The sequence below is a fragment of the Micromonospora sp. NPDC050276 genome (genome assembly GCF_044459545.1).
In the GTDB taxonomy this organism is placed as follows: domain Bacteria; phylum Actinomycetota; class Actinomycetes; order Mycobacteriales; family Micromonosporaceae; genus Micromonospora.
In genome coordinates this window covers 1-56,962 of the sequence record NZ_JBITJA010000018.1, presented here as the reverse complement: position 1 = coordinate 56,962, position 56,962 = coordinate 1, and the positions used below count along the sequence as shown (strand labels likewise).

Below are 56,962 nucleotides of genomic sequence, written 5' to 3'. Positions count from 1 at the left end.
CATCGCCGCCGACGCCCGCACCCTCGCGCTGAGGTAGCGGTTCTGGTCGGCGCTGGCCCCCGGGCCAGCGCCGCCCAGGTTCGTCAGTGGATGGCGACGGGCGATCCGGCTGGCTCGTCCTGCTGCCGCAGGAGCGGCAGCGCCGGCGCCATGCACAGGCCGCCGATGGGGAGCAGGTCGAGGGTGACCGCCGGCAGGACGACGCCGACAAGGAGCAGCGGCGCACTCCACCAGGGCAACCGCCTGCCCGCCATCATCTGGGCGCCAGCGTCCGGCCAGCCTCCGGGAGCTTCCCCCGCATAGCCCTGGGTTCCGGCTCAGGCCTTCCACCGAGCGACCCTGAGCCGCCGCGCACCGGTCAGGGGCGAAACGGCCTGCCCGCCAGAGCGGAGTCTTCCGGGAAGGCCAACGAGCTGAAGAACTTCTCCGTCTCGGCACCGCGGATGGCTTCGATCTTCGACAGCAGCGCCTCGGTCGCCTCGTAGGCTCGCTGCTCCCGCTGCGCCGGATCGGTGGTCGCCTCGGCGCGGCCGAACGCGAGCCTCCACTGGTTGCTCGCCTCGATGAGCCCAAAATGGGTACGCCGCAGCAGCGCCCACATCTGATCCCACTGATAAAACGTCCGTAGTGCGGTGGCCGTTGCGATGACCACGCCCGAGACCGCGATTACGAGGTTCTTACCCGGATAGCTGAAGCCGGCGAGCAACGGCAGTGACGCACTGACGACGATGACCAGGATGCCGGTGAAACGAAACAGTCGACGGTGCCATTTCGCCCGCCAGTCGTAATGGTCCCTGAGTTTGTTGACGCTGTCGTGCGCCAGCGCGCGATAGACCTGTAGCGGATCGCTGGGAGCCCCGTTCTGCGACTCGGCGAGCAACCCGCTCTGTGCTCGGTCAACAGACACGTCACGATGTTAGAGGCTGCCCATGCGACGGTCTATAGCCCGAGAATACGATGTTGTCGGAGTATTGACGGGCGAACATCTCCTGCTCCGGCGAAGCGACTGGCCAGGCAATCACCGGAACACCGCGTCGACGCCACCACGCCGTCAGGCCGGACGGAAAAGCGTCCACCTCGTAGGCCAGAAAGTCCGGTCGGGTGACCAGGTTGCTGACCATACTGCGGCCCACCAGCCGGGTCAGCGGCCCGGCGGTGCGCAGCAGCCCGCAGATGCGTCCCACCGGCACGCGGCGGTGCGGCGGCATCCGTCGTACCGCGATCCGCAGCGCCGCCACGAGCAACGGGTCGAAGGATTCGACCGCGTACCGCCCGTGGTAGTCGGCGGTTTGCCGCAGCACCTGGTCGACGAGACCGAAGTTGAGGTCGGGCGTCGGCCGTTTCAACTCGATCAGCAGCGGCACCCGCCCGGCGACCCGATCCAGCACCTGCGACAGCGTGGGCACAACCTGTTCGGTGCCGAGTAACCTGAGCCGCTGCCGATCGGCCGGGGTCAGCTCCGCGGTGGTGATCGCCGCACCGGTGAGCGCCGTCAATTCGTAGTCGTGCGTGACCACGAGCTCACCGGACCGGGTGAGCTGCACGTCCAACTCGCAGGCGTAGCCCGCGTCGGCAGCCGCCTCGAACGCCGCGAGCGAGTTGGCGGGTCGATTGTCGCCGGTCAGACCGCGGTGCGCGATCGGGGTGTCGAGCAGCCAGCGGTCATCGGATAGCACGCGTTCCTCCTGAGCCGCCGCGAGCGGGCTGCCGCACGTCGAAACGGGGCCGTGAAACGGCTTTCGCGTACCTTACAGCGGTCCGGTGGCGAGCATGTCTCATGCTGGAGTGGTGATTCGTTTCGTACTGAACGTGCTGTGGCTCGTCTTCGGCGGTGGCCTTGTGCTGGCGGTCGGCTACGGCATCGCCGCGCTGATCTGCTTCGTCCTGGTCATCACCATCCCGTTCGGTGTCGCGTCGTTGCGCCTCGCCGTCTACTCGCTGTGGCCGTTCGGCCGCACCCTGGTGCCCAAGCCGGGCGCGGGTGTCGGCTCCGGGGTGGCGAACATTCTCTGGGTGGTGCTGGCCGGATGGTGGCTCGCGCTCTCCCACATCCTCGCCGGCATCGCCCTCTGCGTGACGATCATCGGGATCCCGTTCGGCGTCGCCAACTTCAAGCTGGTTCCGGCCGCGTTCTGGCCCCTCGGCCGCGAGGTCGTCGACACGCCGTGACCCGCTCCGGGTCGGTCCATAATGGGCGCCGCGCGGGCAGCCGCCCCCCGATCAGGTGATGAAAAGTAGGGTCGAAAACGTTCCTGGCGACTATTTTCCATCACCTGATCATGTCGTGGAAGCGCGTCGACTGAGGGCTGGGTCATGGACAACTGGTGGAACGGATCCCCTGATCGGTTCGCGGTCTGCTCGCGTACCGACCGGCTTCGGGTGGAACTGGGCCGTTGTCCGACTGCCTCCGAGATCTGCACTGGTTGCCCGCAAACGGGTATCTGGTGGTGGTCGAGAACGTTCGGCACCTGCTGTCGAGCAGCGCCGAGGATCGACAGATCCTGTTCCAGATCCTGTGGCAGGCCGTCGAGCGCTGGGCGAGCCCGCTGGGCGGCGGGGTCGCCCCCTTCACGGTGCTGCTGCTCTGCGACAACGCTGAGGAGGCGGCTGCGGTGCGGCAGGAGGTCGCGAATGCGTCAGGACGATCACGGGAAGGGGCAACAACGCACCCCTTCCACTCCTAACGTATAGCGCACTGGGGGGCTTGCGGCAAGACCCGGGTTGTGCCGCAAAATCGTCGGCCGATGCCTGAATCTGCCGAATTGGAAGTCATGAAATGAATTCCTTGCCTACCTCCGTGTTCGAACTTCCCGATCATCTCTCCGCCAAGGCAGACCCGGCGCTGATCGCCCGCGACGAGCGCCACTTCGCGGCCATGGCGCAGAGCCTCGCGCAGCTGACCGCCGAACTGTCCGACCGTCTCGACACCGCGCGGCGGGCGCCCGGCGGCAAGGGCCGGCAGGCCGTGGACCGGGACGAGGAGGTCCGGCGGCTGACCGCCCGCCTGCGCACGCTGAGCCGCTACGGCCTGGACCTGTGCCTCGGCCACGTGGTGGAGGCGGGCAACCCCGAGCCCGTGTACGTCGGGCGGCGCGGGCTCACCGACAGCGCGGGTCGGCGGCTGCTGCTCGACTGGCGCTCACCCGCCGCCGAGCCGTTCTTCGGCGCGACCCACGCCAACCCCATGGGTCTGGCGAGCCGCCGCCGGTACCGCTGGACCCGCGGCCGGATCAGCGACTACTGGGACGAGGTGTTCACCCCGGACGGGTTCGTGGGGCACGCCGTCGCGCTCGACGATCAGTCCGCGTTCATCGCCAGCCTGGGCAGCGCCCGGTCGACGCGGATGCGCGACGTGCTCAGCACGATCCAGGCCGACCAGGACGCCATCATCCGGGCTGGGTCGGCCGGCGCCCTCGTGGTCGACGGCGGTCCGGGCACCGGGAAGACGGTCGTCGCCCTGCACCGCACCGCGTACCTGCTCTACTCGGACCCGCGCCTCGGTCAGCGCCGGGGCGGGGTGCTCTTCGTGGGGCCGCACCAGCCCTACCTGGCCTACGTTGCCGACGTCCTGCCCAGCCTCGGAGAGGAGGACGTGCAGACCTGCACCCTGCGCGATCTCGTCCCCGAAGGGGCCACGGCGAGAGCCGACACCGACCCGGAGGTCGCCCGGCTGAAGTCCTCGGCCGCTCTGGTCGGGGCGATCGACGCGGCCGTCCGGTTCTACCAGGACCCGCCGGTCACGCCGATGACGATCACGGTCGGCGACTCCGACATCCGACTGGGCGCCGACGACTGGGCCGACGCGTTCCAGGCGCCGGGTCCGGGCACGCCGCACAACGAGGCGCGGGAGGAGATCTGGGAGGAGTTGCTCACGATCCTCATCGACCGGTACGACGGCGACGAGCCGGACGACGTGCTCCGCGCGTCGCTGCTGCAAAACCGGGAGCTACGAGCTGCGGTCAACCGCGCCTGGCCGTTGCTCGACGCGGCCGATCTCGTGGGTGACCTGTGGTCGGTGCCCGCGTACCTGCGCAGATGCGCGCCGTGGCTCAGCCCGGCGGAGGTCCGCACGCTGCAACGCGACGAGCCCCGGGCCTGGACCGTCTCCGACCTGCCGCTGCTCGACGCGGCCCGGCAGCGGCTCGGCGACCCGGAAGGGGCAGGCCGCAAGCGTCGGTCCGATCCCGCCGCTGCCGTCGAGCGCGACCAGATGGCCCGGGTCGTCGACGAACTGCTCGCGGCCGACACCTACGACGACGGCGAGGGCCTGCTGACCATGCTGCGCCAACCGGACCTGCGGGAGGTCCTGGCCGACGACTCCGCACTGTCGGACGCCGATCCGGACCTGCTGGCCGGCCCGTTCGCGCACATCGTCGTGGACGAGGCGCAGGAGCTGACCGACGCCGAGTGGCAGATGTTGTTGGCCCGCTGCCCGTCGCGCAGTTTCACCATCGTGGGCGACCGTGCCCAGGCCCGGCACGGGTTCACCGAGTCGTGGCCGGAGCGCCTCAAGCGGGTCGGGCTCGACCGGGTCGCGCTGGCCTCGTTGAACATCAACTACCGGACGCCCGCGGAGGTCATGGCGGAGGCCGAGCCGGTCATCCGGGCCGTGCTCCCGGACGCCAACGTGCCAACCTCGATCCGTGGCAACGGGCTCCCCGTCGTCCACGGGTCGGTCGCCGACCTGGACTCGATCCTCGACACCTGGCTCACCGCGCACGCCGACGGGATCGCCTGCGTGATCGGCGACCCGACGTTCCCGCCGACGTCCCGCGTCCGGTCGGCGAGCCCGGAGCAGGCCAAGGGGCTGGAGTTCGACCTGGTCGTCCTCGTCGACCCGGAAGCGTTCGGCACCGGCATCGAAGGGGCGGTCGACCGTTACGTCGCGATGACCCGGGCCACCCAGCAACTCGTGCTCCTGACCAGCGGCTGAGGGCACGGATCGCGGCAGGCGGCTGGCTCAACCGGTAGTGCCGGTCGAGAGAGCCGGAGTCCAGGCGTCGTCCGGCAACGCCGCCGGGCGGCGGCTGGGCCCGGGCGCAGCCCGGCCAGCACTGCCGAAAGCCGCCCTAGTTGCCGAGCGTGACGTGGAGGATCCTCTCGTTGCTGTTGTTCGGGGTGCTGTCCTTGTCACCGACGTTGGTGGTGGTCAGCCACAGCCCTCCGTCGGGAGCCGGCTCCACCGTCCGCAACCGACCGTAGGTGCCGCTGAAGTACGTCTGCACGTTCGTCAGGCTGCTGCCGCTGATCACCGCGCGGTACATCCGCGCGCCCCGGGCACAGGCCACGTAAAGGGCATCGCGCACGATCGTGATGCCGGAGCAGGACCCTTCGGCGGTCGGATAGGTACGCGCCGGGGCGATGAAACCGGCCGTGCCGCAGTTGCCACTGGTGCCCTCGCACGCCGGCCAGCCGTAGTTGCCACCCTTGGTGATGAGGTTGGTCTCGTCCATGATCGAGTTGCCGAACTCCTGCTCCCAGAGGCGGCCCTGCGAGTCGAACGCCAATCCCTGCGGGTTGCGGTGGCCGTAGCTCCACACGTAGTTGCCGAACGGGTTGTCCGACGGGACGGTGCCATCCGGGTTGAGCCGCAGGATCTTGCCCTCCAGGCTCGACCGGTCCTGGGCGTAGTTGCCGTTCTGGGCGTCACCCGTGCTGGCGTACAGCTTGCCGTCCGGGCCGAATCGCAGTCGACCGCCGTCGTGGTACTTGTTCCGCCGGATGCCGGTGAGGAGCACCTGCTCGCTGCCGGTGTTGAGGCGCCCGTTCTCCAGCTTGATCCGGACGACGCGGTTGTCGCTGGGTGACGTGTGCATGATGTACAGCCAGCGGTCGCTGGTGAAGGTGGTCGAGATGGCGAGCCCCAGGAGGCCGCCCTCACCGTCGGTGCTCTGCACGTTCGGCACCGTGCCCAGGGTGGTCTTGGCCCCGGTGGCCGGGTTGAGCTGGATGATGTCGTGCGCGTCGCGGCGGTTGTAGAGGACGCTGCCGTCGGGCAACGTCACCAGACCCCACGGGATGTCGGTGTCGGTGGTGACCTGCCGCACCCCGCACACCGGGTTGGCACACGCCGCGCCGGTGGTCACCGTGGTGGTGCCGCTGCGCGCCGAGGCGTTGTCCTGCGCGTCCCGGGCCACCAGGTAGTACTGGTACGCGGTGTTCGCCGCCAGACCGCTGTCGGTGAACGTGGTCGCCGGCGGCGCGCCGGTGACCGTGCCCACCTTCACGCCAGCCCGGTAGATGTCGTACGCCCGGACCCCGATGTTGTCGGTCGACGCCGTCCAGCGCAGGGTCACCGTGGTGCCCGACGCGCTGCCGGTGAGCTGTTGCGGCGCGGTCGGTGGCTGACTGTCGGCCTGGCAGGGCGGCGGTGTGATCGAGACGGTGGTGCTCGCCTGCGACACGTTGCCGGCGGCGTCCCGGGCATTGACGTACAGACCCCAGGTCGCCCCGGCGACCACCGTGAGGTTGGTGGAGAGCGTCGTGCCGCTCACCGAGGTCATCAGTTGGCCGTCGTGGTAGATGTCGTAGAAGGCCACCGCGACGTTGTCCGTCGAGGCGTTCCACGCGAACGTCACCGAGTTGCAGGTCAGGCCGCTCACCCGAGGGCTGCCCGGCGTCGTCGGCGGCTGGGTGTCAGCGCTACCGAGGGACGTCGTCCACCGCTGGTTGGACTGCCCGTTGCAGGTCCACAGACCGACGGTGGTGCTGTTGGCGGTGCCCGCGCCGGTCACGTCCAGGCACAGACCGGACTGGACGCCGACGATGGTCCCGGAGGTGGTGATCCGCCAGCGTTGGTTGGCGCCGCCGGTGCAGCCGTTGATCTGCAGCGCGGCCGGCGCGGTGGTGTCCTGGCCGACCACGTCCAGGCACATGGTGTCCTCGTAGACCCGCAACTCACCAGTGGAGGTGAAGGTCCACGCCTGGTTGGCCTGCCCGTTGCAGTCGTAGATGTTGATGCCGGCACCGGCGGTCCTGACGTTGCCGACCACGTCCAGGCAGCGGCCGCTGGCGACGCCGACCACCGTCGACGGCGCCGCGGCGGCCGCCGGCACCCCGACGGCCACCGTCAGCAGCGTCACCGCCACCATGGCCACCGGCAACAGCCGGCGTCGTGGGCGACGTGCGTTGGTCCGCGCGGTGACTCGCATCCGTCCTCCAAGGTCAGGGGTGCCGGCCGGCCCACCCCGGGCAACCATGCGCCCGGACAGGCCGAACAAACACATCGACCATCAAAGATGCATTCGCCGCCCAATTCAATCGATGTCCCTCGATCGAGGGCAAACCCACAGATCGGCGTACGCTTCGCTCAGCCGCCCTGCAACGTCTCCCAGACAACCGGCAGCACTGCTCACGGTGAGCGCCACCCTCGGTGCACACGTTCCTCCTCCTCAGGTCGTAAGCGCATTGCCGTCCTGCGCCAGATGGTTGACCGTGATCGCTCGAACAGGCTTGTGCCAGGCATCGGGTGACGCCGTACGGACCTGCTCCGGACACCCGTCCGCCTGGAAAGGCACTGGCCGACGATGCGTTCTCTTTCTCATCCTCAGTTGCGCTCGCCCCGATCCACCCGGCCCCTCGTCCGAGTCGGCGCGGTGATGGCGACCGCGGTCGCCATCGCCGTGAGCACCGCGGGCTGCGGCGCGGCACAACGCACGCCCGCACCATCCATCGACACCCCGGCGGCCCCCGCCACGGCGCGCGGGGCCGGGTCCGCCCTGACCGACACCGACGTCAACGCCTGGCTCGACGGCCTGCTACCGGCCGCGCTCGACCGCACCGGCATCGCGGGGGCCACGGTCGCCGTCGTGGACGACGGCAAGATCATCACAACCCGGGGGTACGGGTACGCGGACACCGGCGCCAACGGCAACGGGGGCGTACCGGTCGACCCGGACCGGCATCTGTTCCGGGCAGGGTCGGTGTCGAAGCTCGTCACCGCCACCGCGGTGCTGCAACTCGTGCAGAGCGGGAAACTCGACCTCGACGCCGACGTCGAGACGTACCTCGATTTCGAGCTGCCGCGCCGCTGGGAGCGAGCCGTGACCCTGCGGCACCTGCTCACGCACACCGCCGGCTTCGAGGAGCGCATCGCCGGCCTCATCGGCACCGACGGCGGCGACGTCGACCTACGCAAGGCCCTGGTGACCGACCCACCGGAACAGATCTACGCGCCGGGCACCGTTCCCGCCTACTCCAACTACAGCAACGCGCTCGCCGGTTACCTCGTCGAGCGCGTCAGCGGGACGCGCTTCGAGGACTACGTCCAGCGCAACATCCTGGACCGCGCGGGCATGCCGTCGTCGACCTTCGAGCAGCCTCTCCCGGCACCGCTGCGCGACCGGATGTCCAAGGGGTACGACACGTCCGCCGGACCCGCCGCGCCATTCGAGATCGTCGGCACTCCCCCGGCCGGCGCGTTGAGCGCCCCGGCGACGGACATGGCGCGATTCATGCTGGCCCAGCTCGGCGAGCAGGTGGGCTTCACGCCCCTGCTGGATCAGCCGACCCGCGAGCTGATGCAGCGTCCGGCGCTCGACTCGACGTCGCTGGGGACGCTGGCCGACGGACCCCGGATGACCCTCGGGTTCTTCCAGGAGGACCGCAACGGCCACCGGATCCTCGGCCACGGTGGCGACACCATGTACTTCCACTCCCACCTGCAGATCTACCCCGACGATCGGGCCGGCATCTTCCTCTCCCTCAACAGCAACGGCTCCGGCGCCCTGGACAGCCACGAGCTTCGCGAGTCGGTCGTGAACGGCTTCGCCGACCGCTACTTCCCGGCCCGCGACGACCAGCCGAAGGCGGGCGTGGACCCGGCGATTACCGCCGAGCACGCCGCGCTGGCGGCCGGCACGTATGAGTCCTCGCGGGCGGTGCGCAGCAACTTCCTGACGGCGATCGGCCTGGTCGGGCGCACGACGGTCAGCGTTGCCGACGGCGACCGGTTGTTGTTCGAGCCGGGCCCGCTGTCCGACTCCCCGGCCCGGTACGAGGAGGTGGCGCCCTGGGTCTGGCGTGAGGTCGGCGGGCAGCGCACGATCGCCATGCGGGTGACCGACGACCGGGTCGAGGCGATCGGTTTCGACTCCGCGTTCGCGTTGCTGCCCGTCGAGCCCGCCCGCGCGTCGACGGTGGCCGTCCCGGTGCTCGCCCTGTCGACCGTCGTGCTGCTCCTCGCCGCCCTCTCCTGGCCGGTTGGCGCGATCGTCCGCCGCCGGCTCGGCCGCGCTCCCCGTGAGCGGGCGGGGCGGACCGCGCGGGTCCTGAGCCGCCTCGCCGTCGCCGGTACGCTGCTCGCGTTCGCCGGTTGGGTGCTGAGCATCAGCAGCATCATGACCCTGCACGACGTTCCCCGCGCGGTCCTGCGCGCCATTCAGGTGCTGCAACTGGTCGGTCTGCTCGGCGTGCTGCCCGCCGCGGTCCGACTGGTCGACGACGTCCGACGCCACGTCGGCTGGCGACGGATCGTCGGCAGCGGTCTGCTCCTGCTCGCCCTCGCCGGCGCGGGCTGGTTCGCCGTGGAGTTCCGCCTGCTCGCGCCTAGCATCTCCTACTGACCCGCCCGACCCGGGACGATCCGGAGCAAGGATGCGCACGGCATGAGGGACCACGCCGGCACCGAACCCGGCTCACCACGACTGACGAAGTGGCTCGACGGACGGCTCACCCGACTCGGGGTGAACGGCGTGTTCGCCCGGGACTGCCTGCTGGCGGCGGCGCTGACCGTCCTGACGTTCATCCTGCTGACGGTGCTGCTCTTCTTCGTGGCGCCGGAGGACGGGGTGTCCTTCGACCCGACGCGGGCCTGGGTGCTCGTCGCCATCTGCTGCCTCCAGGCGACACTGCTGTGCCTGCGTCGGGTCCGGCCACTGCTCTGCCTCGCGCTGGTCGTCGGCCTCCAACTGCCCGTCATCGGCGTCGCCCTGCCCGAAGCGACCATCCGCGGCATCGCGCCGTTCGTGGTGGCGTACACCGTCGGGTCGTTGCTGCCGGTTCGACGCGCGTTGCTGGCTGTCGGCGCGGTCGTGGTGGTGGAGTCGCTCGGGGCTGCCGTCCTGGTGACGCCCGATCTGCTGACCGCCGTCGCGTACGTCTCGGCGAGTGCTCTGACCTACGCCAGCGCGACGTTCGTCGGCGGTTACGTGGCCACCTACCGGCGCTACGTCGAATTGGTCCGGGTGCGGGCGGACGAGGCGATCCGGGAGCAGCGGACGAAGGTTCAGGCGGCGATCGGCGCGGAGCGCTCCCGGATGGCCCGGGAGTTGCACGATGTGGCGGCGCACCACCTCTCCGGCATGGTGGTGCAGGCGGCGGCGGTCGAGCGACTGATCGACCGTGACCCGGCGGCCGCGAAGGCCGGCGTGGCCTGGATCCGGAGCCAGGGCAAGGAAACTCTGGACAACCTGCGGCTGGTCGTCGGCGTGCTGCGTGGCCGGCCGGGGCACGAGGGCGGCGACGGTGGCGCCCCGGTGCCGGGGCTGGGCATGCTCGACGACCTGGTCCGCACCGCGGGTAACCTCGCCGGCCCGGTGGAGCTCGTCCGTGAGGGTGCGCAGCGTGAGGTGTCGCCGATCGCCGATGTCGCGCTCTACCGGATCGCGCAGGAGTCGCTCAGCAACGCCCGTCAGCACGCACCGGGCGCCCCGGCACGGGTGGTCCTCCGCTTCGCGCCCCGCTCGGTGTCGCTGGAGGTGGTGAACGAACCGCCCCGCTCGCGAGGCGTACCGGCGGCGCGGACCGGCGGCGTCGGCCTGGTGGGCATGCGCGAGCGCGCGGAGCTGATCGGGGCGACGTTCACGGCCGGCCCGACGGCGGCCGGTGGCTGGTCGGTCACCGCGACGCTACCGACCAATGGTCCCGCCACGTCGCGGCCGAAGGAAGAGGCCCCCGCATGATCAGAGTGATGCTCGTCGACGACCAGGCGGTCGTCCGCGCCGGCTTCCGCGTCATCCTCGAGCAGGCCGGCGACATCGAGGTGGTGGCGGAGGCGTCGAGCGGGTCGGCCGCGGTCGAGCTGGCCCGCCGGCTACAACCGGACGTCATCTGCATGGACGTCCGGATGCCGCACGGCGACGGGCTCACCGCGACCCGGCAGATCGTCGCCGAGGCATCCGGAACGCCGCCGGCGGTGCTGGTGGTGACGACCTTCGATCTCGACGAGTACGTCTTCGGCGCGTTGGAATCCGGCGCCAGCGGGTTCATCCTCAAGGACTGTGAGCCGGAGGACCTGATCGAGGCGATCCGTCGCCTGGCGAGCGGGTACGGGCTGGTCGACCAGGCCGTCACCCGACGGGTGATCTCGGAGTTCGCCAGGCGCACGCCCGCTCCCCGCTCCGACGCGGCGGCGGCACATCAGCTGACCGCGCGGGAGACCGAGATCGTGGAGTTGCTCGCCCAGGGCCTGTCGAACGTGGAGATCGCCCATCGGCTCTTCATCGAGACCAGCACGGTCAAGTCACACCTCGGGCGCGCCATGGCCAAGATCGGCGCTCGGGACCGACTGCAGACCGTCGTGTGGGCGTACCAGAACGGGGTGGCCCAGCGGTGACAGCGACTCCGAGTGCACCTCACGACTCCCTGGTCGACAGTGGACAGCGTCGGAGTACGATCCCGGTCGTACCGCTGTGGTGACCTCCAGCTGACGACCCCCCTCGATAGGAGCCTGGCATGGCCGGCCCGGATGCCGAACTCACCGCGAAGCTTCAGCCCGACGTGCCGCACGCGGCCCGGATCTGGAACTACTGGATGGGTGGCAAGGACAACTTCCAGTCCGACCGGGCGGCCGGCGACGCCGTCGCGGAGGTCTACCCGGAGATCGTGCTGATGGCACAGCAGTCCCGCGTCTTCCTGGTGCGGGCCGTGCGGTACCTCGCGGCTGTGGCGGGCATCCGGCAGTTCCTGGACATCGGCACCGGCCTGCCCACCATGCAGAACACGCACGCGGTCGCGCAGAGCGTCGCACCCGAATCACGGATCGTCTACGTGGACAACGACCCGATGGTGCTGGTGCACGCGCGGGCACTGCTGGCCAGCACGACGTCGGAGGGCGTCACCACCTACGTCCCCGCCGACTACCACGACCCGGAGAAGATCCTCGCCGAGGCGGCGCAGACGCTCGACTTCACCCAGCCCGTTGCTGTGATGTACATGGGCGTGATGGGCTACGAGCCCGATCTGGCCGTCGTGCGCTCGATCGTGGGGCGCACGATGGACGCGATGCCGTCCGGCTCCCACCTGGTGCTCTGGGACGGCACCAACACCAGCCCGGCTGTGGTTTCCGGTGCCGACCGGCTGGCGCAGAGCGGCGGAGTCCCATACATCCTGCGCAGCCCGGAGGAGCTGGAGAGTTGCTTCGACGGGCTGACGATGGTCGAGCCGGGCCTGGTGCCGATCCCGCTGTGGCGGCCGGAGGAGCCCGACGCCGTCGGCATCGACGCCTACGGTGCCGTCGCCCGCAAGCCCTGACCGAAACAGCGTCCGCCCCGCTCCCCGCCATCGCGCCGGCAGCGGGGCGGACGTCGTCTCACCGCTCGCACGTCAGGGTCAGGCCATCGGGCACCGCGCTGGTCGCCACGAGTAGACCGAACGTCGTCACCGCGTCCAGGGCCAGCGTGCCGTTGTAGGAGGCGTTGCGGACGGTGACGTCGGTGCCGGCCGCCTCGACCACCCCGCCCCAGGACGTCTGGACCCGCTCGTCACCCGACCACTGCCAGGAGACACGCCACCGGTCCAGCGGCAACGTCCCGGTGTTACGGACCGTGACCGTCGCGACGAAGCCACTGCCCCACTGGGCGTCGATCGTGGCCGTCGCACGGCACGAGGTCAGCGAGGTGGTCCGGGCCGATGAGAACGCGTACGGATCCCGCCGACCGTCGGCGTCGGTGAACCGGTACCAGTACTCCGTGCCGGGCGTGAGCCGGTCGATGGTCACCGAGCCGTTGAGCTCCGGCCCGGAGACACCCTCGGCGACCGCAGCCCGCCACTGTTGGGCGTCCTCGCGGCTGCTGAAGAGGCTGACGGTCATCGGCGGGTTGTACCCGCAGGGCGGCCGGAAGAACACGAAGTACGAGATGGTCAGGCTCGTGCTGGTGGCACCGCTGACGTTCGCGGTGAGCGGCAGTGCCGGTGGGCAGGCGATCGTCGGCGTCGGCGACGGTGTTGGCGTGGCCGACGGCGGGGCGGGCGTCGCCTCAGCGGCGCTGGTGGTCCCGGTCCAGGCCGCCAGCGCCATGGTCGTGACAGCGAGGAACATGCGAAGCATCGGTGCCTCCGTGGTTGCCGGGCACCGATGACCGAGGTGGTAGCCGGTGCCGCACTCGGGTTTCCGGTCGCCGACGTGGGCTGCCCGGCACAGGCGGCATGGCCACCTCGTGCGCCCCGTGGACCGGAGGAGATGTGGTGCGCGCTGGCTCCCCGAGCACGACCGAACCACAGCATGGCAGCCGACAAGCATCGATACAAGGCAGTTCCGATCCCGTCGGGCATCGTCCTTTTCCTCTTCAACGGAGGGACACCCGCCGGGCGTCCGCGCCAAGAATGATCCATTGCGGTCTATCCTTTCGGACACGGGAGCACACCATGCTCGACGTAAGAACCACGACCCGGCGACCCCGGGTGGCGCGGGCACTGATCACGGCAGCCACCGCGGCGGTGCTGACGGCTGGCGCACTGGCCGCCCCGGCCCCCGCCAGCGCCGCCGTCAGCCGGGCCGAACTGGCGTTGCGCTGGGCGCCCATCCACTACCAGGATGTCGATGCCACCGGCAGCCATGCCCTGAGCGGTCAGTCGGACTACCTCACCCGGGTCGACTTCGACGGTGACCTGGACGGACGCAACAACTGGGAGCGGACCGGCCAGGCTGGCGCCTCGCTCGGCGCGCACGTGTACTACTCGGTGCTGGAGACGAGCACCCACTGGTACATCACGTACTTCTTCTTCCACCCTCGGGACTGGACGGACCACCCGTTCTTCGAGACTGAGCACGAGAACGACGGTGAGGGCGCGCTGTTCGCGATCGAGCGCGACGGCTCGACGTACGGCGTCCTGCGCTCGGCCGTCACGGTCGCGCACAGCGACTTCTACTCGTACACGCCGACCGGCAGCACCTGGACCAGCGGCGGGGAGAGCATCGACGGCACCCTGCGGTTCGCGGCGTCACCGCACGACACGTTCCAGCACCCGGTGACCGCGCAGGAGGCGCAGGGCCACGGCCTCAAGGCCCACCCGCAGTACGACATCAACGGTGACGGCCTCGTCTACTACCCGTCGACCGTGGCCGAGACGCCGAGCAGCGGCAACGACCGCGACGTGCGGTACCAGCTGATCGACATCTTCGCCGCCGGCGGCCTGTGGGCGCAGCGGGCCAACGCGAGCCTGTTCGCCAGCCTGGGCACCTTCGCCGGCGACACGTCCGGCGACTGCGGCGTCGGCACCTGGAGCTGTTCGACCAACTCGGCCAACGCGCCCTGGGGCTGGGACGACGGCAACGACGCACCCGCGCGTGGGGAGATCGCCAGCGACCCGGCGAAACTGTCGGCCGCGTACTTCACCGTGCCGGCCGGCCTGGCCCGCACCTACAGCTACAACCCGTACGCCGGTGCGGCGGCGGCACTCGCCGAGGCGGCGAGGACGGCACCACCCACCGTCGACTGATGTCCCTCCGTCTCCCCGGGGGCCGGGCCTGTCGGGCTGGTCACCGGGGAGACGGATCGACCCGCACCCGGTCGCTCTCGTGGTCGGAGAGGAAGGACGCGAGTGCCTGCCCCTGCTCCCCCACGGCCTCCCGCTCTGCCGGGGAGAGCCCCCGCAGTGGGCTGACGGTCACCGTGCCCGACTCGACAGTCCAGGTCGCCGCGACCCGGCCGTCGACGAGCACCACGCGCGCGCCGGCCACCGAGAGGCGACGGTGGGCGTCGTCGATGATCCGGCTACGGTCGTCGTAGCCGAGGATCGCGTTGTCGAACGCCGGCAGGAACCGCACCGGGGCGGGCGTCTCCGGGTCGGGGCGCGGCGCGTCAGGGAGGTCGATCAGCTTCCGGCCGCGCTCGTCGCGAAAGGTGACCAGCTCATCACGCATCGCGGTCAGCGCCGCCGGCAGCCCGGCGAGGCCGCACCAGGCCCGCAGGTCGGCCGAGGCCGCCGGGCCGAACGCGGCCAGATAGCGGCGTACGAGCAGTTGGCCGACCGGATCGACGCCCTCCTCGGTCAACGGTTCGAGCTCCCGGCCCAACCACGCCGAGAGCGGCCGGTAGTGCGCGCCTCCCTTCGCACGCCACAACCCGCGCGGCGGCAGTTGCGTCATCGGGAGCAGCGCGACCGCCATCTCGCCCAACGCCCGCGGCTCTGCCGTCGGCCACCGGTCGCCGAGTGCCCGCCCGATCTCGGACATCGCGCGGGGCGCACCGTCGGCCAGCAGGGCGAGGGCGGCAGCGGCGAGGTCGTCGAGATCCACCCCGTCGAGCTCACCGCGATAGACCCCGAGCACCCGCTGTCGCAGCATGGCGTCGTGACGGGGGCGCCAGGCCACGGCGTCGTCGGCGGTGAGCAGGTGGACGGTGCGGCGCATGAGGTGCATCCGCACCACGTGTCGCTCGGTCAGCAGCGTCGACAGCACCGCCGGATCGAACGCGCGCAGCCGCGACCAGAGCCCGATGAACGGCTCCTGCGGCTCCTGGGCCTGAAGACCACCGAGGTGGGCGACGGCGTCGAGGGCCGGCAGGTCGGCGCGGTCGAGCAGCAACTGCCGGGCCAACGTCGCGCGGTTGAGCGCCCGGGTGTCGAGAACTGTCATCGGATCCCTTCGGTCGTTCGCATTGTCCGATCCGGGGCTGACAATCTCGACCGAGCCGGCCAGACGCGGATTCGCCCCGCCCGGCGGCACCGGGCGAGGCGAATCCGAACGGGATCGACCGATCAGTGCCGGCCCACGAAGATCCCGATGCCGTTGGCGACCATCCGCTCCGTACCGTCGGACGGGCTGTTGCGGGCGGTGGCCGCGGCCTGGCCCGGCTCGCGGACGGCGACCGTGCTCGAACCGCCGCCGTCCAGGTTCACGGCGTCCTGCGCACCGAGCGACCGCATCAGGTCGGCCAGCTCGGCGATCGTGAACCCGGCGCTGGCCGGGGCGCGGCCGGCGAGGGCGACCAGGTACACGGTCCGGCCGTCCGGGCTGACCCCGGCCGAGCTGCGCACCGCGGCGGTCTTGGTGTCCAGGCCGGCCAGCGGCGCACCGTCGCGCAGGATCGGAGCGCCGCCGACGGCGAAGGTCAGCTTCGGCTTGTCGGCGGAGACGAGCCTCTCGCGCACCTGCACCCGGTCGCCGACGGCGAGGTCGTCGAGCGCGTCCGCGCCGGCCTCCCGGCCGACCAGCACCTGGGTGTCGGCCGGGATCGCGCCCGCGCCGGGCGCCTGACCCACTGCGGTCACCACCCCGTCGCGAACGGTCACCTCGTAGGTGTGGGTGCTGCACGGGTCGCTCCGGCTCGTGTCGGTGCCGCAGGTGGCCCGGACCCGGGAGGCGGTTCCCCAGTCGGCGGTGAACAGGCCGACGCCGTCGACCGGGAGCGCGTACTGGTTGAGGCCGCCCAGGGCGATCGTCCCCTTCTGGCTGCGCACCTCGCCGTCCAGGCTCAGGGTGTCGACCCGCGCCTTGCCGTTCACGCCGACGCCGAACACATCCCGGGTCGAGGTGCCGGGGGCGAGGCTGGGGCCGAACCGCTGCGCGGTCGGCACCGCGTACTTCAACTCCTCGCCGTCGGCGATCTCCGGGCCCGACGAGGAGTAGGTGGGGGTGACCCCGACGTGGGTCTCACTGTTGTTGAAGAAGTCGCCGTTCACGCCGGCGACGGCACCCTGCTCGTTGGTCATCGCCGAGACGACCTTGCGCTGCGCGACCGCGTCGGGGTGCAGCAGGTCCAGGGAGACGTTGTTCTTCTTCAGGTCGGCGGTGAGCAGGTAACCGACGGTGACGCCCCGGGGCGTGGTCACCTGGAACGAGCCGTAGGTGACGCCCGGGGCGAGCTGCTCGGTCGAGGTGAAGGTGATCGGGGTGTCCGTCGCGGGTACCGTGGCGGCCGCGGCGTGGGCGACGCCGGCGGGCGCCCCGAGCGTGGTCAGCCCCGCCGCGAGCAGCAGCGCCAGACGTGGGCGTACGAGGTTCCGTAACCTCATTGCCGCTCCTTTCGTGGTGCGTTTCCTGGCCTGGGCCGGGATGGTCGAGCCGGCGGGCGGTTGACCGAACCGGCGATGATCTTCCTGGCCAGCCGATCACCCGGGGGTGAACGCGGGAGGCTGCGAACGTGAACCGTCCGCACCGTCTTGATCAACTGCTAGAGCGCTCCGCGCAGGTCGGCACGGTCGCCCCGGCTCGGCGGTGGCTGACGCGAGCCCGGGGTGCCAAAAACTTTTGTGCACTTCCTACAACTGAGCGACGGTTGGTTCGGTGGTTGCGCCATAGCGCTGGCAGCCGCCACCCGGAAAGGTGATCACTGCTGGGAGCCGTCGTCTCACGGCATGCAGGTCGAGGTCTAGCTAAGGGGTCTTTCGGGTGTTCAACCGTGTCGCCATCGTCAACCGTGGTGAAGCCGCCATGCGGCTCATCCACGCGGTCCGCGAGCTGGCCGCGGAGACCGGCATCCAGCTCGAAACCGTGGCTCTCTACACCGATGTCGACCGCAACGCCACCTTTGTCCGCGAAGCGGACATTGCCTACGATCTCGGTCCGGCGTCCGCCCGCCCGTACCTCAATCTGGCGGTGCTGGAGCGCGCCCTGACCGAGACCGGGGCCGATGCCGCGTGGGTCGGCTGGGGCTTCGTCGCCGAAGACCCCGCGTTCGCCGAGCTGTGCGACAAGATCGGCGTCACGTTCGTCGGGCCGAGCGCGGACGCCATGCGCCAGCTCGGCGACAAGATCGGCTCGAAGCTGATCGCCGAGAAGGTCGGCGTGCCGGTCGCGCCGTGGAGCCGGGGCGCCGTCGAAACCCTCGCTGCCGCCCAGGCGTCGGCGGCCGAGATCGGCTATCCGCTGATGCTGAAGGCGACCGCGGGCGGCGGCGGGCGCGGCATCCGCGTGATCAGGAACGAGGCCGAGCTGGTCGACGCGTACGAGCGCACCAGCCAGGAGGCCGCACGGGCGTTCGGCAGCGGCATCGTGTTCCTGGAGCGCCTGGTCACCGGGGCCCGGCACGTCGAGGTCCAGGTAATCGCCGACGGGCAGGGCACCGCGTGGGCGCTCGGTGTCCGCGACTGCTCGGTGCAGCGACGCAACCAGAAGGTCATCGAGGAGTCGGCGTCGCCGGTGCTCGACCCGGCGCAGGCCGCCGAGCTGAAGACGTCGGCCGAGCGGCTGGCCGTGGCGGTCGGATACCGGGGCGCGGCGACCGTCGAGTTCCTGTACCACCCGGGCGACCGGCTGTTCGCGTTCCTCGAGGTCAACACCCGCCTCCAGGTCGAGCACCCGATCACCGAGCTGACCACCGGGTTCGACCTGGTCAAGGCCCAGCTGCACGTCGCCTCGGGTGGCCGGCTCGAGGGTGCGCCGCCGGCCGAGCGGGGGCACGCCATCGAGGCACGGCTGAACGCCGAGGACCCCGACCGCGACTTCGCGCCGTCACCGGGCCGCATCGCGCGGCTCGACCTGCCCAGCGGCCCCGGCATCCGGGTGGACACCGGCGTCAGCGAGGGCGACACCATTCCCGCCGACTTCGACTCGATGATCGCGAAGATCATCGCGTACGGCCGCGACCGCGACGAGGCGCTCGGCAAACTGCGCCGGGCGATGGCGAACACCACGGTGATCATCGAGGGCGGGGCGACGAACAAGAGCTTCGTACTCGACCTGCTCGACCAGCCCGAGGTGATCGACGCCAGCGCGGACACCGGCTGGATCGACCGCGTCCGCGGCGAGGGCCGGCTCGTCACGCACCGCCACTCGGCGGTCGCGCTGGCGGCGGCCGCCATCGAGGCGTACGAGGAGGAGGAGCGCGTCGAGCGGCAGCGGCTGCTGTCCACGGCGGCCGGCGGACGCCCGCAGGTGCAGCACGCCAGCGGCCGCCCGTTGGACCTCAAGCTGCGCGGTGTCGGCTACCGGACGCGGGTGGCACGAGTCGGCGCGCAGCGGTTCCGGGTCGGCATCGAGACCGGTCCCGTCGTGCGCACCGCCGACGTCGAGCTGGACCGCTTCGACCGGCACACCGGGCAGATCGTCGTCAACGGCATCCGGTACCGGCTGCTCACCGGCACGTACGGGCCCACCCACCTGGTCGAGGTGGACGGCGTGACGCACCGGGTCAGCCGGGACGAGGGCGGCGTCCTGCGCTCCCCGATGCCCGCGCTGGTCGTCGCCACGCCGCTGGAGGTCGGCGCCGAGGTCGAGGCGGGCGCGCCGGTGCTGGTGCTGGAAGCGATGAAGATGGAGACGGTGCTGCGAGCGCCGTTCAACGCGCGGCTGAAGGAGTGCGCCGTCTCGGTGGGCAGCCAGGTGGAGGCGGGTGCGCCGCTGCTACGCCTGGAGCCGCTCGCGGACGGTGCCGACGAGACCGCCGCCGACCCGAGCGCCGAGACCGTCGAACTGGACCTGCCCACCGCCGTCGAGGACATTCCGGCGTACGAGCGCAGCCGGCGAGGTCAGGAGGACCTGCGGGGTCTGCTGCTCGGCTTCGACGTCGACCCGCACGACGACAGCCGGGTGCTCGACGACTACCTCACCGCCCGCCGGGAGGCCCTGGAGGCCAGTCAGCGACCGGGGGCCGCAGCTGCCGGTCTGCGGCCGCTGGCCGCCGAACTCGACCTCATCGAGGTGTTCGCCGACCTGGCCGAGCTGAGCCGCAACCGACCCACCGGGGAGGACGGCGGCGCCGCGCACGTGCACAGCGCCCGGGAATACTTCCACACCTACCTGCAGAGCCTCGACGTCGAGCGGGCCGGGCTGCCGGAAGCCTTCCAAGCCAGGCTCGGCAAGGCGCTCAGCCGGTACGGCGTCACCGACCTGGAGCGCACCCCCGCCCTCGAGGCCGCCGTCTTCCGGATCTTCCTCGCCCAGCAGCGCGCGTCCGCCGACGCACAGGTCATCGCGGCGCTGCTGCGCGCCTGGCTGCGGGAAACCCCGCCGGACGAGACGCTGCGCGAGCCGGCCGGCCTCGCCCTGGAGCGGCTGATCGCCGCGACGCAGGTCCGCTTCCCCGTGGTCGCGGACCTCGCCCGCGGCGTGGTGTTCGCCTGGTTCGCCCAGCCGCTGCTGCGCCGCAACCGCGCCCGCGTCTACGCCGAGGTCCGTGGGCACCTGCGGCACCTGGACGCGCACCCGGACGCGGCGGACCGCGCCGAGCGCATCGCCGAGATGGTGCGCAGCACCGAGCCACTGGTCCGGCTGCTCGGCCAGCGGCTCGTCCGCGACCACCTCGACAACGCGGTGATGTTGGAGGTGCTGACCCGGCGGTACTACGGCAACCGGGCGCTCACCAGCGTGCGTACCCGCGATGTCGCGGGCTGCACGTTCGTGGTCGCCGAGCGCGCCGACTCGAGCGTGGTCTCCGCCGCGGTGAGTTTCGACGCGCTGGGCGGCGCCCTGCGTGGGCTGGCCGAGCTGGCCGCCGGCGAGGACGCCGTGGACGCCGACATCTACCTCGGCTGGGAGAACCAGCCGGAGGACTTCGACGCGATGGCGGCCGCGCTGGCCGAGGTCATCGCCGCGCACCCGCTGCCGCCCCAGGTCCGTCGGGTGACCACCACCGTCGCGGGTCGCGGCGGGGCGGTGATGCACCACCACTTCACCTTCCGCCCGTCCGGCACCCAGTTGACCGAGGACCGGCTGATCCGCGGGCTGCACCCGTACATCGCGCAGCGGATGCAGCTGGAGCGGCTGCACAAGTTCGACCTGACCCGGCTGCCGTCCTCGGACGAGGAGGTCTACCTCTTCCAGTGCGTGGCGCGGGAGAACCGAGCCGACGAACGCCTCGTCGCGTTCGCGCAGGTGCGGGACCTGACCGAGCTTCGTGAGCAGGACGGCCGGCTGGTCGCGTTGCCGACCACCGAGGACGCCATCGCCGCCTGCCTCGACTCGATCCGCCGCGCCCAGTCACGGCGGCCGTCGAAGACGCGCTTCAACACCAACCGGATCGTGGTCTACGTCTGGCCGCCGAGCGGGCTGACCCGCGAGGAGATGGAGATGATCGCCGGGCGGGTGCGCCCGACGACCGCGGGCGCCGGCCTGGAGGAGATCCTGTTCATCGCGCGGCAGCGCGACCGCCGGACCGGCGAGCTGACCAAGATCGCCGTACGGATCTCGTTCGACGCCGCGGGCGGTGCCGAGTTGGCCGTCGGGGAGCCCCCGGTCGAGCCGATCGAGCCGCTGGACGAGTACCGGCTCAAGGTGCTGCGCGCCAGCAGCCGCAACACCGTGTACCCGTACGAGCTGACCGGACGGCTCGGTGACTTCGCCGAGTACGACCTCGACGACAACCTTGTGCTGGTGCCGGTGGAGCGGCCGAAGGGGCGCAACAGCGCCGCCATCGTCGCCGGGGTGGTCACCACGCCGACCGAGCGCTACCCGCAGGGCGTCACCCGGGTGGTGCTGCTCGGCGACCCGACGAAGTCGCTGGGCGCGCTGTCCGAGCCGGAGTGCCGGCGCGTGATCGCCGCACTGGACCTGGCCGAGCGGATGCAGGTGCCGCTGGAGTGGTGGGCGCTCTCCGCCGGGGCCCGGATCTCGATGACCTCCGGCACGGAGAACATGGACTGGGTGGCCGCGGCGCTCAAGCGGATCGTCGAGTTCACGCAGGCCGGCGGTGAGATCAACATCGTGGTCGCGGGCATCAACGTCGGCGCGCAGCCGTACTGGAACGCCGAGGCGACGATGCTCATGCACACCAAGGGCATCCTGGTGATGACGCCCGACTCGGCGATGGTGCTCACCGGCAAGCAGTCGTTGGACTTCTCCGGTGGAGTGTCCGCCGAGGACAACTTCGGCATCGGCGGCTACGACCGGGTGATGGGGCCGAACGGGCAGGCGCAGTACTGGGCGCCGAACCTGACGGCCGCCCGGGACGTGGTGATGGCGCACTACGACCACACCTACGTCGCACCCGGCGAGGACGCCCCCCGACGGGCGGTCACCACCGACCCGGCCGACCGCGACATCTCCGACTTCCCGCACGACGTGGCGGGCAGCGCCTTCCGCACCGTCGGGGAGATCTTCTCCGTGGAGGCCAACCCGGACCGTAAGAAGCCGTTCGACATCCGGACGGTGATGCGCGCCCTCGCCGACCAGGACCACCCGGTGCTGGAGCGCTGGGCCGGCATGGCGGACGCGGACACCGCAGTCGTGCAGGACGTCCACCTCGGTGGCATCCCGGTCTGCCTGCTCGGCATCGAGTCCCGGTCGGTGCCCCGGCACGGCTTCCCGCCCACCGACGGTCCCGACACGTACACGGCGGGCACGCTCTTCCCACGCTCGTCGAAGAAGGCCGCGCGGGCGATCAACGCGGCCAGCGGCAACCGACCGCTGGTCGTGCTGGCGAACCTGTCCGGCTTCGACGGCTCACCGGAGTCGATGCGCAAGCTGCAACTGGAGTACGGCGCCGAGATCGGCCGGGCGATCGTGAACTTCCGGGGACCCATCGTCTTCTGCGTGATCTCGCGCTACCACGGCGGCGCGTTCGTGGTCTTCTCCAAGGCGCTGAACCCGAACATGACCGTGCTCGCGCTGGAGGGCTCGTTCGCCTCGGTGCTGGGTGGCGCACCCGCCGCCGCGGTGGTGTTCTCCGCCGACGTCAACGCCCGAACGGCGGCCGACCCGCGGGTGCGGGACCTGGAGGCCCGCACCGCGGCCGCGACCGGCACCGAACGCGCCGCGCTGACCGCGGAACTCGACGAACTGCGCTCGTCGGTGCGCGCGGAGAAGCTCAGCGAGGTGGCCGCCGAGTTCGATCGGGTGCACAACATCCACCGCGCCGTCGAGGTCGGCTCGGTGGACGCCGTCATCCGCGCCGCCGAGCTGCGTCCGCGCATCATCGAGGCCATCGAGGCCCGCCTGGGATAACGCGACGACACGGGCGGGGCTGGCTCGGTTTCTGAAGTGGGAGGAACCGAAGCCAGCCCCGCCCCGGTTCTCATTCGATCGTCTCGGCGGGACGCGCGACAGCAAACACGAACCAGGCGATGGTGCAGACCGCGGCCGACATCAGCAGAGCCCACCCGGTGCCGGCGGCGGCAGCGGCGCCCATGACGACGACACCGAAGGTGGCGCCGACCTGCCGCACGGCGTTGAGCAGACCGCCCACCGCGCCGGCCGTGCCCGCCGGGGCGACGCCGACGAGGGCCGCGACCAGCGCCGGCAAGGCGTAGGAGACACCGAAGCCGGTCATCAGGAGGCCGACCGCGAGCCACTGGTAGCCGCCGTCGGCGAAGACCACCCCGGCGAGCACCGCGCCTCCGGCGGTCAGCAGGGCCAGACCGGCCAGGATCGGTCGGCGCGGACCCACCCGTGCCACGATCCTGCCGGTGAACGGCGGATTGACCGCGAAGGGCAGCGTCAGCGGCAGGAACGCCAGCCCGGTCTGCAGCGGGTTCAGCTGCCGCTGCTGCTGCATCAACAGCGGCAGCACGAACAGACCCCCCGTCAGGGCGAAATTCACCGCCGCGGCGGCCAGCAGCCCGGCCCGCACCCGCCCGGACCGCAGCAGCGCCCGGTTCAGGACCGGCGCCCGGCTGTGGCGCTCCAGGCCGAAGAAGACCAGCACCGACACCCCGCACCCCACCGAGGACCACGTGGCGTGGGCCCACGCCCGCGAACCGGCAGCGATCAACGCGTCCGTAACGAGAGCCAGCACGGCGACGGCTGCCAACTGGGCGGGCCAGTCGATTCGGCGGTAACCGCGCGGGCAGGCCACCGCCGGGCCGTACGTCAGCGCCAGCACCGCCAGGCCGATGGGCACGTTGACCAGGAAGATCGACCGCCACCCGGCCGCGCTGACAAGTGCGCCGCCGGCGATCGGACCGGCTGCCACGGCCGCACCGCTGATCGCGGCCCACGCCGAGACCGCCCGCGCCCGCGCCGCCGGTTCCGGGTAGAGCTGGGCGATCATCGCCATCGAGGCGGGCACGCACAACGCCGCGGCGACCCCCGAGATCGCGCGCAGGAGGACCAGGGCCCACAGTCCCGGGGCGAACGCGCTGAGCAGGGACGCGAGCGTGAAGACCGCGATGCCGGTGCGGAAGAGCCGCTCGGCACCGAAACGGTCCGCCGCCGCCCCCGCCGACAGCAGCAGCGCGGCGAACGCGACGGTGTAGCCGGCGGTAGCCCACTGCAGCCCGGCCATTGAGGTGTCGAGTGAGGACGCCAGAGCAGGCTCGGCGACCGATAGCACCGTCATGTCCAACAGCACCATGAAGTAGCCCAGCGAAATGCCGGTCAGGGCGGTGGAGTGCCTCCGCCGCTGACGAAGATCCGCTCGTGCTGGTGCGGACGTACTCAATAGGGTCATGACTGGCGAAGCTCCCCGAAGACGACCGTGGAAGGACGCCACCACTGTGCGTTTCGGCAGACCAGTGGCTCCACCGCCACAGCCGAACGACGCGTTCGGAATTTCCGAACGCTCCGGGCGGTTGCTCGGCGCGTGGAGCTACGCCAACTCAGCACCTTCGAAGCCGTCGTCCGCCACCGAACCGTGACCGATGCCGCCGTCGCGCTCGACCTCGCCCCCTCGTCCGTCTCCCAGCAGATCCGGACTCTCGAGGAAGCACTCGGCGTGACCCTGTTCGTGCGCGGTCCCAAGGGGATGCGGCTGACCCCGGCCGGGCAACGGTTGCAGGGATGGGCACGGTCGCTGCTCGACCAGGCCGAGCAGGCCACCCGCGACGTCCGACGGGAACGGCGCCAGCTCCGGCTCGGCGCGCTGGAGAGCCTCGCCGGCTCCTACCTGCCCGCGGTGATCACCCGGTTCGCCGAACGTCGACCCGACATCGACCTTGAGATCCACACCGAGCGCGCCCGCGACGGTCTCCTTGCCGACGTGACCGACGGACGGCTCGAGGCCGCCCTGCTGCTGGATTCCGGCGACGATGTCGGCGGACTTGGCTTCCCGGCCCCCGCCGAACCGCTCGCCTTCATCGACCTCGACCCGGTCCCCCTCGCCCTGGTATCCACGCCCGGGCACCCGCTCGCGGCCCGTGCCGCGCTGACCCCCGACGACCTCACGCACGAACGGCTCCTGGTCAACGTGCCGGAATGTTCGTTCTGGATGGCCGGGGACCGGATCCTCGGCTCCGGCCCCCAGCGGGTCAGAGCCGGCGGCGTCCCGGTGATGCGCGCGTGGGCCGAGCACGGGCTCGGAATCTCACTGCTTCCCCGCTTCGCGGTCGCCGACAGCCTCCGCTCCGGCGCCCTGGTCCAACTCGACCTTCCCCTCCCGGATCTCTACCTGCGGCTGATCTGGCGAGAAGACCAGGAAGCGTTGCCCGGCATGCGCGACATCTTGTACGCCGCAGCTCGTCCCTGAGTCAGGTGGCGCGGCGCAGCAACTCGTGAAGGAACGTAACGACCTCGGCGGGCGTGAGTTCCATGGCGTTCTCGCCGATGCTCACCTCGAAGGAGCACCGGTCGGGATCCGGCGCCGAGCGTACGCGGCCGAACAGTTCCACGCCGGTGGCGGCGAGCATGGCGTCTGCTGCCCGCATCGCGGCGTCCGGGCCGACGGGAAGGTGGACGTGGAAGATCGGCGTCTGCGGTGGGTCCGGGAATGCGCGGGCCACACCATCGGCGTTGATGGCCACCGCGATCGCCACGGCGTGCTCCCGGTGCGCTGGCAGCCGGGGCAGCAGAGTGTCCAGGCCGTGCAGTGCGGCGAGCGCCAGCGGCCAGGCGTCGTAGACGTCGCCGCCGAGCCGACGCCGCCACACCCGGGCCTCGGCCACGAGGGCGGCGTCTCCGGCCAGCGCGGCACCGCCGACGCCCTGCAATCCCTTGTAGAACGAGACGTACCCGGTGTCGAACAGCGCGGCGATCTCGGAGAACGGTCGCTGGTAGTACGTCTGCGCCTCCCACAGGCGCGCGCCGTCGAGATGGACGGCGGCACCACGATCGCGCATCGCCGCGGTCTGCGCGACGAGGTCGTCCCACTCCGGCAGCAGGCCCCCGATGTCACGTTGCGGCAACTCCCCGAGCACCGCCGCGAGCGGTTCGGCGACGGCGGCGAGATCGGCCAGGGTCATCAGCCGGTGGCGGTCGCCGACGGGATGGAAGCGCAGCCCGTGCACGACGGCGTACCCCTGCTGCTCCCAGACCTCCAGGTGACACTGCGGATGGGCGGCGAAGGCCCGCCGGCCGCGCCGGTCGGCGTGGATGCGCAGGGCGACCTGCTGCGCCATCGTCCCGGACGGGAAGAACAGGGCTTCGTCCTTGCCGAGCAGGGCTGCCACCCGCCGTTCGAGGGCGGCCACCGGCCCGTCCGGTCCGTGCGGCGGCGTGGCCGGGTCGACCTGGGCCAGCATCGCCCGCAGCAGGTCGTACGGCCGACGGCGCAGCTCCGAGTGCAGGAACAGGGAACGCCGCACAGTCATTGCGGCAGTATCCACCCTCAGCCGGTTCGTCGCTCGTGGCCCGGGTCGGTGTCGGACTGCCAGGCGGCGACCAGATCCTCGCGTGCCCGGGCGACCCGGGAGCGGATGGTGCCGACCGGGCACTGGCAGACGTCCGCCGCCTCGGCGTACGACAGGCCGAGGACCTGGGTGGCGACGAACGCCTCGCGGCGTTCCTGGGTCAGGCCGGCGATCAACTGGTGCAGGGCCACCCCCTCGTCGGCGCCGGCCGTGATCGCACCGGCGGCCTCGGCCGCCGCCTGCCAGTCCGGCACCGACGCCATCCTCGGCCGGGCCACCGCCGTCCGAACGTGATCCACGGCGACCCGCCGGGCGATGGTGAACACCCAGGTACGGGCCGACGAGCGGCCGGCGAAACCGGGCAGGTTGCGAAACGCCCGCAGGAACGTCTCCTGGGTCAGGTCGTCGGCCTCCCCCGGCCCGGCCAGGTGCGACAGAAACCGCCAGACCTGGTCCTGCAGTGCCCGGATGAACGCCGTGGCAGCCTGCCGGTCACCCTGGCCCGCCTCCCGCGCCCACCGGGTCACCTGGTCGTCGTCAGCGTCGCCGTTCCGCACGGACCACCGTCCTGTGTGCCACGGGCGCTCCCTCGTGCCGAGATGTCGTCGTCGCAACGCCGCCGGTCGGCCGCGCACTCTGGTGGTCGGCGGCGGGTCGGCAAAAGTTCCCGAGGTTGCCACCTTCGACTGATCTTCGGGAACGGCGCGGGAACCGACGCGACCCGCCATCCGACTACCGATTCCGACCGCCCCGCGCATCGAGCCGAACGGATACCGCATGACGTCCATCGTTGAGACGCCCGAGTCCACTCCCCCGCCGGCTCCCGCGCCGACGTCGGCCGGTACGACCTGGGGTGGATTGCTGCTGCGGATCCATTTCTACGCCGGGATCCTGGTCGCCCCGTTCCTCGTCGTGGCCGCGCTGACCGGCCTCGCGTACACGGTCACGCCGCAACTGGACCAGATCGTCCACGGCGAACAGCTCACGGTCGACACGGTCGGCGACGACACGCGTCCGCTGGCCGAGCAGATCGCCGCGGCCCGCGCCGCCCACCCGGACGGCACGCTCGCCTCCGTCACACCCGGGGCGGGGGACGCGACGACCCGGGTGGTGTTCGACGTCGACGGCCTCGGCGACCGGCAGCACACCGTCTACGTCGACCCGTACACCGCCGGGGTGCGGGGCACGTTGACGACCTGGTTCGGGTCGACCCCCATCACCACCTGGCTGGACGACCTGCACCGCAACCTGCATCTCGGCGTCGTCGGCCGGTACTACTCGGAACTCGCCGCGAGTTGGCTGTGGGTCATCGTGCTGGGCGGGATCATCCTGTGGTGGCGTCGGCAGCGCCCCGGCGCGGGGCGGCTACGGCGGCTGTTCGGCCCCGATCTGGCGGCCCGGCGGGGTGTCCGGCGTACCCGTGGCTGGCACGCGGCGACCGGGCTGTGGCTGGCTGTCGGGCTGCTGTTCCTCTCCGCCACCGGCCTGACCTGGTCCCGCCACGCCGGGGAGTCCTTCGGGGCGGGGCTGGACGCCCTCGACTCCCGTACCCCCGAGGTGTCCACCGCCCTGCCGGGTGCGACCGCACCGGCCGACGGTGCCGGTCACCACGAGGGGCACAGCGGGCAGGCCACCTCGATCGATCTGGCCGCGGCCGACCGGGTCCTCGCGATCGCCCGGAGCGCGGGCCTGGACGGCCCGGTCGAGATCACTCCGGCCGCCGACGTCCACTCGGCGTGGACGGTCACCCAGGTGGACAACACCTGGCCGGTCCGCAAGGACCGGGTGGCCGTCGACCCGGCCGCGGGCACGGTGACCGCGCGCAGCGACTTCGCGTCCTGGCCCCTGCTGGCGCAACTGAGCGGGCTCGGCGTCCAGGCGCACATGGGGCTGCTGTTCGGCCCGGTCAACCAGATCCTGCTCGCCGCCCTCGCCCTCGGGCTGCTCTGCGTCATCGTGTGGGGCTACCGCATGTGGTGGCAACGCCGCCCCACCCGCACCGATCGTCGCGCCCTCGTCGGCACCGCCCCCGAGCGGGGCGCGTGGCGGCAGGTGCCCCGGTGGGGCCTCATCGTCGGCGTACCCGTGGTCGTCGCCGTCGGTTGGGCGCTACCGGTGTTCGGGGTGACCCTGCTGGCCTTCCTCGTTCTCGACCTCGCCGTCGGGGCCTGGCGGGCCCGCCGAGCTGGGGCCACGGCCGGCTGACGCGCGGGCCCGCGCCGTCGGTCACTCAGCCCGCGACGGGCTGGCAGCTTGACCTGACACGCCCTCGAAGCGGGCCTCCACCGGCGGTCTACCGCTCACCCACCGTCAGCGAGTGAGGCAGGCCAAGGCCCTCGACGGCCGCCACCACCAGGTCTTCCGGGGCGAGCGACACATCGAGCACCAGCACCGACTCGTCCGGCTCGGCCGGTTCCAGCGTGGCGAGCTGGGACTCCAGCAGGCTCGCCGGCATGTAGTGCCCCTCGCGCCGGGCCAGTCGGGCTCGGATGGCCTCCGTTGGTCCGTCCAGGTGCACGAAGTCCACCCGGGGCGAGCCCTGGCGCAGCACGTCCCGGTACGACCGCTTCAACGCCGAGCACGCCAGCACAGTCGATTGACCCTCCGCACCGCGGTCGGCGAGCCAGGCGGCGATGTCACGCAGCCAGGGCCAGCGCGCGGCGTCGTCCAGCGGTACGCCGGAGCGCATCCGCGCCACGTTTCCCGGGGTGTGGAACTCGTCCGCCTCGGCGAACAGCAGCCCGGTCGCCGCGCTGATCCCGCGCGCCACCGTGGTCTTGCCAGCCCCGGCGACGCCCATCACCACGACGTGCCGGCTGGGCCGGGCGGCGCGCCGCTCACCAGTCATGAACCGTGCCGTCCTTGAGCCGGTTGAACGGCAGGTACGCCGGCTCGTACGGGAATCGGGCCGCCGCCTCCTCGTCGAGCTCCACCCCGAGTCCCGGTTGATCGCCCGGGTGCAGGTAACCATCGGTGAAGGTGAACGACTGCCGGAACACCTCGTTCGCCAACGGGGTGTGCTTCATGTATTCCTGGATCCCGAAGTTGTGGATGGCCAGGTCCAGGTGCAACGCCGCGGCCATGCCCACCGGGGAGATGTCGGTGGGGCCGTGGATACCGGACTTGATCTGGTACTGGGCGGCGAAGTCGAGCAGCTTGCGCATGGCGGTGATGCCGCCGGTGTGGGTGACCGCGGACCGGACGTAGTCGATCAACTGCTCGCGGATCAGGGTCTGGTAGTCCCAGACCGTGTTGAAGACCTCGCCGATGGCCAGCGGGGTGGTGGTGTGCTGGCGGACCAGCCGCAGCGCCTCCTGGTTCTCCGCCGGAGTGCAGTCCTCCAGCCAGAACAGGTCGTACGGTTCGAGGGCCTTGCCGAGCTTGGCGGCCTGGATCGGGGTCATCCGGTGGTGACCGTCGTGCAGCAGCGGCAACTCCGGGCCGAACTCGCCGCGCACCGCCTCGAAGACCGAGGGCAGGTGGCGCAGGTACGCCCGGGTGTCCCAGTCCTCCTCGACCGGCAATGGGGTGCGCTGCGCGGGTTCGTAGTCGTAGCGCTGGCCGGTGGCGCTGGGCTGTGCGGCCACGCCGTAGACCGCGTTGATGCCCGGCACCGAGGTCTGCACCCGGATCGACCGGAAGCCCTCGTCGAGGTGGCGGCGGATCGAGTCGAACAGCTCGGGGATGTCCCGCCCGGACGCGTGCCCGTACGCCATGATGCCGGTGCGGGACGCGCCGCCCAGCAGTTGGTACAGCGGCATGCCGGCGGCCTTGGCCTTGATGTCCCACAACGCGACGTCCACCGCGGCGATGGCCGCCATGGTGACCGGGCCACGCCGCCAGTACGCCGACCGGTACAGGAACTGCCAGGTGTCCTCGATCCGGTGTGCGTCGCGCCCCATCAGCAGCGGGGCGACGTGGTCGCGCAGGTACGAGGCGACGGAGAGCTCACGGCCGTTGAGCGTGGCGTCGCCCAGACCGGTGATGCCCTCGTCGGTGGTGATCTTCAGGGTGACGAAGTTCCGGTCGGGACTGGACACGATGATGTCTGCTGCGACGATCTTCACGGGGTGCCTTTCGTTCTTACCGGTCGGGGGTCTCACCACTCCGCGTAGGAGCCGTCGGGGTGCCGCCAGGTCGGGCTGCGCCAGGCGTGCCCGCGCTTGTCCGCGGTCCGCACCGCGTGTTCGTCGATCTCGATGCCGAGGCCGGGCGCGGTCAACCGCTGCACGTACCCGTCGACGAAGGTCAGCGGGGTCTGGTCGAGGCAGTAGTCGAGCACCTCGGCGCCCTGGTTGTAGTGGATGCCGATGCTCTGTTCCTGTATCAGGAAGTTGGGCGTGGCAAAACCGATCTGGAGGCAGGCGGCGAGGGCGATCGGCCCGAGCGGGCAGTGCGGGGCGAGTTGCACGTCGTACACCTCGGCCAGCGTGGCGATCTTGCGAACCTCGGTGATACCGCCGGCGTGCGCGAGGTCCGGTTGGGCCACGGCGATGCCAACCTGCAACACCGGCAGGAACTCCTGCCGACTGTAGAGCCGCTCCCCGGTCGAGACCGGGGTGCTCGTGCAGCGCACGACCTCACCGATCAGGTGCGAGTTCTCCGGCACCACCGGTTCCTCCAGGAAAAACGGTCGGTACGGCTCCAACAGCGGGGCGACCCGCCGGACGTTGGCGAGGGTGAACCGACCGTGGAAGTCGACCGCGACGTCCCGGGTGTCACCGAGGACCTCGCGGGCGACGGCCACCCGCTGCACCACCGCGTCCAGGTCGGCGACCGAGGCGAGCGCGCCCATCCGCCCGGAGGCGTTCATCTTCACCGCGGTCAGGCCCGCCTCGATCCGGGCGCTGATCTGGTCGCGGATCTCGGCGGGCTCGTCACCACCGACCCAGCCGTAGACCCGGATCCGGTCCCGGACCGGCCCGCCGAGGAGTTGGTGCACGGGGGTGCCGTAGTGCTTGCCGGCGATGTCCCAGAGCGCCTGGTCCAGACCGGCCACCGCGCTGGCCAGGATCGGGCCGCCCCGGTAGAAGGACCCCTTGGTCAGCACCTGCCAGTGGTCCTCGATGCGCAGCGCGTCCCGACCGATCAGGATCTCGCTGAGCTGGTGCACGGCCGTGCGTACGGTCTCGGACCGCCCCTCGCAGGTCGCCTCGCCCCAGCCGACGATGCCGGACTCGGTCTCGATCCGGACGAACAGCCAGCGGGGCGCGACCAGGAAGGTCTCCACCTGCGCGATCGTCGTCATGCGCCGGTCAGCCCTTCGTCGCACCGGCGGTGAGGCCGGAGACGACGTACTTCTGCACGAACAGGGCGATCAGCATGATCGGCAGGGTGACCACGGTCGCCGCGGCCATCAGGCCACCCCAGTCGATGCTGGCGTAGCCGACGAAGTCGAAGATCGCGACCGGGAGCGTCTTCGTGTCGGAGCCGGAGAGCACCAGGGCGAACATGAAGTTGTTCCAGGAGAAGATGAAGGACAGGATCGCGGCCGTCGCCACGCCCGGCACCGACAGCGGCAGCGTGATCCGCCGGAACGCGCCGATGTGGGTGAGCCCGTCGACCAGCGCGGCCTCTTCCAACTCGGCCGGCAGGCCGTCGAAGTACCCCATCATGATGTAGACGATCAGCGGCAGCGACACGAACATGTGGCTCAGGATCAGCACGGTGAAGCCGCCGACCATCTTCAGGTTGGAGAAGACGTAGTACCAGGGCACCAGGAGTGAGACCCCGGGGATCACCCGGGCCATGAGCACGACGAGCGCGGACTTCTTCATGCTGAACCGGCTCATCGAGTACGCGGCGGGCACCCCGAGCAGGAGCGAGAGGGTAGTGGCCGCGAACGCCACCCAGAGGCTGTTGCCGATGAACTGGAGGTAGTTCGCCTGCTGGAGGACCGTCTCGTAGTTCTTCAGGCTGGGCGAGAAGGTGAACGCCTTGGCGGTGTCGTAGATGTCCACGTTGGTCTTGAACGACGCGGTGATCATCCAGAACAGCGGCGCCATCAGCGCGAACACCACGATGACGAGAGCCGACGTGCGGAACACCCGGTACGGCTTGCTCGGCTTCATCGGCCCAGCCCCTTCTTGCGATAGGTGAGGGCCCACATCACCCCGATGATGATCAGGAAGAAGATGATGAGGACTGTCGACGAGACGCCGTAGTCGTTGTAGTCGAAGCTGAGGCCGTAGGCGTACACGTTGAGGGTCTCGACCTCGTGGAAGGACCCGCCGCCGCGACCCTTGGTGGCGTAGAGGATGTCGAACGTCTTGAGCGCGTCGATGCCGCGCAGCAGGATGGCCACGATCACCGTGGGCATCAGCAGCGGAAGCGTGACGTGCCGGAAGCGCTGCCAACTGCTGGCACCGTCGATCCGGGCCGCCTCCTGGGGCTCGTCGGAGAGCGAGGTCAGCCCGGCGAGCAGGATCAGCACGACCATCGGGGTCCACTGCCAGATGTCGATGAACATCGTCGTCGGCAGGGCCGAGTGCTGGCCGGCCAGCCAGGGCTGGGGGCCGATCCCGACCCAGCCGAGCAGTTGGTTCGCCATCCCGATGTTGGGGTCGAAGATCAGGCGCCACATCATGCCGACCGCCACCGGCGTGGCCACCAGCGGCAGGAGGATCGCGACGCGCACCCACTTCTCGCCACGGAAGGGCCGCCACAGCAACAGCGCGATCGCCATGCCGAGCACGACCTCGAAGAACAGCACGACGCCGGTGAAGAGGACGGTACGCCAGACTGCCGGCCAGAACCGGTCGGTGTCGGTGAGCACGTCGAGGTAGTTCTGGACGCCGATGAACTCGGACTCGGCGCGTACCGAACCCTCGGCGTCGGTGAGGCTCAGGTAACCGGTCCACGCCACCGGAAAGATGATCAGCACGGCGACGAACGCCATGGCGGGCGCCGCGAAGAGCCACTTGCGGTGTTCGTTGGCCCAACGCGACCAGGCCGACGTCGTGTCCAGGGACGCCGCGGCGGCCTCGGGTGATTCGGTACGGAGTGTGCGCACGGCTGACATTGGGGTCTCCGGGTTGGAGGGGTCAGGTCCCGGCGAGGCGGCGGAGCCGGTCGGCCCCGCCGCCCGACGCGTGGGTTACTTCGCCTCGTCGTCGAGGAACTTCTGGAACGCCGCGTTCGCCGTGTCCGCCGAGGCGGCGGCGTCCTTGCCGGTGATCGCGTCGACGATCGGCTGACCCACGATCTCCCGCGCCTGAGCCACCTTGACCACCAGCGGCCGGTCGTGCCCCACACCGTTGGCGGTGCTGACCGTGTTGGCCTCGGCGAGGTCCTTCGGCAGGCTCGCGGTGCTCGCCGGGTTCGCCCAGACCGACGCACGGGCACCGGGAACGCCGGCGGTCTGCTGCGCCAGCGCCTGCTCCTTGCCGGCCGCCCACTGGATGAACTTCCAGGCGTTGTCCTTGTTCTCCGAGTTGTCGTTCACCCCGAGCGCCCAGGAGGGGATGTTGTACGGCTTCGATCCGGCCGGGCCGGCCGGGAAGGCGGCGAAGCCGACGGAGTCGACGACCTTTGACCTGGTCGGGTCGGTGGCGTTCTTGTAGAGCGAGTTGGCCTCGGTGTAGAAGGCGGCCTTGCCCTGCGTGAAGATCGCCATCGCCTCCGACCAGCTCATGTCGGTGCTGATGTTCTCCGGGCCGTGGTCCCGGAGCAGCCCGCCGTAGTAGGCGTACGCCTGCTTGGCCTGCTCGGTGTTGACGGTGGCCTTTCCGCTGGAGTCCACGAAGTCGCCGCCGAAGCTGAAGAGGAAGCTGGAGAACTGGGTGACGGCGGCCGCCTTGCCGGTGCGAGCGACGAAACCGGCGACGCCCGGGTTGTCGGCCTCGATCTTCGCCGCCTGCGCCTTGAGCTCGTCAAGGGTCTTGGGCGGCGCGGTGAAGCCGGACTTCGTCAGCAGGTCCTTGCGGTAGTAGAGGACCTCCTGCTCGGTGATGATCGGCAGCCCGACGACCTTGTCCTCATAGGTCGTCGCCTGCATCGGCCCGGCCTGGAAGTCACCGATCTCGAAGGCGCTGTCGGACTTGACCTTGTCGCTCAGGTCGGCGAGGTACTTGTTCTTGCCGAACAGCTTCCCCTCCTGCAGCGGCCGGTACATCATCACGTCGAGGTCGCTGGAGCCGGCGTTCAGCTTGACGTTGTACTGGTCGGAGAGCTGGTCCTCGCCAAGCTGGGTGACTTCGACCTTGAGCCCGGACTGCTTCTCGAACTCCGGCAGGACCTTCTTGATGTTCTCGGTCCACACGTGGTTGACCAGGGTCACGCGAAGGGTCTTCGAGTCTTCGCCGCCGCCATCGCCGCCGCAGGCGGACAGGCTCATGGCGGCGACCACGGCCAGAGAAGTGCCGATTATCGATCGACGTCGCACGCTTGTCTCTCCTTCTGTCGTGGCCGCCGCCCCAAGGGCGCCGCTACCTCGGTGTTACATCCGCTTAACATCGGGATGCTAGGCCGAAAAAGCCGACTACTTCAAGAGGTACATGTAAATGATATGATCTTTGGGTGGAACCGTCCTCATCAGAGGTTGCCGCCGTCGCGGCCCTCCCCGCCGAGGCCGGGCTGCACGCCCGCGTCCTCGAACACCTCGGCACCGCCATCTGCGGCGGCGAGCTGGCACCCGGATCGGTCCTCAACATCGACGAGTTGGTCGACCGGTACGCCGTGTCCCGCTCGGTCGTCCGCGAGGTGCTGCGGGTGCTGGCCTCGATCGGGTTCATCGAGGCACGCCGACGGGTGGGGGTGATGATCCGGCCGGCGAGCGCATGGAACGTCTTCGACCCGCAGGTGATCCGCTGGCGTCTCGCCTCAGCCGGCCGGATGGCCCAGCTGCGGTCGATCACCGAACTGCGCACCGCCGTCGAGCCCCACGCGGCCTTCCTGGCCGCCAGCCGGATCGGCCGCGACGAGGCGAGCGACCTCGTCGGGCTCGCGGCGAAGATGTGGGCGGCCGGCGAGGCCGGCGACGAGGAGCGTTTCCTGCACCTCGACATCGAGTTCCACCGGCGGGTCCTGCTCGCCTCCGGCAACGAGATGTTCGTCCGGCTCCAAGAGCTGGTCGCGGAGGTGCTCACCGGCCGGCACAAGCACCACCTCATGCCACACCACCCGCACGAGCAGGCGCTCCAGATGCACGCCGAGGTGGCCCAGGCGATCCAGCGCCGCGACGGTGAACGTGCCCGGCAGGCGATGGTGCAGCTGATGGAGCAGGCCTTCGACGAGATGAAGTCGCTGTGGGAGCAGACCGGTAAACCCGAGCCGAGCGCGGACGGCGGCCCGACGACCACCCGCTGACCGGCGCGTGCCGGCCACCGAAACCGGTTGCCGGTGGCCGGCGTCACGTCGAGGATCAATCGATGTCCAGCGATCAGGTGACCACCGAATTCTCAATCAAGCCCACCCTCACCGGCGAGCGGGTGTACGAGAAGGTCGGCTTCGTCGTCGAGGGTGTGCTGCGGCAGACGCTGCGCGACGGTGACGACTGGATCGACGCCACGGTGATGTCGACTCTCGCGCCCGAGTGGGCCGCGCACCGGGGACACCCCGAGCGCTGAGCGAGAAGCGCGGGCCGGTCCGACAGCAGTCACGTCATGGCGATGGAGCGCGGACGCCGGTCCCCCGCAGCCAGAACCCGGCGGCGCGTCCGAGGACGGGACCGGGCTGGCCGTCGCGCAACTCCAGCTGCACTCGCCCGCGGGTGACGACGCCGAACGCGTCGTACCACTCCGTCGCGACCACCGCGGCGCGCGCGCCACCACGCAGTGTGAGCGTCCGCACCGGGACTACTCCGTGCCGTCCGCCGGCAGACGCTCCGGCAGCCCAAGCCGCGGGAACTGGTCGTCGTGGAAGGTGATGATCTCGGTGATCGCGCCGCCGGTGATGCGCAGGACGTCGATCGTCAATGGCAGGTACGCGCCCTCCTGCTCGCGCCAGTGGTAGAACGCGACGGCGGGCTGCCGGTTCACCGAGGTGGGCACCGCGCGCAGGCCCGTCATGCCAGCGAACCCATCCTCGACCCAGCTGTTCACCACCGCGTCGCGGCCGACGCACAGGCCCGGCGTGGGCGGCATCGAGCAGCGGACGTCGTCCCGCAGCATGGCGGCGAGCACGTCGACGTCCGTGGCCACACTGGCGTCGGTGAAGCGACGCACCAGCTCGCGCGTCCCGGCGTCATCCTCGCCGCCGGTCCAGTCCTGCCGCTCGGCGGGCAGGTGCTCGCGCATGCCGGCACGGGCCCGCTGCAGCGCGCTGTTCACCGAGTTGACCGAGTCCCCGAGCAGCTCCGCGACGTCCTTGGCGGGCCAGCCGAGCACGTCGCGCAGGATCAGCACGGCCCGCGGGCGCGGCGCGAGGTGCTGAACCGCGACGAGGTACGCCAGCTCGATCGTCTCCCGCGCGACGGCGACGGTCTCCGGCTCGTCCGCGTCGCCTGCGGGCAGCTCCTCGAGCAGCCGGTCCGGGTAGGGCTGCAACCACAGCACCTCGCCGCCGGTCGCCGGCTCCGGGCGGCGCTTGGCGAGCAGGTCCAGGCAGGCATTGGTGGCGATCCGGTACAGCCAGGCCCGGAACGTCGACCGTCCCTCGAAGGTCTCCCGTCGCCGCCAGGCCCGCAGGAACGTCTCCTGTACGGCGTCCTCGGCGTCCTCGAACGACCCGAGCATCCGGTAGCAGTGCACGTGCAGCTCCCGCCGGTGCCGCTGCGCCAGCCCCGAGAACGCCGGCTCGTCCACCTCGCCCAGACCGCTCACGCCCAGCTCCTTCAGCCCCGTGTCCGCACTCATCACGTCATCCTTCCGCCGCATGGTGTCCCGTCGCAGATATGACGGGCGCGGGCGCGACAACTCATCACTGAGCTGACCGCGCCTGCATGTTGTCGCAGTTCATGGGCGAGTTGAACGATCGAGACCGCCGGCCGCGGCGTACGCGTCAGCGCACCACGCCGATCCCGGTGAAGGACCTGTCGTACTCGGTGAACGACTGGGTTGGTGTACGGGGCGTAGATCCAGGCCGGTTGGCGGCGATACCGCAGTTGTAATCTCCGTTCCGGTCATCGCGGTCCTCGATTCGCAGCGGGATACCCTGGCCTGCGGTGTCTCGAAGCGGTCGACCGGAGGAACCGATGCGGAGATGACGGCGGAGCGATCGACGCCGACGCAGGACGACGTGCTCGGCTACTTCGACACGCTGTCGAACTGGGGACGGTGGGGCGACGACGACCAGCTCGGGACCCTGAACCACATCACCGACGACGTTCGGCTGGCGGCGGCGCGGGCCGTGCGCCACGGCAGGAGCGTGTCCTGCGCGTGGGAGGTAGCCGTACCGGCAGACATGGAGCGGTCGACGACGACGTGCCCGTGCGCCGCCGACATGCCGGGTGCGGAGAACATGCCGGCGCACTTCCACGCCGACCGCCGCTGGGGCTTCTCGTCCGAGCGGATCAGCCTGACGTTCCACGGCAACACGCTCACCCACGTCGACTCGCCGTGCCACCTCTTCTGGGATGGCACGACGTACAACGGGCGGTCACACTCGTTGGTCGACGCCGCGACGGGATCGGCGTGGGCGGCCGTCACGGCGGCGGCGAACGGGATCATCACCCGTGGCGTTCTGCTGGACGTTGCGGCGGCCCGTGGGGTGCCGTGGTTGGAGCCGGGGCAGGGCGTGTTCCCCGACGATCTCGAGGAGGCGGAACGTCGCCAGGGTGTGCGGGTGCGCTCCGGCGATGCGGTACTCCTGCGCACCGGCTATGGCCGCTTCCGGCACGAGTCCGGCGCGACCAGTGGTTTCACGCAGGCCGGCTGGCACGCGTCCTGCCTGCCGTGGCTGCATGAACGCGGCGTCGCGCTGATCGGCGCTGACACCCCGCAGGACGTTCAGCCGTCGGGGTACGACGCCGTGTTGATGCCGGTCCACGCGGTGGGTCTCGTCGCGATGGGCCTGTGGCTGCTCGACAACTGCGACCTGGAGGCGTGCGCGACAACGGCCGCCGAACTCGGCCAGTGGGATTTCCAGCTCGCGGTCGCACCGGTCCGCTATGCCGGCACGTCCGGCAGCCCCGTCAACCCGATCGCCACATTCTGACCGAGGACTGTGCCCGCTGCCCTGGTAAGGCCGGGGTGGCACCGCCTACTGCGCGGTGCCGCCGCCCGATCGACCCGCACCGGCGGAGGGCCGGTGCGCGATGCGGGGAGCCCGTACGACGGAGGCACTACCGGCCCCTGGCCGGAAGTCCCGGGCGGCGGCGGCCACCATCTCGTCGGAGTCGCGGGTGAGCGCCTGCCGGATGTGCGGCGGAACGACCTCGGACGTCGCCATCGCCAGTCGGACCTGCACCGCGCGGTCGTCGGCCAGGCGGGCCAGATCCGCCTCACTCAACTCGACGGCACGCACCAGGGCGGCACGGACGTCGACCACCGGGTCCGTGGCGAGCGCGCTGCGCTGCTCGGCGGTGGTCCGCGGGTTTCGGGCCACCCCCTTGCGGACGCGTGCGGTGCGGTCGGCCAGGAGAGCGGTGATCACGTCGGGGTCGTGGGTGTGGGTGGCGAGCCGTTCCCGTACCTCGGGTGAGACGTCGTCGATCAGCCGGGCGGCCAGCTCCGGCTCCAGCTCCCGGCTCTCCGCGAGGAGGCCGCGAAGCTCCTTGTCCGACGTCTTCGACATGACCTGGCGGATCGACTCGTCACAGCCCGGGTTGCCGGCGACCGCCCAGCGAACCCACCGGTCGGCGTCCTTGACCAGGCGCAGAAGGTTGGCGATCGAGGTGGAGGGGTTCCTCGCGACGGCCTCCCGGACCTGACGATCATGGTCGCGGGTGAGCGGTCGCAGGGCCTGCGCGGGCGCGTCGGCCCGACCGGCGACCGCCTTGCGGACCGCGGCCGACGGATCGGACGCCAGGTCGATAAGGGTCATTTGTGGCGTGGTGGGGTCCTGGGCGAGGGCGAGCCGAGCGTCAGTGCTGCCACCGATCGGACGGTGGGCGGTGTTGCCGGACCCGCTGTGACGGTCGGCCTCGCCGACGTCCTGCTGTTTCCCCATGGCGCAATCATGTCACGCGCCCGATCTGGCGCTGGACCGCGAAGCCGCGGATCGGGTTTCGGTGCTGGCCCATCGCGCGAGCCACCACTCACCCTCGCCACGACGAAGCCGGCTGCGCCCGGCGCGGCGCGGCGACCCGATCTTCCCACGACGAGTCTGTCGAGGCTGATCAGGGCATTAGCCGGTGTGAAACAAGGATCGGAGGATGGGCGACCACTGACCTTCGACCTCCGAGCCGTATAAGCGACGTTTGGCTGCCACATGTGCATTAAGCGGCTTAAATGGATAGGCGCCTTGGTGATCCGCTTCGACAAACTCTCCGTGGACGGCGAAGCCGACGCTCACATCGCCATCGAAGGGCGCATGATGAATGGGTGACCGCCTCGTACGATGTCGTCATCGTTAGGTGAGGAGATGACCTTGGATTGGCCGCAGGTAGGAACCATTGCCGGAGCCATCGTGGTCGCCTGTGGCGGAGTCGCGAGTATAGTTCAGGTTTTGCGCTACATTGACGATAAACGCTCAAATCGGTCAGTCCCGAAAGATCAAGCTCAGCTGTTGACCGAGCCGGGTGACCGAGTGCCTAGTCCGAGTTCGTCACTAGCGGAAAATCTTCCGCCACGGCCGTTCTTTATTGGTCGCATCGACAAACAGGCTGAGCTGATGGCAGCATTGAGATCCACTTGTCCGTTGGTGGTGGTGGAGGGGCCGGCTGGCATCGGCAAAACGACTTTGGCGTTGCACGTGGCCCTTCGCTGCCTCGCTGAGGACGAGGCGGGTGCGACCACAAGCCAATCGCCGAACAGGGGCGCCTTCGAGGCGTATGTCTGGGCAACGGCGAAGGCCAGCGTTTTCACGCTCGACTCACTGCTGGATGTGATTTGCCACACCCTGGACTACCCCTATATCCAACAATTCGAATCCAACAAGAAGTACGACGAGGTCCTCAAACTCCTGCGCAGGGTCCGGGCCCTCATCGTCCTCGATAACTTCGAGACTGTGGATGACGAGCGGGTTGCCCGTTTCATCGAGGCGGTTCCGGACCGGAGCAAGGTTCTCGTGACGACGAGGAATCAGCGCGAATGGAACAAGCCGTACATCGCCGTTGGCCTCAGCAAGTTGGTGCGTGACGAAGGCACCACCCTGATCCATGACGAAGCTCGTCGGCTCGGAATCGCAGCGGTCTCCCAACTGGGTAATGACTCACTGTTCGCACTGTACGAGGCGACGGGCGGGTCGCCGCTGGCCATCAAGTGGGCGCTCGGGCAGATTAAGCAAGGCGGACAGACGTACGCCTCGGTGCTTGGTGCGTTGAAGAACGCGCAGGGTGACATCTTCGAGATCATGTTTGCCAGCTCGTGGAAGATTCTGGATGAGAATAGTCGACAGGTTCTTCTTGCTGTCCCGATATTCGCAGCGACGGTATCCCGCTTGGCGCTGGAAGCCACTGCCCGAGTGGGTGGGGCATTCGATGAGGCGCTCGGCAAGTTGATCCGACTCTGGCTCGTCGAGTCGAACGGCGGGTCCAGCTCGAGCGACCATCGCCTCAGCCTTCATCCGCTGACCTTCTCATTCGTCTCACGGGAGTCGTCCAGATTTCCTCAACTGGAGACCGAGATGCGCCTGAGGGCGGCCGACTACTACCTTCAATTCTGCAACGACCGCCGCTATTTCCAGCACGGCCCGCAAGGCTACGACGAGCTTGAAGGTGAAGTAGAAAATATCAGCAAGGTGATTGACTGGATCGACGCGAAATGGCGCGTCGACGATTCTTTCGCGATGAACTGCCGCCTGATCATCAATTTCAGTAACGCCATCAACGTCTTCTTCTGGAGTCGCGGATACTGGGCCGAGCGGGTCAACCTGTGCATGCGGGCGCTCGATGCAAGCGTGAAACTGGAGTCATGGGCGAGTGCGGGACGCCAGGCCTATTTCATCGGCATTGTCCGCTTCTGGCAGGGCGCCGTCGAGGAGTCTGAGCAATGGGCCAGCAGGAGCAAGGAGTACATGGCGCGCACAAACAAAGCCATCCACCTGGCTCTGACGGACCACCTGCTCGGCCTGATACGTATCCAGCAAGGCGACTACACGAGCGCGGCGGCGATTCTCGAGCAGGTGTTGAACACTGTGTCGAAGCCGGGCGTGGGCTCACCCGAGGAAATTCGCATCTTCGCAGACTGGAGATGTCCCGGGCCTGACGGGTACCAGGTCGGCATCGCCTCAATCGTCCAGGACCTGGGAATCAACGCGTACAAGAATGGCGAGTTCGTCACGGCTGTCAGTTGGCTGGACAAGTCCACCGCCCTCGCAGAGGGAATCGCCGACGTCGAGGGCCTCGCACGTTCGCTCAGCCATCGGGGCCATGCCCTGTTCGGCCTGGGGCGCATTGACGACGCCAGGGCCAACTACGAACGAGGTCTCGAACTGGCCACTCAGGTTCAGCGGAAAAGCACAATGGGCAGGTGCAACCAGGGGTTGGCCGACGTCGCCGCGCACGAGGGCCGAATGTCGGACGCTGGAAGACACGGCCGAGCAGCCCTCGACCTTTTCGAGCGGCTCGGCATGAGGCAGGAGATAGCGCACGTTCATGAACTACTCAGTGCAATCTGAGAGACGCTCTCGGGTCCAGCCTTACGCCGGTAACCGCGCCGCGAATGCAACTCAAGTACGTCGGGTTCAAGGCCGCACATTTGCCATGGCCAGATTCTGTTGACGCCGTTCGGCGTGAATGAGACACTGCGGTGACGTGCGTGCGACGCACCAGTTCGTTGGCCAGCGCCAGCTCGCTCACCAGATGGAAGTGCCGCGATGTCGCTCACCGCCAAGCCGGCTGCTCTCAGATGTCCGGGGGAGACTCTTCAGGTGGTCCCTGCTGTGCAGTCGAACAGCCCTGAGAGGGCAGCAATGTCGCGATCTTTTAACCTGGACGCCTTCGGGTTCTTCCTTTTTGATCTCGACGGCGTCGTTTATAGCGGAAACCAACTGGTGCCGGGCGCCGCTGACGTGCTCGACAAACTCGATCAACTTGGCAAGCGTTACCTTTTTATCACCAATCATACTAAGTATACGAAGCTCTCCCTCGCGGCGAAGCTCGGTGGGCTTGGCATCGACATTGCCGAAAATCTACTCCTTACCGCGAATGATGCGGTGATGGAATTCATCGCTGGTCGGCATGCACGACCCAGTGAAGTCAAGATCCACCTGATCGGTTCCGGCGGGATCGGCGAAGAATTGAGCCAGTATGGCTTCGAGCTGACGTCCGAGCGCCCGAACTATGTCGTGATCGGCTGGGACCCCGAAATCAGTTACGAGAAACTGTATCTGGCGGCCAGGAATGTCCGAGAAGGCGCAGTCTTCGTGGTGACCAGCCCGGATCGATATATCCCCTCTGAGCGAGGCTGGGAGCTCGGCTTCGGGGCGCTGGGAGCCAGCATCGCCTACGCCACCGGGCGGGACCCGATATACGTCGGCAAGCCCTATCCGTCCATGATCTCCGCAGCTCTCGCCCGTCTTGGCGCCCCTCCCGAACTGACCGTGATAGTCGGCGATACGCCCGAGACCGACATCAGGGCCGGGCACCTGTCGGGTCTCGGAGGATCCCTCCTCGTGCTCACGGGAAACGCACAACGCAGCGATCTTGCAACGCTGCCGGCTGACGCACAACCAACTCTGGTGCTCGACTCGATTCTGGACATCGGCAGGCTGCTGCCCTGACGCCCAAGCCTCGTGCCTTCCGGCGGGCCGAGCGCCCTACGGGTGGGGCGTCGCGAGAAGCATGGTAAAGAAGACATCGAACTCGATGTCCCCGTCGTCCAACTCCTTGAAGTTGCGGCTGGCCTTCACACTGGCCGGTGCCTTTTGGTGCAACAACCGACCCAACCGTATCGACCTCGGGTCGAGGCCCTGGTAGCCCAGCCAGTCGTGCAACTTGATGCGTACCGTTTCAGTGATTTCGACATCCGTCTGGAAGCCCCCCTTACGCAACACTTCCCGCAGGCCGGCTGCCGTCCAGCGGTGTTGTCGTACCGGTTGCGCGACCTGCATGACCGACTTCCACCAGGACGCATCATCGCCAGACAGTGGGGTCCCCTGGATGATCAAGACACCGCCATCCGCCCTGAGCACCCTCCGAAACTCCAGGATCGCGTCGACCGGGCGCTCGAGGTAGTGCATGACTTGTCGAGCGAGAACACAGTCGAAGGAATGGGAAAGCAGCGGCAGGGCGTGCGCATCCGCCTGAGCGTACGCGGATGTCCCCCGATCTGCTTGCTGCAGCATCCGCAGCGACAGGTCAACGCCCACGTAGCGCGCTCCTGGAAATCTGTCCAACAACGGCCGCCGCATCGTACCGATGCCCGCTCCCACATCAACAAACGATGGTGCGTCCCGTTGGATCGTCAGCAGGTCGATTATTCGACCGAGGCGTTTTTGGTGAGTCCAGGTAGATGTTTCCCCATATGTTTCCGCTCGGAGGTCGAAGTGCCGATGGATCTGCCCTGTTTGTCGTCGTTCTCTGATCGGGACCACTCCTCGAGTGTCGGCGGACCGGTCAGGCTCCGAGTAGGTATCGACCTGGCGTCACGTCGTTCTGTTGCCACCAGCGTACATTGACCTCCCTAGATTGTTCATTGTCAACTTTTCAAAGTCGGTGACCCGGTCGACAGAGATCTACTCGTCGCCCCATTCCCTGCAAGATTCGTAAATTGCACCCCGGCTACAAGCTTCTGCGCGCCCATGGCTGTTCTGGACACCACCGCACTTCGCCGTGGTGTCAGTGAGGGTGTTGCGCGGGTCAGCGCTGGGCGGGCAGGCGCAGGCCGGACATGCCGCCGTCCACCGGCAGCGACGACCCGGTCACCGACCCGGTCGCGGGTGACGCGAGGTAGACGACGGCGGCGGCCACCTCGTCGGCGGTCACCAGGCGGCCGGTCGGCTGCCGGGAGGCCAGCTGCCGCTTCTCCGCCGTGGGGTCGGCGGCACCGGCGAGCAGCCGGGCCACCCAGGGCGTGTCGACGGTGCCCGGGGCGACACAGTTGACCCGGACACCCTCGGTCACCAGGTCGGCGGCCATGGCGAGGGTGAGGGCGTGTACGGCACCCTTCGACGCCGAGTACAGGGCACGTCGGGGCAGGCCGACGGTCGCCGCGATCGAGGAGATGTTGACGATCGCCGCCGACGACGATCGCCGCAGGTACGGCAGGGCGACGGCGCTGGTTCGGGCCACGCCGGAGATGTTGACGTCGAGCACCCTGCTCCACTGCTCGTCGTCGTTCTCCTCCACCGTGCCGACGGCGGAGATGCCGGCGTTGTTCACCAGGATGTCGATGCCGCCGAACGCCTCGGCGACCGAGGCGACGGCAGCGCTGAGGGAGGATCGATCGGCCACGTCCGCCCGGACGCCGAGGACGCCGGGATCCTCGGGCAGGCCGGACAGGTCCAGATCCAGGACACCCACCCGGGCGCCGGCGGCGGTGAATGCCCGCACGCAGGCGTGCCCGATGCCCGACCCACCTCCGGTCACCACCGCCACCAGACCGTCACACCGCATGCTGCTCTCCCCTTCCGAGTAGCCCGCTGAGGTGACGCACCGCCGTCAGCGAGGCCGGGCGATCGTGATTGTCGAGGGAGGTGAGCACCGCCATCAGGCGTCCCGGAGGACGTTGCGTTGCCGGCCGAGGCCGTCGATCTCGACCTCCATCACGTCGCCGGCGACCAGGTAGGGGAATCGGCCGGAGAGCGCCACCCCCTGCGGGGTGCCGGTGTTGATGACGTCGCCCGGGTCCAGCACGGTGTACTGGGACAGGTGCCAGACCAGGTACGCCACGTCGAAGATCATGTCTTTGGTGCTGGAGTCCTGGCGGGGCTCGCCGTTGACCCAGGAGCGCAGCCGCAGCGCCTGCGGGTCGCCGACCTCGTCGGCGGTGACCAGCCACGGGCCGAGCGGTTGGAACGTCTCGCAGGACTTGCCCTTCGACCACTGGCCGCCGGAGACGGCGAGTTGGAAGTCCCGCTCGGAGACGTCGTTGGACAGCACGTACCCGGCGATGTGTTCGAGGGCGTCGGCCGGCGAGGCGAGGTAGCGGGCCTGCCGGCCGATCACCACCGCCAGCTCCACCTCCCAGTCGGTCTTCGTCGACCCGCGCGGGATCAGAACCTCGTCGTACGGGCCGACGACGGTGTTCGGCGCCTTGTAGAAGATGATCGGGTCGGTCGGTGGCGCGGCGCCCGACTCGGCGGCGTGCGCGGCGTAGTTCTGCCCCACGCAGAGCACCACCCCGGGCCGGGCGATCGGCGCGCCGATTCGTTGACCGGTGACGTCGATCTCGGGCAGGTCGGTGGCCTCGCGGACCCGCCGGACACCGTCGGCGGCGAGGAACTCGCCGTCGATGTCGGCGGTGAGCGACGACAGGTCGAGGTGTCGCCCGTCGACGTACAGCACGGGGCGTTCCCGCCCCACGGGCCCGACGCGCATGAATCTCACGAACCAACCTCCAGTGCATGGGTAGGAATTGCGGTGCAGCCGGACGGCTGCTCGCGTCGGCGGTGAGACGGTGGCGAACGAACCTATTTCCTATAGGATGCTGCCTCGCTAGTGTGTACTCGCTCACACCGGCACCGTCAAGGGGTTGCTGAGGAGACGAGATGGCCCAGCAGGAAGGTCGTGAGGGTCGACTCCGTCCCGCCCGTCGACTCACCCTCACCGAGGACGTCTACGAGTCGATAAAGACCCTGGTCATGGACCACATCCTTCCCCCCGGCGAGCGGGTCAACATCGACGCGCTCGCCCGGGAGCTGGACGTCTCCCCCACCCCCGTTCGCGAGGCCCTCGCCCGGTTGGAGGCCGACGGCCTGGTCCGCAAACGCCCGCTGTCCGGCTACACCACCACTCCGCTGCTGAGCCGTGCCGAGTTCGACGACCTGTTCGACGTCCGCCACCTGTTGGAGGGCGCCACCGCCGGCCGGGCCGCCACGCACGCGTCCGACGAAGCACGGCAGCGCATCAGCGCCGAGGCGGCGGCGAGCATCGACGTGGAGGCCGGCGACGGCTATCGCCGACACGCCGCCTTCACCGCGCTGGACGCGAGGTTCCACGACCTGATCGCCGAGGTGTCCGGCAGCCCACTGCTGCGGGACACCATCACCCGGCTGCACTCACACCTGCACCTGCACCGGCTCTACTTTCCGGTCGCCGGCGCCCCGGACACCAACACCGAGCACCAGCGCATCGCCGCCGCCATCGTCGCCGGCGACGCCGCGGCCGCCACCGAGGCGATGCGCGCCCACCTCAGCGCCGCCCGGGAGCGCCACCTGCCCGCCTTCGACCAGCTGCCCACCCCGGGAGTGCCGCGCGACCCGGCGTGACCCACCCCGACCCACCCGAGGAGCCGCCGTGCGGATCGCCCTCTTCATCACCTGCGTCAACGACCTCGCGTACCCGGCCACCGGGATCGCGGTCACCCGCATCCTGCGGCGACTCGGCCACACCGTCGACTTCCCCACCGACCAGACCTGCTGCGGGCAGATGCACGCCAACACGGGTTACCGGGCCGAGGCCCTTCCGATGGTGCGCAACTACGTCGATGTCTTCGACGGGTACGACGCCATCGTCGTGCCGTCCGGGTCGTGCACCGCGATGATCCGCGACCAGTACCCGCGCCTGCACCCACCCGCCACCTCGGTGGCCGCCCGCACGTACGAGCTGTCCGAGTTGCTCGTCGACGTTCTCGGGGTCACCGACGTCGGCGCCGAGTTCCGGGAGACGGTCACCTACCATCCCACCTGCCACGGCCTGCGGATGCTGCGCCTCGGTGACCGGCCGCTGACCCTGCTGCGCCAGGTACGCGGAATCAAGCTGGTCGAGCTGGGCGACGCCGAGGAGTGCTGTGGTTTCGGCGGCACGTTCGCCCTGAAGAACCCGGACGTCTCCACCGCGATGCTCACCGACAAGTGCACCCGGGTCCGCGACACCGGCGCGCGGGTGCTCGCCGCCGCCGACAACTCCTGCCTGGCGCACATCGGCGGCGGCCTCAACCGCCACCGATCGGGCGTACGGGCCGTGCACTACGCCGAGATTCTCGCCGGAGCCAACTCATGAGCCATCCCGTCACACCGGCCACCGGGGGCGGGCGGATCCGTACCCCGCTGCCCTTTCCCACCGCCGCCCGGCCGGCGGTCGCCGACCCCCAACTCCGGGCCAACCTGCACCGGGCCACCCGCACCATCCGGGCCAAGCGGGCCCGGGTCGTCGACGAGGTACCCGACTGGGAGGCGCTGCGCGACGCCGGCTCGGCGATCAAGGCGGACGTCCAACGGCGGTTGCCGGAGCTACTGGAGCAGTTCGAGGCGTCCGCCACCGCTGCCGGCGCCACCGTGCACTGGGCCCGCGACGCGGCCGAGGCGTGCCGGATCGTGGTCGCGCTGACCCGGGCCGCCGGGGCCGACGAGGTGGTGAAGGTCAAGTCCATGGCGACCCAGGAGATCGAGCTCAACGAGGCGCTGGAGGCCGCCGGGATCGCCGCGTACGAGACCGACCTCGCCGAGCTGATCGTGCAGCTGGGCGAGGACACCCCCTCGCACATCCTGGTGCCGGCGATCCACTACAACCGGGCGCAGATCCGCGAGATCTTCCAGCGCCGCATGGCCGACGCGCCGGCCGACCTGAGCGACGAACCGGCCGCGCTGGCCGAGGCGGCCCGCGCCCACCTGCGCCGACGTTTCCTCTCGGCCCGGGTCGCCGTCTCCGGCGCCAACTTCGCCATCGCCGACACCGGCACCCTCGTGGTGGTGGAGTCCGAGGGCAACGGCCGGATGTGCCTCACCCTCCCGGAGACGCTGATCAGCGTCGTCGGCGTGGAGAAGCTGCTGCCGACCTTCACCGACCTGGAGGTCTTCCTGCAACTGTTGCCGCGCTCCTCGACCGGCGAGCGGATGAACCCGTACACCTCGATGTGGACTGGTGTCACGCCCGGCGACGGCCCGCAGGACGTGCACGTCGTGCTCGTCGACAATGGCCGGTCCGCGGTGCTCGCCGACCCGGTCGGGCGGCCGGCGCTGTCCTGCATCCGCTGCTCCGCGTGCCTCAACGTCTGCCCGGTGTACGAGCGGGCCGGCGGGCACGCGTACGGCTCGGTGTACCCGGGGCCGATCGGCGCGATCCTGTCACCGCAGCTGACCGGGGTGGCCGACAACGCCTCGCTGCCGTACGCGTCGACCCTCTGCGGCGCCTGCTACGACGTGTGCCCCGTGAAGATCAATATTCCCGAGATCCTGGTCCACCTCCGTCAGCAGGCGCCGCATCCGCCGGCCGAACGGGCCACCATGCGCGTCCTGTCCTGGGTCATGCGCAGCCCCCGGCGCTGGGCCGCCGCCCTGCGCCTGGCCCGGACCGGCGCGGGGCCACTCGGCGCGTACCGTGAACGGCGCACCGGCGCTCGCACCCTGCGGCGACTGCCCTGGCCCGCCTCGGCGTGGACCCGGTCGCGGGACCTACCGCTGCCCGCGTCGCAGACCTTCCGGGAATGGTGGGGAAAGCAGTGACCGCACGAGGCGAGATCCTGGCGCGGCTCCGGACGGCCCTGGCCGACACCCCGCCGCCGGTGCAGGTGCCCCGCCGGTACCGCCGCAGCGACGACCGGGCCGACGTGATCGACACCCTCGTCGACCGTCTGGAGGACTACCGGGCGACCGTCCACCATGGCCTCCACGCCCTACAGCGGCTGCTCAGCGAGATCGACCGGCTGGCCGTTCCCACTGACGTTCCGGCCGACTGGCTGGCCGGCTACGCCGGGCAGTTGCACCGCGACGCGCCCCCGCTGTCACCGGCGGCGCTCGACGACCTGGACGCGGTCCTGACCGGCTGCGCCGTGGCGGTCGCCGACACCGGCACCATCATCCTCGACGCCGGCCCGACGCAGGGGCGGCGTGCGCTCACCCTGGTGCCCGACCGGCACATCTGCGTCGTCCGCACCGACCAGGTCGTCGGCCTACTGCCGCAGGCGCTGACCCGACTGGACCCGCGCGCGCCGCTGACCTGGATCTCCGGCCCGTCCGCGACCAGCGACATCGAGCTCAACCGGGTCGAGGGGGTGCACGGTCCGCGCCGGCTGGAGGTGGTCCTGGTCAGCTCAGGAGGCTGACGAGGACACCTGCTCGCCCGCTGCGGCCGGCTCCCGCAGCGGAATGCCGCGAACGTTGAGCAGCATGACGATGCCCACGCCGACCACCAGCGCGATGTCGGCGACGTTGCCGACGAAGAACCCGGCGTAGTCGATGAAGTCCACCACGTGCCCGCGAGCGAACCCCGGCTCGCGGAACAGGCGGTCCAGCAGGTGCGTCGTCGCGCCGCCGAGCACCAGCCCCAACGCCACCGCCCAGGCGCGCGACGTGACCCGTCGCGCCACGACCGTCACCGCGACCACGGCCGCCGCCGCGAACACCGCGAAGATCCAGGTGTACGCCGCGCCGATGGAGAAGGCCGCGCCCGGGTTGTAGACGAGGCGCAGTTGCAGCAGCTCGCCGAGGAGGGTGATGGTCTGCCCGTCGGACAGCGCGGACTCGGCCCAGTATTTGGTGAGCTGATCCGAGGCGAGCACCACGGCAGCGATCAACACGACGGCGCGGAACACCCGGGAACCCTAACCGGTCAGCGGTGACCGTCACCACCGTCGGTCGCGGTCAGGCCACGACCCGCCGTCGACGCCGTCGCCACCACACCAAAAGCGCCACGGCAGCGACCAGGAGTGCGCCGCCGCTGAGGACGACGACCGGGACCGGGGCGCCGCGGCCGGGCTCGGCAGCGCCGCCGGGCTCGGTGCTGCTCGCGGCCGGCGCGCCGGCCAGGGTCCAGTCGTGGGACTCCTCGTCCGAGCCGTACACCGCGTGTTGACCGCCGGGGCCGGTGGCCGTCGCGCGGTACGCGGGGTTGAGGTCGGTCAGCATCCGCACCGCGACGGTAACCGTGTCGACCGGCTCCGGACAGGTGTAGTCGAGGGTCACCCCGGCCCTCGCCAGGGCCTTCGACTCGGTGACCGCGCCGAGGCAGCTACGCGCGCCGTCGGCCACCGTGATCTGCCGGAGCAGGTACGCCGAGAACCTCTCGGACGACGCGATCAGCGCGGGATCCGTGCTGCGGTAGTCGACCGCACCGTCGAGCAGCACGCGGTCGGTCGGCAACAGGCCGAGCGAGACGCCCAGCAGCGTCAGATCGTCCGGGCCGCCGACGCGCCAGCGCACCCGTACCACCTCGGGCCGCTGTTCGTCGCGCGCGATCGACACGGTCTGCGGATCGCCGGACGGGTGCGCCACCGCCGGGGCCGGCAGGGCCGTGACGGACGCGGTGACGGCGAGCACCGCCAGCGGGAGGACAGTCACCGCGCTTCGTCGACGACGTCTGGGCAGGGGCACGAAGCGCTCCGGGATGGCGGCTGCGGGGGTCGTGCCCCACCGTGCCGAACGCACGGAAACGCGCAGCTCTGGATGGGTGTTCGGCACCAGACCGCGACGTGAACAGTTGTTGATCAACAGCATGACGCACAACCTTGGTAATTGCCAAAGAGTGGCAACTGTGGCACCGTGATGATCAACGGTTCCGGCGCTGCGCCCACCCGACCAACGATTCCTCCCCCACCACAGGAGCCCTCTGTGACCCGGATTCGTCCGACCTTCCGACGCCTCGTGGCGTCGACCGCGGCGGCAGGGACGCTCATCCTCGCCGGATGCTCGGCCCCGGCCACCCCCGACGCCTCGTCCGGCAGCATGACGCTGGTCGTGGCCACCTCCGACGAGCCGGACGCGTTGAACCCGGTGCTCAACTACGGCGTCGACGGCGCCTCCTTGATCTTCGACGGCCTGGTCAGCCGGGACGCCGACAACCGCCTCGTCCCGGGGCTGGCCATGGCGTTGCCGGAGCTGTCCGCCGACGGACGCACCGTGACCGCGAAGCTCCGCGACGGCGTGCGGTTCCACGACGGCACCGCGCTGACCGCCCAAGACGTCGTCTTCACGTACCAGGCCGTGCTGGATCCGAAGGTCGACTCGACGCTTCGCTCCGACCTGGACATGGTGGAGTCGGTGACCGCACCCGATGCGGCAACCGTCGTGTTCAGGCTGCGCTACCCGTACGCGCCGTTCCTTCAGCGGCTCACCCTCGGCATCGTGCCGTCGAAGCTGCTCAGCGGGCAGGACATCAACACCACCGGGTTCAACCGGAAGCCGGTCGGGACCGGGCCCTACCAGGTCGAGTCCTGGACGCCGGGTGACCGGCTGGTACTCACCGCGAACGAGCGCTACTTCGGTGGCCGGCCGAAGAGCAACCGGGTGGTGGTGGCGTTCGTCGCCGACGACAACGTCCGCGCCCAGCGAATGCGAGCCGGTGAGTTCGACGCCGCCGAGCTGCCGCCGAAGCTGGCCTCCGGGTTCGACTCCGATGCCGCGTACCGGGTGCAGCGGGTGCCGACCGCCGACTACCGGGGCGTGATGCTGCCGATGGGCAACCCGGTCCTCGCCGACCCGGCGGTCCGCCGGGCGCTCAACCTCGCCGTCGACCGGGCCGCGATGGTGTCCGGCATCCTCGGTGGCGCCGGCGAGCCGGCGTTCGGGCCGATCCCCCCGACCTCCGAGTTCGCCGACCCCTCCATCATCGGCAAGCCGACCGCCGACCCGACGGCGGCGAGTGCGCTGCTCGACGCGGCCGGCTGGACCCCCGGTCCGGGCGGGGTACGCATCAAGGACGGCCGACCGGCCCGGTTCACGCTGATGTACCCGGCGAGCGACACGCTGCGCAAAGACCTGGCGCTGGCAGTGACCGCCGACGCGAAGAAGATCGGCGTCGAGGTGACCCCGGCGGGGCTCACCTGGGACGCCATCGACCCGCGCATGAAGGCCGACGCCCTGCTGATGGGCTACGGCACGCCGTACGACCCGGACTTCGTCTCGTACAAGCTGTTCGGCTCCCGGTTCGCGGGGCAGGGCTACTTCAACCCCGGCTCGTACCGCTCCGAGGTGACGGACCGGGCCCTGCAGGATGGCCGCGACCAGATCGACCCGGACCTTCGCAAGGCCGCGTACGCGCGGTTCCAGAAGCAGTTGGCCGCCGACGTTCCGTGGCTCTTCCTCACCTACCTGCGGCACACCTACGTGCTGAGGTCCTCCGTCCAGGGCGTGGCCCCCCGGGTCGAGGCGCACGAGCACGGGGTGGCGAACAGCATCTGGTGGAACATCAACACCTGGACCCGCTCGTGACCCGCTCCGGTCGACTGGCCGGGGCCGGCGCGGTGATCCGGCGTCGGCTCCTGGTCGCCGTGCCGGTGCTCGCCGCGACCAGCATCGGGATGTTCGCCCTGGGCGCCGCGTCGCCGGTCGACCCCGCGAAGCAGTACGCGGGTGCGGCGGCCTTCACCGCCAGCGAGGAGAACCTGGCACAACTCCGCGCCAACTGGGGTCTCGACGACCCGCTGCCGGTGCAGTACCTGCGCTGGATCAGCAACCTGATCCAGGGCGACCTGGGCTGGTCGACCAGCCGCCACGAGCCGGTCGCCTCGGTGCTCGCCTCCCGGGCCGGCTGGACGTTGCTGCTGATCGGGGTGACCCTCGCCCTGGTCCTGGTCGCGAGCCTGCTGCTGGGCGCGCTGGCCGCGTACCGCCGGGGTGGGTTGTTCGACCGCGCGTTGCGGACGGGCGCCTATGCGGTCGAGTCGATGCCGGTCTTCTGGTTGGGCCTGGCCGCGATCGCCGTGTTCGCGCTGGCCCTGGGCTGGTTTCCGGCGGGCGGGCTCACCGACGTCACCGCGACCAGCACCTCCTGGGGCGACGTGGCGCACCACCTGATCCTGCCGGTCGGGGTGTTGGCCGTGTCCCAGGCACCGTGGTTCGTGCTGTTCGTCCGGGACGCGGTCGCGGAGAGCATGCGTGACGACCACGTGCTCGCGGCGCGAGCCCGCGGGTTGCCCGGTCGGACGGTGCTGTTCGGACACGCGCTGCGGACCGCGCTGCTGCCGTTCCTCACCCTGGTCGGCACCCATCTGCCCGAGCTGGTCGGCGGGGCGGTGCTGGTCGAGACGGTCTTCTCGCTGCCGGGCCTCGGCGCCGTCACGGTCGCCGCCGCGCTGGGCAGCGATTTCCCGCTGTTGGCGGCGATCACGCTGGTCACCACCGCGGTGGTGCTGGCCGCGAATCTCGTGACCGACCTCGCCTACGCCGCGGCCGATCCGAGGGTACGACTCGATGGCTGACCTCGCTGCCCGACCGCCGCTGCTCCGGGTGGCCCGGCTGCGGCTGCGGCCCGGCCAGACCGGTGTCGTCATCGCCGGTCTGGTCCTCGTCGTCGCCGTCGTCGGTTCGCTCCTGGCCCCGCTCGTCTGGCCGCTCGACCAGAGTGCGGTGGCCCTGGACCAGACCCGGTTGGCACCGTCCTGGAGCCACCTCGCCGGCACCGACGACCTGGGCCGCGACGTGGCACACCGCGCCGTCTACGGGCTGCGGGTCTCGCTGCTCGTCGGCGCGGTCGCCGCGCTCGTCGCCACCGTCCTCGGCGGCGTGGTCGGCGGGATCGCCGGCACGCTCGGCGGCCGGGTGGACCGGATCCTGATGCGGATCGTGGACACCATCGCCGCGATGCCGCACCTGCTGCTGGGCATCTTCATCGTCGCCATGCTGCGTCCCAGCCTCGGTGCCGTGATCGCCTCGGTCGGGCTCACCCACTGGCTCTCCACCGCCCGCATCGTCCGATCCGAGTTGCTCAGCCTGCGGACCCGACCGTTCATCGACGCCGCCATCAGTGGCGGAGCTGGCCGGCTCCGGGTCCTCACCCGGCACCTGCTGCCGCACGTCCTGCCCCGGCTAGCGCTGGCCACCACGCTGATGATCCCGCACGCGGTGTGGCACGAGACCGCCCTGTCCTTCCTCGGTCTCGGCCTACCGCCGCACCTCGCTTCGCTGGGCAACATGATCAACGATGGTCAGGGGTCGCTGCTGACCGGTGCCTGGTGGGCCAGCCTGGCACCGGGCGCGGTCATCGTCGTCGTCACCCTCGCCATCGCGGTCCTCGCCGCCCGCTGGCGGGACCGCCTCGATCCCCGGGTCCGAGCGGAGTTGCACCTGTGACCACCACCGAATCCGTTTCCGCCCCGGCGTCTCCCCGCGCCGCCGCGAACCAACCACTGCTCGCCGTGGACGGTCTCGGCGTCGAGTTCCGGCTCCGCGACACAACCGTGCGTGCCGTCACCGACCTCAGCCTCACCGTACGGGCTGGCGAACTGCTGGCCATCGTGGGCGAGTCCGGCTGCGGCAAGTCCGTCCTGGCCCACGCCCTGCTCGGCCTGCTGCCCGGCAACGCCACGACCACCGGCCACGCCAACCTGCACGAGCCGGGCAGCGAAGCGGTCGACCTGGTCACCTGCGGTCAGCGCCACCTGGCCCACAGGGTACGCGGGCGCCGGGTCGGGCTGGTCCCACAGAGTCCGGCCACCGCGCTGAACCCGGTGCGCACCGGCCGGCGACTGCTCGCCGAGACGCTGCGGGCGCACGGCCGCGACCGCGCGGACGCCGACGAACTCGCGGTCGATGTCGGGCTCGACCCGGCGGATCTGGACCGCTACCCGCACGAACTCTCCGGTGGCATGGCACAGCGGCTGGTCACCGCGCTCGCGCTGGCACCCGACCCGTCGCTGCTCATCGCCGACGAGCCCACCACCGGGCTGGACCGACCGCTGGTCGATCACACCCTCGACCTGCTGCGCCGCCGCTGCGACAGGGGCGCGGCCGTCATGCTCATCACGCATGACCTGGCCGCCGCACGCCGGGTCGCTGAGACCGTCGCGGTGATGTACGCCAGCCGCATAGTGGAACACCGCGACACCGACCAGCTCTTCACCGCGCCGACCCACCCGTACGCCTCGGCGCTGCTCGACGCCCTCCCGGACCGGGCCTTCCAGCCGGTGCCGGGCGACCCGCCGATGCTCACCGCGCTGCCCCCCGGCTGCGCGTTCGGCCCACGCTGCCCACGCCGCTCCGACACCTGCGCAAACCGACCACAGCCGACACCGGTCGCCGGTGGCGGCACGGTCGCCTGCCACCACCCGATCCTTACCGGAGCCACGACGTGACCAGCGCGCAGCATCTGCTCGCCGACGAGGTGACCGTCGGGTACGGCCGCCAAGCCGTCCTCGACGGCGTCACCCTGCGGATCGGCCGGGGAGAGACGGTCGGACTGCGCGGGCCGTCCGGCTGCGGCAAGTCGACCCTGGTTCGGGTCCTGGCCCTGCTGCACCGCCCCGATCGGGGTCGGGTCAGCATCGACGGCACCGCTGTCGACGCCGTCCGGTACGCCGCGCCGGTCGCCCTGCGGACCCGCGTCGCCGCCCTCTTCCAGAGCCCGCGTGCCGCCGCCGACCCCCGGCTGAGCCTCGCCGACCTGATCGCCGAACCGCTGCGCGCCAACCGGACGCCCGAGGCGACGGTCCGCGAGCGGGTGGCCGAACTGGCCGACCTCGTCGGCCTCACCACGGACCTGCGCAGCCGGCGTCCCCACGCGGTGTCCGACGGGCAACTGCAACGGGCCTGCCTCGCCCGGGCCCTGGCGCACCGCCCGGACTACCTGCTCTGCGACGAGGCCACCGCGATGCTCGACGCCTCCACCCAGGCGCACGTCGCCGGCGTGATCCGCGACTACCAGCGGACGCAACGCGCCGGTGTCCTGGTCGTCAGCCACGACCAGACTCTGCTGGAGCGGTGGAGCGACCGGACCGTCGACCTCGCCGGTGCGGCGAGGACCCGCGCCTGACCCCCGGTCGGGACCCTCGGCATCCGCTGGGTCCCACCAACGGTGGGACCCAGCGGACCGTCACGCGGGCGGTGACTGGGCGGTCTCGGCCAGAAGTAGGGACAGCTCCCGGACCAGATCGTCCATCGTCTGCCCGGTCTGCGCCTTGACCAGGCCGAGCGCGAGGTCGGCGACCAGAACACCCCACCCGGAGCCCTGCACACCCTTCGTCGCCGCCGACAACTGGCCGGCGAAGCCGTCGAAGACCGCCGCCAGGGCATCGACAACGTCCAGCGCTGGATCGAAAGCTCACGAGCAGCACTCAAGACAGCCAGCGCCCACCGCCTCGCCGACGCCGCCCTCAGCGGACAACCCTTCGCCTGGCTCATGTCCCACCAAGGAGTAAGCCGTCAGCGCTTGGCGTTCTATTAGCCAATTGCGGGGGCCTAGGCCGTGTTTCGTAGGACGTCGATGTTGGGGCGTGGCGGTGGTCGCTAATTGAAGAGGTCTCCGGTAGTTGGTTCAGCGACCAAGCTAGAACTTCACACCGGAGACCTCGTG

At 70.2% G+C, this 56,962-nt stretch carries 51 protein-coding genes and 1 pseudogene (1 of these 52 cut by a window edge); 27 read left to right on the top strand and 25 right to left on the bottom strand.

Annotated features, from left to right (window positions below; genetic code table 11):
* On the top strand, nt 1-37 hold the 3' portion of the coding sequence (locus ACIBF8_RS28520) for a glycerophosphodiester phosphodiesterase family protein (protein ID WP_396787009.1). It extends 1,880 nt beyond the left edge of the window; 37 of the gene's 1,917 nt are visible here — the last part of the coding sequence; its start codon lies off the left edge, out of view; the stop codon is at nt 35-37.
* Nucleotides 38-83: 46 nt separating this feature from the next.
* Here the strand turns inward: ACIBF8_RS28520 and ACIBF8_RS28515 are convergent, their stop codons facing one another.
* The 3 genes from ACIBF8_RS28515 to ACIBF8_RS28505 form a co-directional block, all read right to left on the bottom strand.
* Complete coding sequence (locus tag ACIBF8_RS28515; protein ID WP_396787008.1) at nt 84-257, bottom strand: hypothetical protein; 174 nt, start codon at nt 255-257, stop codon at nt 84-86.
* Nucleotides 258-358: 101 nt separating this feature from the next.
* Entirely contained in the window at nt 359-907 is a 549-nt protein-coding gene (locus tag ACIBF8_RS28510; RefSeq protein WP_396787007.1) for an SLATT domain-containing protein, read from the bottom strand.
* 1 nt (nt 908) lies between these two features.
* Complete coding sequence (locus ACIBF8_RS28505) at nt 909-1,676, bottom strand: glycerophosphodiester phosphodiesterase family protein (protein WP_396787006.1); 768 nt, start codon at nt 1,674-1,676, stop codon at nt 909-911.
* Between the two features lie 112 nt (nt 1,677-1,788).
* Here ACIBF8_RS28505 and ACIBF8_RS28500 point away from each other — a divergent pair, with 112 nt between their 5' ends.
* From ACIBF8_RS28500 to helR, 3 genes are all read left to right on the top strand, one after another.
* On the top strand, nt 1,789-2,169 hold the full coding sequence (locus ACIBF8_RS28500) for a YccF domain-containing protein (protein ID WP_396787005.1): 381 nt from the start codon (nt 1,789-1,791) through the stop codon (nt 2,167-2,169).
* A gap of 275 nt (nt 2,170-2,444) precedes the next feature.
* Nucleotides 2,445-2,684: a hypothetical protein gene (locus tag ACIBF8_RS28495; protein ID WP_396787004.1), complete on the top strand. Its 240-nt coding sequence runs from the start codon at nt 2,445-2,447 to the stop codon at nt 2,682-2,684.
* Between the two features lie 92 nt (nt 2,685-2,776).
* Nucleotides 2,777-4,933 (top strand): RNA polymerase recycling motor ATPase HelR, encoded by a 2,157-nt coding sequence (helR, locus tag ACIBF8_RS28490; protein WP_396787003.1) that lies wholly within the window; start codon nt 2,777-2,779, stop codon nt 4,931-4,933.
* Between the two features lie 136 nt (nt 4,934-5,069).
* On the opposite strand, the gene ACIBF8_RS28485 is transcribed toward helR, so the two are convergent.
* Complete coding sequence (locus tag ACIBF8_RS28485; protein WP_396787002.1) at nt 5,070-7,151, bottom strand: PQQ-dependent sugar dehydrogenase; 2,082 nt, start codon at nt 7,149-7,151, stop codon at nt 5,070-5,072.
* Between the two features lie 399 nt (nt 7,152-7,550).
* Here ACIBF8_RS28485 and ACIBF8_RS28480 point away from each other — a divergent pair, with 399 nt between their 5' ends.
* From ACIBF8_RS28480 to ACIBF8_RS28465, 4 genes are all read left to right on the top strand, one after another.
* Complete coding sequence (locus tag ACIBF8_RS28480; RefSeq protein WP_396787001.1) at nt 7,551-9,563, top strand: serine hydrolase domain-containing protein; 2,013 nt, start codon at nt 7,551-7,553, stop codon at nt 9,561-9,563.
* Nucleotides 9,564-9,605: 42 nt separating this feature from the next.
* Nucleotides 9,606-10,901, top strand: coding sequence for a sensor histidine kinase (locus tag ACIBF8_RS28475; protein ID WP_396787000.1), 1,296 nt, complete (start codon nt 9,606-9,608; stop codon nt 10,899-10,901).
* Complete coding sequence (locus ACIBF8_RS28470) at nt 10,898-11,554, top strand: response regulator (protein ID WP_396786999.1); 657 nt, start codon at nt 10,898-10,900, stop codon at nt 11,552-11,554. Before ACIBF8_RS28475 ends, ACIBF8_RS28470 begins: the two co-directional genes overlap by 4 nt.
* A gap of 119 nt (nt 11,555-11,673) precedes the next feature.
* Entirely contained in the window at nt 11,674-12,471 is a 798-nt protein-coding gene (locus ACIBF8_RS28465; protein WP_396786998.1) for an SAM-dependent methyltransferase, read from the top strand.
* A gap of 58 nt (nt 12,472-12,529) precedes the next feature.
* Here the strand turns inward: ACIBF8_RS28465 and ACIBF8_RS28460 are convergent, their stop codons facing one another.
* The gene (locus ACIBF8_RS28460; RefSeq protein ID WP_396786997.1) at nt 12,530-13,267 is read right to left on the bottom strand and encodes a cellulose binding domain-containing protein; all 738 of its coding nucleotides are present in this window, start codon (nt 13,265-13,267) and stop codon (nt 12,530-12,532) included.
* Nucleotides 13,268-13,584: 317 nt separating this feature from the next.
* Between ACIBF8_RS28460 and ACIBF8_RS28455 the strand changes: the two genes are divergently transcribed.
* Nucleotides 13,585-14,658, top strand: coding sequence for a hypothetical protein (locus ACIBF8_RS28455; protein ID WP_396786996.1), 1,074 nt, complete (start codon nt 13,585-13,587; stop codon nt 14,656-14,658).
* 40 nt (nt 14,659-14,698) lie between these two features.
* Here ACIBF8_RS28455 and ACIBF8_RS28450 read toward each other — a convergent pair whose 3' ends face one another.
* Nucleotides 14,699-15,796, bottom strand: a complete 1,098-nt coding sequence (locus ACIBF8_RS28450) for a winged helix DNA-binding domain-containing protein (protein ID WP_396786995.1) — start codon at nt 15,794-15,796, stop codon at nt 14,699-14,701.
* Between the two features lie 122 nt (nt 15,797-15,918).
* Entirely contained in the window at nt 15,919-17,175 is a 1,257-nt protein-coding gene (locus ACIBF8_RS28445; RefSeq protein ID WP_396786994.1) for a phosphodiester glycosidase family protein, read from the bottom strand.
* Between the two features lie 376 nt (nt 17,176-17,551).
* Between ACIBF8_RS28445 and ACIBF8_RS28440 the strand changes: the two genes are divergently transcribed.
* Nucleotides 17,552-23,041 (top strand): carboxyl transferase domain-containing protein, encoded by a 5,490-nt coding sequence (locus ACIBF8_RS28440; RefSeq protein WP_396786993.1) that lies wholly within the window; start codon nt 17,552-17,554, stop codon nt 23,039-23,041.
* A 70-nt stretch (nt 23,042-23,111) separates the two neighbouring features.
* Here ACIBF8_RS28440 and ACIBF8_RS28435 read toward each other — a convergent pair whose 3' ends face one another.
* Nucleotides 23,112-24,485 carry an MFS transporter gene (locus ACIBF8_RS28435; protein WP_396786992.1) on the bottom strand — a complete coding sequence of 458 codons (1,374 nt, stop codon included), beginning with the start codon at nt 24,483-24,485 and terminating at the stop codon, nt 23,112-23,114.
* A gap of 132 nt (nt 24,486-24,617) precedes the next feature.
* Here ACIBF8_RS28435 and ACIBF8_RS28430 point away from each other — a divergent pair, with 132 nt between their 5' ends.
* Entirely contained in the window at nt 24,618-25,499 is an 882-nt protein-coding gene (locus ACIBF8_RS28430) for a LysR family transcriptional regulator (RefSeq protein ID WP_396786991.1), read from the top strand.
* Between the two features lies 1 nt (nt 25,500).
* Here ACIBF8_RS28430 and ACIBF8_RS28425 read toward each other — a convergent pair whose 3' ends face one another.
* Nucleotides 25,501-26,559: a threonine aldolase family protein gene (locus ACIBF8_RS28425; protein WP_396786990.1), complete on the bottom strand. Its 1,059-nt coding sequence runs from the start codon at nt 26,557-26,559 to the stop codon at nt 25,501-25,503.
* Between the two features lie 17 nt (nt 26,560-26,576).
* Nucleotides 26,577-27,155 (bottom strand): sigma-70 family RNA polymerase sigma factor, encoded by a 579-nt coding sequence (locus ACIBF8_RS28420; RefSeq protein WP_396786989.1) that lies wholly within the window; start codon nt 27,153-27,155, stop codon nt 26,577-26,579.
* Nucleotides 27,156-27,375: 220 nt separating this feature from the next.
* Here ACIBF8_RS28420 and ACIBF8_RS28415 point away from each other — a divergent pair, with 220 nt between their 5' ends.
* Entirely contained in the window at nt 27,376-28,803 is a 1,428-nt protein-coding gene (locus tag ACIBF8_RS28415; RefSeq protein ID WP_396786988.1) for a PepSY-associated TM helix domain-containing protein, read from the top strand.
* An 88-nt stretch (nt 28,804-28,891) separates the two neighbouring features.
* Here ACIBF8_RS28415 and ACIBF8_RS28410 read toward each other — a convergent pair whose 3' ends face one another.
* From ACIBF8_RS28410 to ACIBF8_RS28385, 6 genes are all read right to left on the bottom strand, one after another.
* Entirely contained in the window at nt 28,892-29,446 is a 555-nt protein-coding gene (locus ACIBF8_RS28410; protein ID WP_396786987.1) for a gluconokinase, read from the bottom strand.
* Nucleotides 29,436-30,665, bottom strand: a complete 1,230-nt coding sequence (gene manD / locus ACIBF8_RS28405; RefSeq protein WP_396786986.1) for a D-mannonate dehydratase ManD — start codon at nt 30,663-30,665, stop codon at nt 29,436-29,438. Before manD ends, ACIBF8_RS28410 begins: the two co-directional genes overlap by 11 nt.
* 32 nt (nt 30,666-30,697) lie before the next feature.
* Nucleotides 30,698-31,846: a galactonate dehydratase gene (gene dgoD / locus ACIBF8_RS28400; RefSeq protein WP_396786985.1), complete on the bottom strand. Its 1,149-nt coding sequence runs from the start codon at nt 31,844-31,846 to the stop codon at nt 30,698-30,700.
* Nucleotides 31,847-31,853: 7 nt separating this feature from the next.
* A complete protein-coding gene (locus tag ACIBF8_RS28395; protein WP_396786984.1) occupies nt 31,854-32,669 on the bottom strand; it encodes a carbohydrate ABC transporter permease in 816 nt (271 codons plus the stop codon).
* A complete protein-coding gene (locus ACIBF8_RS28390; RefSeq protein WP_396786983.1) occupies nt 32,666-33,610 on the bottom strand; it encodes a carbohydrate ABC transporter permease in 945 nt (314 codons plus the stop codon). The genes ACIBF8_RS28395 and ACIBF8_RS28390 overlap by 4 nt, the downstream gene beginning before the upstream one ends.
* Before the next feature lie 84 nt (nt 33,611-33,694).
* Complete coding sequence (locus tag ACIBF8_RS28385) at nt 33,695-34,981, bottom strand: ABC transporter substrate-binding protein (RefSeq protein ID WP_396786982.1); 1,287 nt, start codon at nt 34,979-34,981, stop codon at nt 33,695-33,697.
* A gap of 134 nt (nt 34,982-35,115) precedes the next feature.
* Here ACIBF8_RS28385 and ACIBF8_RS28380 point away from each other — a divergent pair, with 134 nt between their 5' ends.
* Both ACIBF8_RS28380 and ACIBF8_RS28375 read left to right on the top strand, forming a co-directional pair.
* On the top strand, nt 35,116-35,904 hold the full coding sequence (locus tag ACIBF8_RS28380; protein ID WP_396786981.1) for a FadR/GntR family transcriptional regulator: 789 nt from the start codon (nt 35,116-35,118) through the stop codon (nt 35,902-35,904).
* Between the two features lie 62 nt (nt 35,905-35,966).
* Nucleotides 35,967-36,164, top strand: a complete 198-nt coding sequence (locus ACIBF8_RS28375) for a GNAT family N-acetyltransferase (protein WP_396786980.1) — start codon at nt 35,967-35,969, stop codon at nt 36,162-36,164.
* A gap of 34 nt (nt 36,165-36,198) precedes the next feature.
* Here the strand turns inward: ACIBF8_RS28375 and ACIBF8_RS28370 are convergent, their stop codons facing one another.
* Both ACIBF8_RS28370 and ACIBF8_RS28365 read right to left on the bottom strand, forming a co-directional pair.
* Nucleotides 36,199-36,387, bottom strand: coding sequence for a hypothetical protein (locus tag ACIBF8_RS28370; RefSeq protein ID WP_396786979.1), 189 nt, complete (start codon nt 36,385-36,387; stop codon nt 36,199-36,201).
* Between the two features lie 5 nt (nt 36,388-36,392).
* On the bottom strand, nt 36,393-37,391 hold the full coding sequence (locus tag ACIBF8_RS28365) for an RNA polymerase subunit sigma-70 (RefSeq protein ID WP_396786978.1): 999 nt from the start codon (nt 37,389-37,391) through the stop codon (nt 36,393-36,395).
* 346 nt (nt 37,392-37,737) lie between these two features.
* Here ACIBF8_RS28365 and ACIBF8_RS28360 point away from each other — a divergent pair, with 346 nt between their 5' ends.
* Nucleotides 37,738-38,691, top strand: a complete 954-nt coding sequence (locus ACIBF8_RS28360; RefSeq protein ID WP_396786977.1) for a cyclase family protein — start codon at nt 37,738-37,740, stop codon at nt 38,689-38,691.
* Between the two features lie 45 nt (nt 38,692-38,736).
* Here the strand turns inward: ACIBF8_RS28360 and ACIBF8_RS28355 are convergent, their stop codons facing one another.
* Entirely contained in the window at nt 38,737-39,645 is a 909-nt protein-coding gene (locus ACIBF8_RS28355) for a hypothetical protein (protein WP_396786976.1), read from the bottom strand.
* A gap of 663 nt (nt 39,646-40,308) precedes the next feature.
* Here ACIBF8_RS28355 and ACIBF8_RS28350 point away from each other — a divergent pair.
* Together ACIBF8_RS28350 and ACIBF8_RS28345 are read left to right on the top strand one after the other, a co-directional pair.
* Nucleotides 40,309-42,255 (top strand): tetratricopeptide repeat protein, encoded by a 1,947-nt coding sequence (locus ACIBF8_RS28350; RefSeq protein ID WP_396786975.1) that lies wholly within the window; start codon nt 40,309-40,311, stop codon nt 42,253-42,255.
* A gap of 198 nt (nt 42,256-42,453) precedes the next feature.
* The gene (locus ACIBF8_RS28345) at nt 42,454-43,359 is read left to right on the top strand and encodes an HAD-IIA family hydrolase (protein WP_396786974.1); all 906 of its coding nucleotides are present in this window, start codon (nt 42,454-42,456) and stop codon (nt 43,357-43,359) included.
* Between the two features lie 36 nt (nt 43,360-43,395).
* Here the strand turns inward: ACIBF8_RS28345 and ACIBF8_RS28340 are convergent, their stop codons facing one another.
* The 3 genes from ACIBF8_RS28340 to ACIBF8_RS28330 form a co-directional block, all read right to left on the bottom strand.
* Nucleotides 43,396-44,172 carry a class I SAM-dependent methyltransferase gene (locus ACIBF8_RS28340; RefSeq protein WP_396786973.1) on the bottom strand — a complete coding sequence of 259 codons (777 nt, stop codon included), beginning with the start codon at nt 44,170-44,172 and terminating at the stop codon, nt 43,396-43,398.
* A 265-nt stretch (nt 44,173-44,437) separates the two neighbouring features.
* Nucleotides 44,438-45,193 (bottom strand): SDR family NAD(P)-dependent oxidoreductase, encoded by a 756-nt coding sequence (locus tag ACIBF8_RS28335; RefSeq protein WP_396786972.1) that lies wholly within the window; start codon nt 45,191-45,193, stop codon nt 44,438-44,440.
* Nucleotides 45,194-45,286: 93 nt separating this feature from the next.
* The gene (locus ACIBF8_RS28330) at nt 45,287-46,126 is read right to left on the bottom strand and encodes a fumarylacetoacetate hydrolase family protein (RefSeq protein ID WP_396786971.1); all 840 of its coding nucleotides are present in this window, start codon (nt 46,124-46,126) and stop codon (nt 45,287-45,289) included.
* 161 nt (nt 46,127-46,287) lie between these two features.
* Here ACIBF8_RS28330 and ACIBF8_RS28325 point away from each other — a divergent pair, with 161 nt between their 5' ends.
* From ACIBF8_RS28325 to ACIBF8_RS28310, 4 genes are read left to right on the top strand one after another with little or no spacing between them, the layout of a single operon-like run.
* Complete coding sequence (locus ACIBF8_RS28325) at nt 46,288-47,007, top strand: GntR family transcriptional regulator (RefSeq protein WP_396786970.1); 720 nt, start codon at nt 46,288-46,290, stop codon at nt 47,005-47,007.
* Between the two features lie 28 nt (nt 47,008-47,035).
* Nucleotides 47,036-47,740, top strand: a complete 705-nt coding sequence (locus ACIBF8_RS28320) for a (Fe-S)-binding protein (protein WP_396786969.1) — start codon at nt 47,036-47,038, stop codon at nt 47,738-47,740.
* A complete protein-coding gene (locus tag ACIBF8_RS28315) occupies nt 47,737-49,182 on the top strand; it encodes a LutB/LldF family L-lactate oxidation iron-sulfur protein (RefSeq protein WP_396786968.1) in 1,446 nt (481 codons plus the stop codon). The genes ACIBF8_RS28320 and ACIBF8_RS28315 overlap by 4 nt, the downstream gene beginning before the upstream one ends.
* On the top strand, nt 49,179-49,781 hold the full coding sequence (locus ACIBF8_RS28310; protein ID WP_396786967.1) for a lactate utilization protein C: 603 nt from the start codon (nt 49,179-49,181) through the stop codon (nt 49,779-49,781). Before ACIBF8_RS28315 ends, ACIBF8_RS28310 begins: the two co-directional genes overlap by 4 nt.
* On the opposite strand, the gene ACIBF8_RS28305 is transcribed toward ACIBF8_RS28310, so the two are convergent.
* Complete coding sequence (locus ACIBF8_RS28305) at nt 49,770-50,270, bottom strand: signal peptidase II (RefSeq protein ID WP_396786966.1); 501 nt, start codon at nt 50,268-50,270, stop codon at nt 49,770-49,772. The genes ACIBF8_RS28310 and ACIBF8_RS28305 overlap by 12 nt on opposite strands.
* A gap of 49 nt (nt 50,271-50,319) precedes the next feature.
* Nucleotides 50,320-51,015 carry a hypothetical protein gene (locus ACIBF8_RS28300; protein ID WP_396786965.1) on the bottom strand — a complete coding sequence of 232 codons (696 nt, stop codon included), beginning with the start codon at nt 51,013-51,015 and terminating at the stop codon, nt 50,320-50,322.
* A 270-nt stretch (nt 51,016-51,285) separates the two neighbouring features.
* On the opposite strand from ACIBF8_RS28300, the gene ACIBF8_RS28295 reads away from it, so the two are divergent.
* From ACIBF8_RS28295 to ACIBF8_RS28275, 5 genes are read left to right on the top strand one after another with little or no spacing between them, the layout of a single operon-like run.
* Complete coding sequence (locus tag ACIBF8_RS28295) at nt 51,286-52,884, top strand: ABC transporter substrate-binding protein (protein ID WP_396786964.1); 1,599 nt, start codon at nt 51,286-51,288, stop codon at nt 52,882-52,884.
* Entirely contained in the window at nt 52,854-53,873 is a 1,020-nt protein-coding gene (locus ACIBF8_RS28290) for an ABC transporter permease (RefSeq protein ID WP_396786963.1), read from the top strand. The genes ACIBF8_RS28295 and ACIBF8_RS28290 overlap by 31 nt, the downstream gene beginning before the upstream one ends.
* Nucleotides 53,866-54,744 (top strand): ABC transporter permease, encoded by an 879-nt coding sequence (locus ACIBF8_RS28285; protein ID WP_396786962.1) that lies wholly within the window; start codon nt 53,866-53,868, stop codon nt 54,742-54,744. The genes ACIBF8_RS28290 and ACIBF8_RS28285 overlap by 8 nt, the downstream gene beginning before the upstream one ends.
* Complete coding sequence (locus ACIBF8_RS28280) at nt 54,741-55,745, top strand: ABC transporter ATP-binding protein (RefSeq protein WP_396786961.1); 1,005 nt, start codon at nt 54,741-54,743, stop codon at nt 55,743-55,745. The genes ACIBF8_RS28285 and ACIBF8_RS28280 overlap by 4 nt, the downstream gene beginning before the upstream one ends.
* Nucleotides 55,742-56,422, top strand: coding sequence for an ABC transporter ATP-binding protein (locus ACIBF8_RS28275; RefSeq protein WP_396786960.1), 681 nt, complete (start codon nt 55,742-55,744; stop codon nt 56,420-56,422). The genes ACIBF8_RS28280 and ACIBF8_RS28275 overlap by 4 nt, the downstream gene beginning before the upstream one ends.
* Before the next feature lie 60 nt (nt 56,423-56,482).
* Here ACIBF8_RS28275 and ACIBF8_RS28270 read toward each other — a convergent pair whose 3' ends face one another.
* Nucleotides 56,483-56,644 carry a hypothetical protein gene (locus ACIBF8_RS28270; RefSeq protein WP_396786959.1) on the bottom strand — a complete coding sequence of 54 codons (162 nt, stop codon included), beginning with the start codon at nt 56,642-56,644 and terminating at the stop codon, nt 56,483-56,485.
* A gap of 9 nt (nt 56,645-56,653) precedes the next feature.
* On the opposite strand from ACIBF8_RS28270, the pseudogene ACIBF8_RS28265 reads away from it, so the two are divergent.
* Nucleotides 56,654-56,833, top strand: a pseudogene (locus ACIBF8_RS28265) (hypothetical protein); the annotation flags it as partial.
* Nucleotides 56,834-56,962: the final 129 nt, after the last annotated feature.

What these genes read in the sequence shown, in the direction of transcription:
- ACIBF8_RS28315 (WP_396786968.1), top strand. Translation starts at nt 47,737, where the DNA reads ATGAGCCATCCCGTCACACCGGCCACCGGGGGCGGGCGGATCCGTACC.
- ACIBF8_RS28285 (WP_396786962.1), top strand. Translation starts at nt 53,866, where the DNA reads ATGGCTGACCTCGCTGCCCGACCGCCGCTGCTCCGGGTGGCCCGGCTG.
- ACIBF8_RS28455 (WP_396786996.1), top strand. Translation starts at nt 13,585, where the DNA reads ATGCTCGACGTAAGAACCACGACCCGGCGACCCCGGGTGGCGCGGGCA.
- ACIBF8_RS28335 (WP_396786972.1), bottom strand. Translation starts at nt 45,193, where the DNA reads ATGCGGTGTGACGGTCTGGTGGCGGTGGTGACCGGAGGTGGGTCGGGC.
- helR (WP_396787003.1), top strand. Translation starts at nt 2,777, where the DNA reads ATGAATTCCTTGCCTACCTCCGTGTTCGAACTTCCCGATCATCTCTCC.
- ACIBF8_RS28435 (WP_396786992.1), bottom strand. Translation starts at nt 24,485, where the DNA reads ATGACCCTATTGAGTACGTCCGCACCAGCACGAGCGGATCTTCGTCAG.
- ACIBF8_RS28515 (WP_396787008.1), bottom strand. Translation starts at nt 257, where the DNA reads ATGATGGCGGGCAGGCGGTTGCCCTGGTGGAGTGCGCCGCTGCTCCTT.
- ACIBF8_RS28345 (WP_396786974.1), top strand. Translation starts at nt 42,454, where the DNA reads ATGTCGCTCACCGCCAAGCCGGCTGCTCTCAGATGTCCGGGGGAGACT.
- ACIBF8_RS28325 (WP_396786970.1), top strand. Translation starts at nt 46,288, where the DNA reads ATGGCCCAGCAGGAAGGTCGTGAGGGTCGACTCCGTCCCGCCCGTCGA.
- ACIBF8_RS28415 (WP_396786988.1), top strand. Translation starts at nt 27,376, where the DNA reads ATGACGTCCATCGTTGAGACGCCCGAGTCCACTCCCCCGCCGGCTCCC.
- dgoD (WP_396786985.1), bottom strand. Translation starts at nt 31,846, where the DNA reads ATGACGACGATCGCGCAGGTGGAGACCTTCCTGGTCGCGCCCCGCTGG.
- ACIBF8_RS28470 (WP_396786999.1), top strand. Translation starts at nt 10,898, where the DNA reads ATGATCAGAGTGATGCTCGTCGACGACCAGGCGGTCGTCCGCGCCGGC.
- ACIBF8_RS28395 (WP_396786984.1), bottom strand. Translation starts at nt 32,669, where the DNA reads ATGAAGCCGAGCAAGCCGTACCGGGTGTTCCGCACGTCGGCTCTCGTC.
- ACIBF8_RS28445 (WP_396786994.1), bottom strand. Translation starts at nt 17,175, where the DNA reads ATGAGGTTACGGAACCTCGTACGCCCACGTCTGGCGCTGCTGCTCGCG.
- ACIBF8_RS28475 (WP_396787000.1), top strand. Translation starts at nt 9,606, where the DNA reads ATGAGGGACCACGCCGGCACCGAACCCGGCTCACCACGACTGACGAAG.
- ACIBF8_RS28360 (WP_396786977.1), top strand. Translation starts at nt 37,738, where the DNA reads ATGACGGCGGAGCGATCGACGCCGACGCAGGACGACGTGCTCGGCTAC.
- ACIBF8_RS28460 (WP_396786997.1), bottom strand. Translation starts at nt 13,267, where the DNA reads ATGCTTCGCATGTTCCTCGCTGTCACGACCATGGCGCTGGCGGCCTGG.
- ACIBF8_RS28450 (WP_396786995.1), bottom strand. Translation starts at nt 15,796, where the DNA reads ATGACAGTTCTCGACACCCGGGCGCTCAACCGCGCGACGTTGGCCCGG.
- ACIBF8_RS28355 (WP_396786976.1), bottom strand. Translation starts at nt 39,645, where the DNA reads ATGGGGAAACAGCAGGACGTCGGCGAGGCCGACCGTCACAGCGGGTCC.
- ACIBF8_RS28365 (WP_396786978.1), bottom strand. Translation starts at nt 37,391, where the DNA reads ATGAGTGCGGACACGGGGCTGAAGGAGCTGGGCGTGAGCGGTCTGGGC.
- ACIBF8_RS28485 (WP_396787002.1), bottom strand. Translation starts at nt 7,151, where the DNA reads ATGCGAGTCACCGCGCGGACCAACGCACGTCGCCCACGACGCCGGCTG.
- ACIBF8_RS28375 (WP_396786980.1), top strand. Translation starts at nt 35,967, where the DNA reads ATGTCCAGCGATCAGGTGACCACCGAATTCTCAATCAAGCCCACCCTC.
- ACIBF8_RS28465 (WP_396786998.1), top strand. Translation starts at nt 11,674, where the DNA reads ATGGCCGGCCCGGATGCCGAACTCACCGCGAAGCTTCAGCCCGACGTG.
- ACIBF8_RS28350 (WP_396786975.1), top strand. Translation starts at nt 40,309, where the DNA reads ATGGCAGCATTGAGATCCACTTGTCCGTTGGTGGTGGTGGAGGGGCCG.
- ACIBF8_RS28410 (WP_396786987.1), bottom strand. Translation starts at nt 29,446, where the DNA reads ATGACTGGTGAGCGGCGCGCCGCCCGGCCCAGCCGGCACGTCGTGGTG.
- ACIBF8_RS28425 (WP_396786990.1), bottom strand. Translation starts at nt 26,559, where the DNA reads ATGACTGTGCGGCGTTCCCTGTTCCTGCACTCGGAGCTGCGCCGTCGG.